The 57,671-nt window shown below is 62.1% G+C and carries 50 protein-coding genes (1 of these 50 cut by a window edge); 14 read left to right on the forward strand and 36 right to left on the reverse strand.

Annotation, left to right across the window (positions count from 1 at the left end; genetic code table 11):
- The 3 genes in view from ileS to C1T17_RS00490 are tightly spaced (at most 5 nt apart) and all read left to right on the forward strand, a layout consistent with a single transcriptional unit that may run on beyond the window.
- Nucleotides 1-2,578: the 3' portion of an isoleucine--tRNA ligase gene (ileS, locus tag C1T17_RS00480; protein ID WP_104951724.1), read on the forward strand. The gene continues 353 nt to the left of window position 1, outside the view; 2,578 of the gene's 2,931 nt are visible here — the last part of the coding sequence; the start codon falls outside the window, past its left edge; the stop codon is at nt 2,576-2,578.
- Nucleotides 2,575-3,078, forward strand: a complete 504-nt coding sequence (gene lspA / locus C1T17_RS00485) for a signal peptidase II (RefSeq protein ID WP_104951725.1) — start codon at nt 2,575-2,577, stop codon at nt 3,076-3,078. Before ileS ends, lspA begins: the two co-directional genes overlap by 4 nt.
- Nucleotides 3,079-3,083: 5 nt before the next feature.
- Nucleotides 3,084-3,500: a DUF3035 domain-containing protein gene (locus C1T17_RS00490; RefSeq protein WP_104954901.1), complete on the forward strand. Its 417-nt coding sequence runs from the start codon at nt 3,084-3,086 to the stop codon at nt 3,498-3,500.
- A gap of 106 nt (nt 3,501-3,606) precedes the next feature.
- Here the strand turns inward: C1T17_RS00490 and C1T17_RS00495 are convergent, their stop codons facing one another.
- The gene (locus tag C1T17_RS00495; RefSeq protein WP_104954902.1) at nt 3,607-4,578 is read right to left on the reverse strand and encodes a CsgG/HfaB family protein; all 972 of its coding nucleotides are present in this window, start codon (nt 4,576-4,578) and stop codon (nt 3,607-3,609) included.
- 157 nt (nt 4,579-4,735) lie between these two features.
- Here C1T17_RS00495 and lepA point away from each other — a divergent pair, with 157 nt between their 5' ends.
- Entirely contained in the window at nt 4,736-6,541 is a 1,806-nt protein-coding gene (gene lepA, locus C1T17_RS00500) for a translation elongation factor 4 (protein WP_104951726.1), read from the forward strand.
- Between the two features lie 18 nt (nt 6,542-6,559).
- Here lepA and C1T17_RS00505 read toward each other — a convergent pair whose 3' ends face one another.
- From C1T17_RS00505 to C1T17_RS21975, 6 genes are all read right to left on the reverse strand, one after another.
- Nucleotides 6,560-8,572 carry an ATP-binding protein gene (locus tag C1T17_RS00505; RefSeq protein ID WP_104951727.1) on the reverse strand — a complete coding sequence of 671 codons (2,013 nt, stop codon included), beginning with the start codon at nt 8,570-8,572 and terminating at the stop codon, nt 6,560-6,562.
- The gene (locus tag C1T17_RS00510; protein WP_104951728.1) at nt 8,569-10,059 is read right to left on the reverse strand and encodes an ATPase domain-containing protein; all 1,491 of its coding nucleotides are present in this window, start codon (nt 10,057-10,059) and stop codon (nt 8,569-8,571) included. The genes C1T17_RS00505 and C1T17_RS00510 overlap by 4 nt, the downstream gene beginning before the upstream one ends.
- 131 nt (nt 10,060-10,190) lie before the next feature.
- On the reverse strand, nt 10,191-11,531 hold the full coding sequence (locus tag C1T17_RS00515; protein ID WP_189338441.1) for an HlyD family type I secretion periplasmic adaptor subunit: 1,341 nt from the start codon (nt 11,529-11,531) through the stop codon (nt 10,191-10,193).
- Nucleotide 11,532: 1 nt separating this feature from the next.
- On the reverse strand, nt 11,533-13,317 hold the full coding sequence (locus tag C1T17_RS00520; RefSeq protein ID WP_223262721.1) for a type I secretion system permease/ATPase: 1,785 nt from the start codon (nt 13,315-13,317) through the stop codon (nt 11,533-11,535).
- A gap of 239 nt (nt 13,318-13,556) precedes the next feature.
- Nucleotides 13,557-13,748: a hypothetical protein gene (locus C1T17_RS21485; RefSeq protein ID WP_104951730.1), complete on the reverse strand. Its 192-nt coding sequence runs from the start codon at nt 13,746-13,748 to the stop codon at nt 13,557-13,559.
- A gap of 71 nt (nt 13,749-13,819) precedes the next feature.
- Complete coding sequence (locus C1T17_RS21975; protein WP_317617065.1) at nt 13,820-15,946, reverse strand: GH12 family glycosyl hydrolase domain-containing protein; 2,127 nt, start codon at nt 15,944-15,946, stop codon at nt 13,820-13,822.
- A 268-nt stretch (nt 15,947-16,214) separates the two neighbouring features.
- Between C1T17_RS21975 and C1T17_RS00535 the strand changes: the two genes are divergently transcribed.
- Both C1T17_RS00535 and C1T17_RS00540 read left to right on the forward strand, forming a co-directional pair.
- Nucleotides 16,215-17,216, forward strand: coding sequence for a threonine aldolase family protein (locus C1T17_RS00535; RefSeq protein ID WP_104954904.1), 1,002 nt, complete (start codon nt 16,215-16,217; stop codon nt 17,214-17,216).
- A 7-nt stretch (nt 17,217-17,223) separates the two neighbouring features.
- Nucleotides 17,224-18,153 (forward strand): DMT family transporter, encoded by a 930-nt coding sequence (locus C1T17_RS00540; RefSeq protein WP_104951732.1) that lies wholly within the window; start codon nt 17,224-17,226, stop codon nt 18,151-18,153.
- Here the strand turns inward: C1T17_RS00540 and C1T17_RS00545 are convergent.
- Nucleotides 18,066-18,920: an NAD(P)-dependent oxidoreductase gene (locus C1T17_RS00545; RefSeq protein ID WP_104951733.1), complete on the reverse strand. Its 855-nt coding sequence runs from the start codon at nt 18,918-18,920 to the stop codon at nt 18,066-18,068. The two genes, C1T17_RS00540 and C1T17_RS00545, sit on opposite strands and share 88 nt — an antisense overlap.
- An 88-nt stretch (nt 18,921-19,008) precedes the next feature.
- Here C1T17_RS00545 and pepN point away from each other — a divergent pair, with 88 nt between their 5' ends.
- Nucleotides 19,009-21,609, forward strand: a complete 2,601-nt coding sequence (pepN, locus tag C1T17_RS00550; RefSeq protein ID WP_104951734.1) for an aminopeptidase N — start codon at nt 19,009-19,011, stop codon at nt 21,607-21,609.
- 37 nt (nt 21,610-21,646) lie between these two features.
- On the opposite strand, the gene C1T17_RS00555 is transcribed toward pepN, so the two are convergent.
- The 4 genes from C1T17_RS00555 to C1T17_RS00570 are packed head-to-tail and all read right to left on the reverse strand — an operon-like array spanning nt 21,647 to nt 25,205.
- Nucleotides 21,647-22,243: an ABC-type transport auxiliary lipoprotein family protein gene (locus tag C1T17_RS00555; RefSeq protein ID WP_104951735.1), complete on the reverse strand. Its 597-nt coding sequence runs from the start codon at nt 22,241-22,243 to the stop codon at nt 21,647-21,649.
- Between the two features lie 14 nt (nt 22,244-22,257).
- Nucleotides 22,258-23,217 (reverse strand): MlaD family protein, encoded by a 960-nt coding sequence (locus C1T17_RS00560; protein ID WP_104951736.1) that lies wholly within the window; start codon nt 23,215-23,217, stop codon nt 22,258-22,260.
- A gap of 3 nt (nt 23,218-23,220) precedes the next feature.
- Nucleotides 23,221-24,075, reverse strand: a complete 855-nt coding sequence (locus C1T17_RS00565; protein WP_411269226.1) for an ABC transporter ATP-binding protein — start codon at nt 24,073-24,075, stop codon at nt 23,221-23,223.
- Between the two features lie 20 nt (nt 24,076-24,095).
- The gene (locus tag C1T17_RS00570) at nt 24,096-25,205 is read right to left on the reverse strand and encodes an MlaE family ABC transporter permease (protein WP_104951738.1); all 1,110 of its coding nucleotides are present in this window, start codon (nt 25,203-25,205) and stop codon (nt 24,096-24,098) included.
- Nucleotides 25,206-25,373: 168 nt separating this feature from the next.
- Here C1T17_RS00570 and C1T17_RS00575 point away from each other — a divergent pair, with 168 nt between their 5' ends.
- The 4 genes from C1T17_RS00575 to C1T17_RS00590 all read left to right on the forward strand — a co-directional run bounded on the left by C1T17_RS00575 (nt 25,374) and on the right by C1T17_RS00590 (nt 29,167).
- Nucleotides 25,374-26,021 (forward strand): HAD family hydrolase, encoded by a 648-nt coding sequence (locus C1T17_RS00575; RefSeq protein ID WP_104954905.1) that lies wholly within the window; start codon nt 25,374-25,376, stop codon nt 26,019-26,021.
- 50 nt (nt 26,022-26,071) lie between these two features.
- A complete protein-coding gene (locus C1T17_RS00580) occupies nt 26,072-26,497 on the forward strand; it encodes a MarR family winged helix-turn-helix transcriptional regulator (protein WP_145958927.1) in 426 nt (141 codons plus the stop codon).
- Entirely contained in the window at nt 26,494-27,777 is a 1,284-nt protein-coding gene (locus C1T17_RS00585; RefSeq protein ID WP_104951740.1) for an MFS transporter, read from the forward strand. The genes C1T17_RS00580 and C1T17_RS00585 overlap by 4 nt, the downstream gene beginning before the upstream one ends.
- Nucleotides 27,778-27,877: 100 nt before the next feature.
- Complete coding sequence (locus C1T17_RS00590; protein WP_104951741.1) at nt 27,878-29,167, forward strand: aminotransferase class V-fold PLP-dependent enzyme; 1,290 nt, start codon at nt 27,878-27,880, stop codon at nt 29,165-29,167.
- Here the strand turns inward: C1T17_RS00590 and C1T17_RS00595 are convergent.
- The 9 genes from C1T17_RS00595 to C1T17_RS00635 all read right to left on the reverse strand — a co-directional run bounded on the left by C1T17_RS00595 (nt 29,164) and on the right by C1T17_RS00635 (nt 37,735).
- Nucleotides 29,164-30,504, reverse strand: a complete 1,341-nt coding sequence (locus C1T17_RS00595) for a cystathionine gamma-synthase family protein (RefSeq protein WP_104954906.1) — start codon at nt 30,502-30,504, stop codon at nt 29,164-29,166. The two genes, C1T17_RS00590 and C1T17_RS00595, sit on opposite strands and share 4 nt — an antisense overlap.
- An 86-nt stretch (nt 30,505-30,590) precedes the next feature.
- A complete protein-coding gene (gene pgeF / locus C1T17_RS00600; protein ID WP_104951742.1) occupies nt 30,591-31,349 on the reverse strand; it encodes a peptidoglycan editing factor PgeF in 759 nt (252 codons plus the stop codon).
- Entirely contained in the window at nt 31,346-32,416 is a 1,071-nt protein-coding gene (locus tag C1T17_RS00605) for a class I SAM-dependent methyltransferase (RefSeq protein ID WP_223262722.1), read from the reverse strand. Before C1T17_RS00605 ends, pgeF begins: the two co-directional genes overlap by 4 nt.
- On the reverse strand, nt 32,406-33,272 hold the full coding sequence (gene lgt / locus C1T17_RS00610) for a prolipoprotein diacylglyceryl transferase (protein WP_104951743.1): 867 nt from the start codon (nt 33,270-33,272) through the stop codon (nt 32,406-32,408). Before lgt ends, C1T17_RS00605 begins: the two co-directional genes overlap by 11 nt.
- A gap of 68 nt (nt 33,273-33,340) precedes the next feature.
- Complete coding sequence (gene ssb / locus C1T17_RS00615) at nt 33,341-33,895, reverse strand: single-stranded DNA-binding protein (RefSeq protein WP_104951744.1); 555 nt, start codon at nt 33,893-33,895, stop codon at nt 33,341-33,343.
- A gap of 74 nt (nt 33,896-33,969) precedes the next feature.
- Nucleotides 33,970-35,832 (reverse strand): ferrous iron transporter B, encoded by a 1,863-nt coding sequence (feoB, locus tag C1T17_RS00620; RefSeq protein WP_104951745.1) that lies wholly within the window; start codon nt 35,830-35,832, stop codon nt 33,970-33,972.
- The gene (locus C1T17_RS00625; protein ID WP_104954908.1) at nt 35,829-36,086 is read right to left on the reverse strand and encodes a ferrous iron transport protein A; all 258 of its coding nucleotides are present in this window, start codon (nt 36,084-36,086) and stop codon (nt 35,829-35,831) included. The genes feoB and C1T17_RS00625 overlap by 4 nt, the downstream gene beginning before the upstream one ends.
- 82 nt (nt 36,087-36,168) lie before the next feature.
- Entirely contained in the window at nt 36,169-36,831 is a 663-nt protein-coding gene (locus tag C1T17_RS00630; protein WP_104954909.1) for a COQ9 family protein, read from the reverse strand.
- A 10-nt stretch (nt 36,832-36,841) separates the two neighbouring features.
- Nucleotides 36,842-37,735 (reverse strand): DMT family transporter, encoded by an 894-nt coding sequence (locus C1T17_RS00635; RefSeq protein WP_104951746.1) that lies wholly within the window; start codon nt 37,733-37,735, stop codon nt 36,842-36,844.
- Nucleotides 37,736-37,804: 69 nt separating this feature from the next.
- Here C1T17_RS00635 and C1T17_RS00640 point away from each other — a divergent pair, with 69 nt between their 5' ends.
- Nucleotides 37,805-38,899, forward strand: a complete 1,095-nt coding sequence (locus C1T17_RS00640; protein ID WP_104951747.1) for an alkene reductase — start codon at nt 37,805-37,807, stop codon at nt 38,897-38,899.
- A 49-nt stretch (nt 38,900-38,948) separates the two neighbouring features.
- Here C1T17_RS00640 and ribH read toward each other — a convergent pair whose 3' ends face one another.
- The 7 genes from ribH to gyrB form a co-directional block, all read right to left on the reverse strand.
- Nucleotides 38,949-39,368: a 6,7-dimethyl-8-ribityllumazine synthase gene (ribH, locus tag C1T17_RS00645; protein WP_104951748.1), complete on the reverse strand. Its 420-nt coding sequence runs from the start codon at nt 39,366-39,368 to the stop codon at nt 38,949-38,951.
- A gap of 27 nt (nt 39,369-39,395) precedes the next feature.
- Nucleotides 39,396-40,679 (reverse strand): 3,4-dihydroxy-2-butanone-4-phosphate synthase, encoded by a 1,284-nt coding sequence (gene ribB / locus C1T17_RS00650; protein WP_104951749.1) that lies wholly within the window; start codon nt 40,677-40,679, stop codon nt 39,396-39,398.
- 78 nt (nt 40,680-40,757) lie between these two features.
- Nucleotides 40,758-41,366: a riboflavin synthase gene (locus C1T17_RS00655; RefSeq protein ID WP_104951750.1), complete on the reverse strand. Its 609-nt coding sequence runs from the start codon at nt 41,364-41,366 to the stop codon at nt 40,758-40,760.
- Nucleotides 41,367-41,375: 9 nt separating this feature from the next.
- Nucleotides 41,376-42,362: a bifunctional diaminohydroxyphosphoribosylaminopyrimidine deaminase/5-amino-6-(5-phosphoribosylamino)uracil reductase RibD gene (ribD, locus tag C1T17_RS00660; RefSeq protein ID WP_262982714.1), complete on the reverse strand. Its 987-nt coding sequence runs from the start codon at nt 42,360-42,362 to the stop codon at nt 41,376-41,378.
- Between the two features lie 8 nt (nt 42,363-42,370).
- Nucleotides 42,371-42,859 (reverse strand): hypothetical protein, encoded by a 489-nt coding sequence (locus tag C1T17_RS00665; protein ID WP_104954911.1) that lies wholly within the window; start codon nt 42,857-42,859, stop codon nt 42,371-42,373.
- A gap of 216 nt (nt 42,860-43,075) precedes the next feature.
- A complete protein-coding gene (locus tag C1T17_RS00670; RefSeq protein ID WP_223262723.1) occupies nt 43,076-43,753 on the reverse strand; it encodes an energy transducer TonB in 678 nt (225 codons plus the stop codon).
- A gap of 143 nt (nt 43,754-43,896) precedes the next feature.
- A complete protein-coding gene (gene gyrB, locus C1T17_RS00675) occupies nt 43,897-46,386 on the reverse strand; it encodes a DNA topoisomerase (ATP-hydrolyzing) subunit B (RefSeq protein ID WP_104951751.1) in 2,490 nt (829 codons plus the stop codon).
- A gap of 81 nt (nt 46,387-46,467) precedes the next feature.
- Between gyrB and C1T17_RS00680 the strand changes: the two genes are divergently transcribed.
- Nucleotides 46,468-46,986 carry a hypothetical protein gene (locus C1T17_RS00680; protein WP_104951752.1) on the forward strand — a complete coding sequence of 173 codons (519 nt, stop codon included), beginning with the start codon at nt 46,468-46,470 and terminating at the stop codon, nt 46,984-46,986.
- A 138-nt stretch (nt 46,987-47,124) separates the two neighbouring features.
- Here C1T17_RS00680 and C1T17_RS00685 read toward each other — a convergent pair whose 3' ends face one another.
- The 7 genes from C1T17_RS00685 to rpmI form a co-directional block, all read right to left on the reverse strand.
- Nucleotides 47,125-48,702 (reverse strand): peptide chain release factor 3, encoded by a 1,578-nt coding sequence (locus C1T17_RS00685; protein WP_104951753.1) that lies wholly within the window; start codon nt 48,700-48,702, stop codon nt 47,125-47,127.
- A gap of 84 nt (nt 48,703-48,786) precedes the next feature.
- Nucleotides 48,787-49,668, reverse strand: a complete 882-nt coding sequence (locus tag C1T17_RS00690; RefSeq protein ID WP_104951754.1) for an aldose 1-epimerase family protein — start codon at nt 49,666-49,668, stop codon at nt 48,787-48,789.
- Nucleotides 49,661-52,045 carry a phenylalanine--tRNA ligase subunit beta gene (gene pheT / locus C1T17_RS00695; RefSeq protein WP_104951755.1) on the reverse strand — a complete coding sequence of 795 codons (2,385 nt, stop codon included), beginning with the start codon at nt 52,043-52,045 and terminating at the stop codon, nt 49,661-49,663. Before pheT ends, C1T17_RS00690 begins: the two co-directional genes overlap by 8 nt.
- Entirely contained in the window at nt 52,042-53,124 is a 1,083-nt protein-coding gene (pheS, locus tag C1T17_RS00700) for a phenylalanine--tRNA ligase subunit alpha (protein ID WP_104951756.1), read from the reverse strand. Before pheS ends, pheT begins: the two co-directional genes overlap by 4 nt.
- 68 nt (nt 53,125-53,192) lie before the next feature.
- Complete coding sequence (locus C1T17_RS00705) at nt 53,193-53,816, reverse strand: LysE family translocator (protein WP_104951757.1); 624 nt, start codon at nt 53,814-53,816, stop codon at nt 53,193-53,195.
- A gap of 91 nt (nt 53,817-53,907) precedes the next feature.
- Complete coding sequence (rplT, locus tag C1T17_RS00710) at nt 53,908-54,273, reverse strand: 50S ribosomal protein L20 (RefSeq protein ID WP_104951758.1); 366 nt, start codon at nt 54,271-54,273, stop codon at nt 53,908-53,910.
- A 13-nt stretch (nt 54,274-54,286) separates the two neighbouring features.
- The gene (rpmI, locus tag C1T17_RS00715; protein ID WP_104951759.1) at nt 54,287-54,490 is read right to left on the reverse strand and encodes a 50S ribosomal protein L35; all 204 of its coding nucleotides are present in this window, start codon (nt 54,488-54,490) and stop codon (nt 54,287-54,289) included.
- Between the two features lie 190 nt (nt 54,491-54,680).
- On the opposite strand from rpmI, the gene C1T17_RS00720 reads away from it, so the two are divergent.
- Nucleotides 54,681-56,840 carry an AsmA family protein gene (locus tag C1T17_RS00720; RefSeq protein WP_104951760.1) on the forward strand — a complete coding sequence of 720 codons (2,160 nt, stop codon included), beginning with the start codon at nt 54,681-54,683 and terminating at the stop codon, nt 56,838-56,840.
- A 12-nt stretch (nt 56,841-56,852) separates the two neighbouring features.
- Here C1T17_RS00720 and hisN read toward each other — a convergent pair whose 3' ends face one another.
- Complete coding sequence (hisN, locus tag C1T17_RS00725) at nt 56,853-57,638, reverse strand: histidinol-phosphatase (protein WP_104954913.1); 786 nt, start codon at nt 57,636-57,638, stop codon at nt 56,853-56,855.
- Nucleotides 57,639-57,671 lie beyond the last annotated feature (33 nt).

Consider the following 57,671-nt stretch of genomic DNA (forward strand, 5'->3'; position numbering starts at 1 on the left):
GAACAAGGACGAGGTTCCCGCTCAAGAATTCCGCGCCCAATGCCGCGCCTATGCCGACAAGTGGGTCGAAGTGCAGAAAGAGCAGTTCAAGCGCTTGGGCGTGATGGGCGACTGGGACGATCCGTACCTCACCATGAAGTTCGAAGCCGAAGCGACCATCGTCGGCGAAATCCTGAAATTCGCGGAAAGCGGTCAACTGTATCGCGGCGCAAAGCCGGTGATGTGGTCGCCGGTCGAGAAGACGGCGCTGGCGGAGGCCGAAGTCGAGTATGAGGATGTGGTCTCGACCCAGATCGATGTGGGGTTCGAGATCGTGGACGCGCCGAACGCGCCGGAACTGGTTGGCGCTTATGCGGTGATCTGGACGACGACGCCTTGGACGATCCCTGTCAATCAGGCTTTGGCTTATGGGGAAGAGATTGAGTATGTCCATGCTATCATCAATTGGACATGGACGGCCGAAGAAGACCCGGCAGGCATTCAGTATGGCCAGTATTATGTGGTAGCCAAGGAGTTGCTTCCAGTTCTTGTGGATCGCGTTAGGAAAAGCAGGACGGACGATGGTCGCTCTATTGATAATGTAGAGTCATCGGTTCTGGCATCTTTCCGTGGCTCGCAACTCGCCGGAGCCACCGCCCGCCACCCGATGCACAAGCTTGGCGGCTTCTTCGCCAAGCCCCGTCCGTTCCTGCCCGCCGAGCATGTCACCACCGACGCGGGCACCGGCCTCGTCCACATGGCGCCTGACCATGGCGAGGAAGATTTCCTCGTCTGCAAGGCCCATGGCATCGAACCCGTCTTCGCGGTGAATGCGGAGGGCAAGTATCGCGACGACTGGCTGTGGCTGGGCGGACAAGGCTCCGTCATCAACATGAAGTTCGTGAGCAAGGACGGCCCGATCTGCACCGACCTGCGCGAAGCGGGCGCGCTGCTCGCCGCGTCGGACGACTTCAGGCACAGCTATCCGCATAGCTGGCGGAGCAAGGCGCGGATCATCTACCGCTGCACGCCGCAATGGTTCATCCCGATGGATGTCTCGACTTCGGTTCTCGGCAAGCTCGACCCTGCGCTCGACACGAACGGAGAAAAAGAAGCACTTGTCGAGAAGTTGGGCAGCAACAGCCCCACTCTCCGCGACGTAGCGCTGGACGCCATCGCCCACACCCGCTGGGTGCCGGAGCGCTCCACCAATCGCATCCGGTCGATGGTCGAGGGCCGCCCGGACTGGGTGATCTCCCGCCAGCGCGCGTGGGGCGTGCCGATCGCGCTCTATGTGCACCGTCAGAGCGGCGAATATCTGAACGACCCCGCCGTCAACGCCCGCATCGTGGAAGCTTTCCGCAACGGCGGCGCGGACGCTTGGTTCGGCGCGGATCATGCCAGCCTGCTTGGCCCGGACTACGACCTCGCCGACTATGAAGTCGTCAACGACATCCTCGACGTATGGTTCGACAGCGGATCGACGCACAGCTTCGTGGTCGAGGCACGCTACGGCAAGGGCACGCGGGCCGACCTGTATCTCGAAGGGTCTGACCAGCATCGCGGCTGGTTCCAGTCCTCGCTCCTTGAATCCAGCGGCACGCGCGGCTGCGCACCATACAAGGCGGTGCTGACACACGGCTTCGCGCTGGACGGGCAGGGCCGCAAGATGTCGAAATCGCTCGGCAATGTGGTCGATCCGCTCAAGATCATGAGCGAGAGTGGCGCGGACATCCTGCGCGTCTGGGTCGCCTCCACCGACTATTTCGATGACGTGAAGATCGGCAAGGAAGTCCTCGCCGGATCGAGCGACGCCTATCGCAAGCTGCGCAACACGTTCCGCTATCTGCTGGGCGCGCTGTCCGATTTCAGCGATGCGGAGCGCGTGCCAGTCACCACGATGCCGGAACTGGAGCTCTACATGCTCCACCGCCTCGCCACACTGGATGCCGAATTGCGTTCCGTGGTGGACAAGAAAGCGGACAGCGAAAACTGGCTGGAATTCAGCCGCTACACCCGCGCGCTGATGGACTTCGCCAATATCGACTTGTCGGCCTTCTTCTTCGATATCCGCAAGGACTGCCTATACTGCGACGCGCCGTCCGATCCGAAGCGCCGCGCCTATCGGACTGTCCTCGACACGCTGTTCGATGCCCTCGTGCGCTACGCCGCGCCGATCATCCCCTTTACGGCGGAGGAAGTTTGGCAGAGCCGCTATCCCGATCCCGCTGCCAGCGTCCACTTCCTAGAATGGCCGCAGGTGGATGCGTCATGGCGTGACGACGCACTGGGCGAACGCTGGGCAGCCATCCGTTCATCGCGCGATCAGGTGAACGAAGCCATTGAACCCTTGCGCCGCGAGAAGATCGTTCGCTCCAGCCTGGAGGCGGAAGTCGTGATGAGCGCGGTGCCGGAAGCGGCGAACATCGACCTTGCGGAAATCTGCATTGTCGCAAAGGTGGATATGAACGGGGAAAGTGACGCCATTGCCGTCCAGCCATCAGAGTGGAGCAAATGCGGCCGCTGCTGGCGATTGCTCCCCGAAGTCACCGAGGACGGCGCGCTCTGCGATCGCTGTGACACGGTGCTGAACGCATGACGCGTAATTATCGTCCACTCGGGCTGATCGTCGCCGCGATCGTCGTGATCCTCGATCAGCTCGTGAAATATATCGTCACCGTGCCGTTGGCGCTCAAGTCGCGCGCCGAGGTCGGCATCGAGTTGCTGCCGATCTTCCGCCTGCGCTGGCTGGAGAATCGCGGCGTGTCGATGGGTTTCTTCCATGCCGATACCGAGACGGCACGCTGGGTGCTGGTGGCGATGACCGCCGCCATCGCCATATTCGTCGGCATCTGGATGTGGCGTGAAAAGGCGCGGGACGATGTGCTCGCGCTGGGTCTCGTGCTGGGCGGCGCGATCGGCAACATCATCGACCGCAGCCGCCTGGGCTTCGTGATCGATTACGCCGACTTGCACATCGGCGAGTGGCGACCCTTCCTTATTTTCAATCTCGCCGATGCGGCGATCACCATCGGAGTGCTGATCCTGCTTGCGCGGGCGTTGCTGCTGCGCGAGAAGGACGCAAAGACGGAGTCATGATGATAATGCGTAAAGTTCTTCTCACCGGCAGCCTGCTCGCCAGCGTCACGGTGCTTTCAGCCTGCGGTTCCACGGGACTTTTCAATCGTGAGCGTCCCGATGAGTTCGCCGTCTCGCGTCAGGCTCCGCTGGTGATCCCGCCGGACTTCGCGCTCGTACCGCCAGCGCCAGGTGCCGCGCCGGTCGCGACTGCCGATTCGACGCGTCAGGCGATGGACGCCCTATTTGGTGGCCCTGCGGCCCGTAGCGGCACGGAGAGCGCCGCGCTGCAATCGGCGGGCCGCAATGCTGCCGACCCGGGCATCCGGTCCTCGGTCGCCGATCCCGACACCAACGTCGTCGACAAGGGCGCAACCACCCGTGACATCATCGCCGCGCCGGAAGGCGACGGGCAGAACGCGCGGGCCGCCACCCCTAACTGAAAACAGGAAAGGCCCGGCTGATTGGCCGGGCCTTTCGATTTACGGGAATATGCTACGGCTCGGAGGAGTGACCGCCGTTCAGGCCGCCACTCCTGACGCCAACCGCTTAGTTGCTGGGCGCGAGCCGGCTGTTCAATACCCAGCCGACATTGTCATTCTCGTCGGCGACTTCCCACCACAGACCTTGCTTATTGCCGGTCGGATAGACGATCGAGCCAGCCGGAAGCGTGCGGATGGCCGCGCCGCCCGGTGCAGGCGTCTTGCGCATGGCGACCGGGCCCTGGGCAGTGAAGGTCTTGGTGGGCGAGGCTTCCGCCGTGCCAACGGCACCGGGCTGGACCAGCCCGAGTTCGTTGACCATCTTGGTATAGGCCTGAATGAAGGCCAGCGTCACGATGCGACCGATGTCGGTATTGTCATAGCCGCCGCCGACTGCCGCAGCCGCGCCGCCGCCGAAGAAGCTGCCGCCGCCGACACCGAAGGAGACGCTGTTCTTCGCCGCATAGCCGTCGACCACCGAAACGGTTTCGGTCGTGCGGACGTTGGTCAACGACAAGACGGTGTTCGCCTCCATCTTCTTGCTGCCGATGCCGCCAGCAAGCGCGCCGAGCGCCCGGCCCCCGATCAGCCCGCCGATGCCGCCAGCAACGCCGCTACCGCCAGAATTGCGATTCGACGCCTGCACTTCAGCAACCAGAACATAATCCGCGGCCTTGATCTGGCCCTGACCGACATTGGAGCGACGCTGCAAACCAAGGTCGCTGCCGATGTCGCGCTCACGTTGCGCGGCGCTGAGACCCGAACCGCGATCGACCAGATTGAAGCAGCCGGAACGCTGCACCAGCACCTTGATAAGCTTCTGTGGGCCAGTGAGCTGGAACTGCGTCCAGCCTGATGGATCATCGCCGTCCATGACCGACACGGTGCCAAGCTTGCGCGAACAGCGTGGCACGTCCTGCACAGCCTGCTCCTGCAAGCGCTGCGTACCTGACGGCTTTGCCTGGCGCGGCGCGCCATAGGCCGGTGCCGTCATCGTTGCTGCCGCCGCCAGCAGCGCTGTAATCTTCCGAATACTCATTTCATCCCCCAAAATTACCATTTCGCGCATACCGTAACGGCATCACCTTTAAAATAGCTATACCGCGTTCGGCAATGACGATCGTGATGCGCATCACTATTAGCTGGCCGTTGCGGCGGCGCTTTTGCTTCTGCGCACATGCTGCTATCGGCGCTGCATGACAGAACTCAGCCGCATTCGTAACTTCTCCATCATTGCCCATATCGACCATGGCAAATCGACGCTTGCCGATCGTCTGATCCAGCGTTGCGGCGGCCTGACCGACCGGGAAATGTCCGCGCAGGTGCTCGACAATATGGACATCGAGAAGGAACGCGGCATCACGATCAAGGCGCAGACCGTGCGCCTCGACTACACCGCGAAGGATGGCCTCACCTACGAACTGAATCTGATGGACACGCCGGGTCATGTCGACTTCGCCTATGAAGTCTCTCGTAGCCTTGCCGCGTGCGAAGGCGCGCTGCTGGTGGTGGACGCGGCGCAGGGCGTGGAGGCGCAGACGCTCGCCAACGTGTATCAGTCGATCGAGCATGACCATGAGATCGTGCCCGTCATCAACAAGATCGATTTGCCTGCCGCCGAACCGGAAAAGGTGAAAGCGGAGATCGAGGAAGTCATCGGCCTTGATGCGTCCGAAGCGGTGCTTGCGTCGGCCAAGTCCGGCATCGGCATTGACGAAGTCCTCGAAGCCATCGTCAAGAAGATCCCTGCACCGAAGGGTGATCGCGATGCGCCGTTGGAAGCGATGTTGGTCGATAGCTGGTACGATCCGTATCTGGGCGTCGTCATTCTGGTGCGCGTTGTGAATGGCGTCATCAAGAAGGGTCAGAACATCAAGTTCATGATCGGCGGCACCGAGCATCTGATCGACCGCGTCGGCTGCATGCGGCCCAAGATCGAAACGCTGCCGGAGATCGCGGCAGGCGAAATCGGCTTCATCACTGCGCAGATCAAGGACATCAGCCAGACGCGCGTCGGCGATACGATCACCACAGTGAAGAACCCCGCCGCGAAGCCGCTGCCGGGCTTCAAGGAAGTGCAGCCGGTGGTGTTCTGCGGGCTCTTTCCCGTCGACGCGGCGGATTTCGACAAGCTGCGTGACTCGATTTCGAAGCTGCGCCTCAACGACGCTTCGTTCAGCTTCGAAATGGAGAGCAGCGCAGCTTTGGGCTTCGGCTTCCGATGCGGGTTCCTTGGGTTGCTCCACCTTGAAATCATTCAGGAGCGGCTCACCCGCGAATATGACCTCGACCTAATCACCACGGCGCCGTCGGTGGTCTACAAAATCCAGCTTACCTATGGCGCAGGCGAGATCGAACTCCACAACCCTGCCGATATGCCCGATCCCACCAAGATCGGCAGTATCGAGGAGCCATGGATCGAAGCGATCATCTACTGCCCCGACGAATATCTCGGCTCCATCTTGAAGCTGTGCCAGGACCGGCGCGGCATTCAGAAGAACCTCACTTATGTCGGGGGCCGCGCGCAGGTGACGTACGAGCTACCGCTCAACGAAGTTGTATTTGATTTCTATGACCGTCTAAAAAGCATCAGCCGCGGCTACGCCAGCTTCGACTATCACCAGATCGGCTATCGCGAGGGCGACCTCGTCAAGATGAGCATTATGGTCAACAGTGAGCCAGTCGATGCGCTAAGCATGATCGTCCATCGCGGCACGGCGGAAACGCGCGGACGCGGCATGTGCGAGCGATTGAAGGACTTGATTCCGCGCCACCTTTTCAAGATCCCGATCCAGGCCGCAATCGGCGGCAAGGTGATCGCCCGCGAGACCATCGCCGCGATGCGCAAGGACGTGACCGCGAAATGCTATGGCGGCGACATCAGCCGCAAGAAGAAGCTGCTCGACAAGCAGAAGGAAGGCAAGAAGCGGATGCGCGAATATGGCAGCGTGCAGATTCCGCAGGAAGCCTTCATCGCCGCGCTGCGGATGGGCGAGGAGTGAGCGAAAACTGGCGCGCCGTTACAGGTGCGCCAGGCTCGCGGCCAGATCGGTCTGCTTGAACGGCTTGGTCAGGCGCGGAAGATCGGGCGATATGCCCTTCGTCTCCGCATAACCGGAGATGACGAGGATACGCAGATCGGGCCGCATTTTACGTGCCCGCCCCGCCAAATCTGTCCCGGTAATCCCCGGCATCAAGTGGTCGGTGACGAGCAGGTCGATGTTCGACGGCGTGTCGAGCACCTTCAAGGCGTCTTCGGCGGACACCGCCTCAAGCACGCTGTAGCCCAGCTCGCTCAACATATGGGCGGTGCTGGCGCGCACCAGATCCTCGTCGTCGACAACCAGCACGGTGCCCCGGTCCGTCTGCGGCATGGCGACCTCGGTGACGGACGCGGTTTCCTCAAGCGGCTTCTGACTGACGGGCAGCCATAGATTGATCGTGGTGCCTTCGCCCAGCTTACTGTCGATGGTAAGTCCGCCGCCCAATTGCGCGGCAAGGCCATGCACCATCGAAAGCCCAAGGCCGGTCCCCTGTCCCACGCCTTTGGTGGTGAAAAACGGCTCGATGGCCTTGGCGATCGTCTTTTCGTCCATGCCGATGCCGGTGTCCTCGACATAGAGGCGGATGAACTCTCCGCTCGGCAGACGGACGGCGTTGCGCGGAACGAGTTTCTGTACGGTCGCGCCAATGGTAAGAGTGCCGCCTTCGGGCATGGCATCGCGCGCGTTCACCGCAAGATTGAGCAGCGCCATTTCGATCTGGTTCGCATCGGCACGAGCAGGCGGAAGATCGTCCGCCACCGCAAGCTCGACCTTGACGCGGGGACCGGAGGTGCTGGCGATCAGGTCGGCCATGTCCCGGATCAGCGCGCTTATATCGATCGCCTTCACCTGCAATGGTTGACGTCGTGCGAAGGCGAGGAGGCGCTGAACCAGCGTCTTGGCGCGGTCTGCCGATTGCACCGCGCCGTCGATCAGGCGGCGCTCGCGCTCTGTCCCCAATCCGCGCCGCTGCAACAGGTCCAGACTGCCGACAATGGGGGTCAGCAAATTGTTGAAGTCATGCGCCACGCCGCCGGTAAGCTGCCCCATCGCCTCAAGCTTCTGCGACTGGCGCAGCGCCTCCTGCGCCAGCTCCAATTCGCGCGAACGCTGCGCCACGCGTTCCTCCAGCGTTTCGTTCAGCCCTCGCAAGCGTTCCTCGCTTTCACGCAAAGCAGCTTCGATCCGGCGACGCTGGGTTATGTCGTTGAACAAGACTGCGACTTGCCGAGCAGCAGGATCGCCGACGCGCAAGGCATAGACATCGTACCAATATCCCCCCAGCGCATCCGCTTCATGCTCGAAGCGGATGCTTTCGCCGGTCAGCGCGACCTTCCCGTATATGTCGAACCAATGCTGTTCATGACCCGGCACCATCGACCGTATAGCCATGCCCACCGCGTTCTTGAGGCCCGTTTGGCGCTCGAAGGCGGGATTGGCTTCGCGGAAGATGTAGTCGACGGGCTTTCCCGCTTCATCGAAGACGATTTCGATAATGCAGAAGCCCGCATCGATAGATTCGAAAAGGGACCGGTATTTCTCCGCGCCGACATGCAGTTCTTCCAGCCGCGCCCGCGCTTCATATTGGCGGCGGCGACCGCGCAAGGCCGATTGAGCTAGGCTGATAAGCGTAGTTGGGTGAAACGGCCGCTCCAGGAACGTCACATTGCCCAGCGTGCCGAGGAAACGCTGCGCAGAGGGGTTGCGCTCCAGTCCGCCGCCGCGCTGCGTCAGCAGGACGAAAGGAAAATCCGACCATTCCGGCTGCCCCTGAAGCCATTGCGCCAGTGGATTAAGGTCAGCCGTCCGCAAACCTTCCTCCGCCAGCAACGCAAAGCCAGCGCCATGCTCCAATTCGCGGACGAGCGCGGTGAGTCCGTCGCAAATCTGCGACTTCAATCCGGCTTCCACCAGCATGGACGCGGCGATGTCCGCGTCCCGTCCTCTTGGTGCTAATATCAGTGCGCGTTCGGAAAGATGGGGGATCATGCCCTGTCGTCTTCGAGCAACGCCGGACCGCTGCCCGTGAAACTGGGCACGCCGCGCAGAACGCCCTGAAACCCCGTCAATGGCTCGCCCAGACGTATGCCGTTGGCGCCGATCCGGTATTCGCGAATGGTGTCCTCATGCGCGCCGGTACGCTTCTTGATGATCGAAATCGCGCGGCGCACGCGCCCGCTCGCTTCGAAATAGCGCAGCAAGACAACCGTATCGGCGAGGTAAGTAACATCCACAGGCGACTTCATATCTCCGACCAGCCCATGCTGCGCCACCGTCAGAAACGTCGTAGCGCCCTGACGGTTCAAATATTGCAGCAGTTCATGCATGTGGAGGATCAGCGCATTCTCCTCGGGCATTGCCGCCTGATAGCCGTTCAGGCTGTCGATGACGATCGTGCGTACCTCGTGACGCTCCACGCAGTTGCGCACACGCTCGGAAAATTCGCCGGGCGAGAGTTCCGCTGCATCGACCTGTTCGATCAGCAGATTGCCCGCATCGACCATTGCCTGCATGTCGATGCCCACGCCAAGCGCCCGGTTGAACAGCAGCCCCACTTCCTCGTCGAACACGAACATCGCAGCGCGTTCGCCGCGCGCAACCGCCGCAGCGACGAAGGTAAGGACGAGCAGCGATTTGCCCGTGCCAGCAGGTCCGAGAACCAGCACGCTGGACCCTCGCTCTATGCCGCCCCCGAGCAAGGAATCCAGTTCCGGCGTTTCGCTCGTCACGATGTCACGCGCAAACTTCGTCCTGTGCTCCGCCGATACCAGTCGCGGGAACACGCGCACGCCGCCCGTGTCGATCACGAAATCGTGATAGCCGCCGCGAAAACGCCGACCGCGATACTTCACCACACGCAGCCGTCGACGCTCCGGTCCATAGCCGGGGGAAAGTTCTTCCAGCCGGATAACCCCATGGGCGACGCTGTGCACGGTCTTGTCGGCAACTTCGGCCGTCATGTCGTCGAGCATCAGGACCGTGGCGTTCTGGGTCGCGAAAAAGTGCTTCAGCGCGAGGATCTGGCGGCGATACCGCAGTGAGCTTTGTGCCAGCAGGCGTATCTCCGACAGACTGTCGAGGACGACGCGATCGGGCTTCACACGCTCGAACGTATCGAAAATTCTGCGGGTCGTCTCGCCCAGTTCCAGATCGGAGGAATAGAGAAGACTCTGCTGCTGCTGTTCATCCAGCAGGCTCTCCGGCGGCACCAGTTCGAACAGGTTGATGTTCTGAAGGTCCCAGCCATGCGACGCGGCGCTGTCGCGCAACTCTTCCTCGGTCTCGGACAAGGTAACGTACAGGCACGTTTCGCCCTTGGCTGCGCCTTCCATCAGGAACTGCGTGGCGATTGTCGTCTTGCCCGCGCCGGGACTTCCCTCCAGCAGATACACGCGACCGCGTGTCAGTCCGCCTACAAGGATGTCGTCAAGGCCACGGACGCCCGTGAGCGCCTGGGTAGTAGTAGATTCCGGCACGTAGTATTCCTAGGTTAGCGTCTTCGTAATGCACGAATTAGCACAAGCCTTAGAACTGCCATACAGCCAGATTCTTGATCGAGATCAAGCGCCTACAACGGCCTTAGCCGAAATTTTCCTGGGTGCGATCCTCAATTATCCCGGAACGCGCGCTGAAATTGATCGCGCAAGGGCTTGGTGAGGTAGGACAACATTGTCCGGCTGCCACTTTCCACAAAGATTTCGGCAGGCATACCCGCCTTCATCTTCACGCCCGAAAGGCTCTTGATGTCCCGGGGGTCGATCTCGACACGCACCGGAAAATAGCTGCGCTGTGACGCTTGTTCGACAGTGCGTTCGGCAGCGACGAACACGACCTTGCCATGCAGTTCGGGCGTAGTGGTCGCGCTGGCTGAGCTGAGGCGAATACGCGCCGGCTGGCCGCTGTGCACGCGGTCGATATCCTGCGGGTTGATCGCCCCTTCCACGAGCAGTCGGTCCTGATCCGGCACGATCTCCATGATCGTGTCGGCGGGGCGGATGACGCCGCCGATCGTCGCGGCGGCAAGCTTGTCCACGACACCGTCATACGGCGCGCGGATCATCGTGCGGCTCTGCGCGTCCATTGCCGATACGCTGCGGACCTGCTGCTCGTTCAGCGCATTATTGATCTGCGCCAGTTGCACGCCCGCGTCCGAACGCCGGGTCTCGCCAAGCTGGATGATCTGCTGCCGGGTTTCGGATATGCGGGCCATCGTCTGTGCGATCTGCGCGTTCAGCGCACCGACGCTGCCGCCGATATCCGCCGATGTGCGCTCAAGTTGATTGACGCGGTTCAACGTCACCAGCTTCTTACCATAGAGTTCGCGCACGCCCGCCAATTCGGGCTGGATCAGCACCGCCTGCTTCTGGAGCGCGGCGATCTGCGCACGATATCCGGCGATCTCCTGCCCATATTGGCCGATGCGCGAATGAAGCTGGGCAGTGAGGCCCGCGCCTTCGGAACGGCGGATGTCGAAGAGCTTCTGCTCGTCGGCCATCGCCGCCCGCGCACTGGCATCGGTTCGTTTCAGCAAAGTGTCGGGGAAGCGGATCGCGGGTGCGCCCATCCGCTCTGCTTCCAGGCGCGCGCGTTGCGCAACCATCTGGTCCAGCGACAGCGCGGAAAGCTGTGCGTCGGTGCCAAGCACCTTGTCGTCAAGGCGCATCAGCAACTGTCCCTTGCGCACATGCTGGCCGTTCTGCACCAGAATTTCGGACACTACCCCGCCGGTCGGGTGCGTGATCTGCTTGACGCGCGACTCGACGCCGAGTTGCCCGCTGGCGACTATTGCGCCGCCCATTGGCACGAACGCCGCTGCGCCACCAATGCCGAAAACAAGCACCGACATCAGCAACACTGCCGTCCTGAGCGAACCGTTGAGGCGGGCTTCCGGTTCGAAGACTTGTGGCGGCGCAGGGCGCTGGGAAAGCGTTAACATCTGTTCGGTCATGTCAGGCAGCCTGCTGCTGAGTGGAAGCGCCGGGGGCTGGCTTTGCGCCTGCCGGGGCATTGGGGTTGGGCAGCTTCAGGAACTTGTCCAATATTTCATCGCGGGGGCCAAAGCCATCGGCACGGCCATCGCGCATCACCAGCACCAGATCGACCGAGGCCAAGGCAGACGGACGATGTGCAATGACGATCACGATGCCCTTGCGCTCGCGCACGCTCATGATCGCGGCGCTCAGCGCGCGTTCCCCCGCACCATCGAGATTGGAATTGGGTTCGTCGAGAAGCACCAGGAACGGATCGCCATAGAGCGCGCGGGCCAAGCCGACACGCTGGCGCTGGCCCGCGGACAGACAGGTGCCCTCATGCCCAACCGGCGTCTGGTAGCCGAGCGGCATAGCGACGATCATGTCATGCACGCCCGCAGCCTTGGCGGCGGCAATCACCGCGTCGGAGTTCTGACCCGGCATGAAGCGGGAGATGTTGTCCGCAATGGTGCCGTCGAACAGCTCCACCATCTGCGGCATATAGCCGATCGACCGGCCCAGCACATCAGACGGCCACTGGTCGAGTGTCGCGCCGTCCATCCGCACCGAACCACGCACCGGACGCCATGCACCCACGATTGCACGCGCCAGCGAGGATTTGCCCGCCGCACTCGCCCCGATCACCGCCAGCGCCGATCCGGCTTCCAACGTGAATTCCACGCCCTGCACCGTCAGGCGCTGCGTACCCGGAGGGGCCACGCACAGATTATGCACTTCCAGCCGCATTTCAGGGGCAGGCAGCACGATATCCCATTCAGGCTCTGGCGGAACATCACGCAGAAGGGCAGACAACCGCCGCCAGCCGATCCGCGCCGCGGCAAGGTTGCGCCAGTTTGCGATTGCCTGATCGATTGGCGCAAGCGCGCGCGCCGACAGGATCGATGAGGCGAAGATCACCCCGCCGCTGGCTTTCCCGTCGATCACCAGCAATGCGCCGACCGTCAGGATCGCCGATTGCAGGAACAGGCGGCCAAGTTTGCTGAAACCGCCCAGCACGCCGGTAGACCGCGCGAGGCTGCTTTGCGCGGACAGGAACATGCGGTTTACATTCTGCCAGCGCTCTTCCATCCGACCGCGCATCCCTAGAACGGAGAGCAGTTCGACATGGCGCAGATTGGTTTCGGCCATGCTGTTGCGGTAGGCGGAGACCTGGCTCAGCTTCGCAGCGGGCGCCTTGATTGCCTTGTCAGTCAGAAGCGTCAGACCCAGGAGCAGGATCGCGCCCACCAGAGCAGTGACGCCCAGCCACACGTGCAACAGGAACAGGATGCCGAGGAAGAAGGCGATCCACGGCAAGTCCATGATCGTGCCGGGTCCGGGTCCGGACATGAAGCTACGGATATTCTCAAGATCGCGCATCGGCGTCAGGCCGTCGCCGGGTGCTGAACGGCCACGCAAGGCAGCGTCCGAAATTGCTCGCTGCACGCGCGGCGACCACTCACGGTCTAGCGCGGCCGCGATGTCGCCCAATATGCGCGTGCGCATCGTGTCGAACACGCCCTGGAAAGCGTACATCACGACCAGCATCGCCAGCAGGCCGATCAGCGTCGGGATGCTCCGGCTCGGCAGCACCGAGTCATAGACCATCATCATGTAGAGCGCGCCGCTCAGTTGCAGCACACTGAGCACGGCACTGAGGAAACCGACGGTGATCCACGCCTTCCGGTAGCGGCGCACCGCTTCCATCAGGTCCGATGTGGGCATCGCTCGCGCGGCATCAGCCGGCGTCGTCAACGCGTTCATCGCTGCGCCTCGGCAAAGGCGGCAAACGCTGTCTTTGGGTCGAAGGCGTCGTAAGCCCCGGCTGTCAGTCCGTGCGACATTATACGAGTTGTCCTGGAACGGTATGTTTGCGAGTCGGCGGGGCCGTCCACCCCGCCTTTGCTAACATACTTAATAGCAGGCAAATCGCTAATGCATTGCTAACCACGGCCGGGGCGCATGCGGTTCGTCGCAACTGCGCCCCGACTAAGCTGTTGTACTTAGGAGACGAACAGGAAGTCGTCCGCCGTGAGCGTCTTCATCTGCGTATTGTAGAGGAGGATCGAATCGCCGCTGTCGAAGGTGATGACGGTGTTGTGCGCCACTTGCTTGGCATGTGCCATCACATCGGCGTAGCTCGAAACGCCCAGCGCCGTGTCGAGGCTGATCCAGTCATGGGCGCTGCCGGTCACGGCGAAATCTTCGACGACGTCGCGTCCGCTGCCGACATTGAACTGGAAGGTGTCGTTGCCATAGCCACCGTTCAGCTTGTCGTTGCCCGCCCCCCGATCAGCAGGTCGTTGCCGCCCCGGCCCGCAAGATAATCGTCACCATCGCCGCCCATCAGCTTGTTGGCGGTGTGATCGCCTGCGATCCAGTCGTTGAACGCTGAGCCAATGACGCCCTCGATGGACATGTAGACATCACCCTTTGCATCGCCCGTGTTGATCGATGCGGTCAGCATGTCGACCTTCACCGCCTGCGCCGCAGACGTGTAGGTCGCGAAGTCGAAGCCTTCGCCGCCGACCAGAATGTCCGCGCCGCCATTGCCTTCCAGCCTGTCGTCGCCTGCTCCGCCCTCCAGCTTGTTGGCGGCATCGTTGCCGGTCATCATGTTGTCGAGCGCATTGCCCACGCCATCGATAGCGGCCTTGCCGGTGAGGATCAGGTTTTCGACATGATCGGTCAGGGCATAGCTGAACCCCGCCTTGACTGTGTCGATGCCTTCATTTGCCAGTTCGACGATTACGTCGCTGCTCGAATGCAGGACGTAGGTATCATGCCCCTTGCCACCGAAGAGCGTGTTAGTGCCATTGCTCGCGATCAGCGTGTCGTTGCCGTCCAGCGCATGCACAATCGATTTCGTCGCCGTCGCTTCCAGCACATCAGCGCCGTTCGTACCCTCGATCTCGGTAACGGGATCGATGACTTGCGTTGTCGTACCGGTGCCTGTCACATGCTGGGTTTTGATCGTGCCGTCGCTGTTCGTGGTCTGCACATCATAGGCCAGGTGATTGATGGTCAGCGTGCCTGAACCAGAGACCACTTCGGCCCCGAGTTGCGACATGGCGAGATACTCGTCCTTGCTGACGATCCCCATCTCGATCAGCGTATCAAACAGCTTCACCATGTCGAGCTTGCCGACCGGCGTGTCGCTATTGGCGACGATCGCGGTGTAATGCGTCCCCGGCGCACGGTAGATAGTGCCAACGAAATCGCCGTCCTGATAGGTGCCGATTTTGTCGCCGAACGCTTCGAAATTGCCCTTGTGCAGCCACACCATTATTTCGTTGGTGACGGTGGAGGCGTCGCCGCCCGGCTTGTTCGTCAGCCAGATGTCGAAGGCCACGTTGAAGCCGCTGGTGTCGCCATTGAACGCAACGTCGAAGTCGGCGGTCAATGCGTTGAGCTTGCTGATCTGCACCGGAAACACCTGCGCCTTGTCGCCAGGATTGGTGCCGCCCGAGAAAGGCGAAGCACCGAACAGCAGGTCGGGATAGGCGAGCACATTGCCCGCAGCGCCTTCGGCCAGCGTCAGCGTGGGGAAATCCCAGTTGAAGGTCGTACCCTTCGAGAGATCCTTGTATGTGTAGGAAACGCTGTTGGTATAATCCGTGCCGTACTTCAGGCTGGCAGAGTTCCAGGCGTTGTTGATCGCGTACCAGCCATTGCTGGTCTGTCCGGCATGGGTGCCGCTCAAGGTGTTCTGCCCTGTCGTGGGTCGCGACGCGGGCGTGTCGACTACGATCGCGCTGTCGTTCAGGAACGCGAAGTCAGTCGCCTTGAAGCTGCCGACCGTCGCGCCGCGCACCATCAACTCTTCACCATTGCCAAGGTCGAAGTGCACATCCGATCCCTGCTGCGTCGCATGTGCCATCAGGTTCTTGAAGCTACCGATATCGAAGCCGTCGAGCCGGATCAGATCCTTACCCGAGGTGAAGTTGTAGACGGTGTCCGACCCTTCACCCGCCTTGACGACCATCGTATCCATGCCCGCGCCGCCGACCAGCACGTCATTGCCTTTGCCGGCGTTCATATAGGCGCCGACCGACCCCGCGGTGATGATGTTGTTGAGGCCGTTACCGAAACCCATCTTCGCGCCCGCACCGGCCAGCACCAGGTTTTCGACGTTCGCGGACAGCGTTATCGGAGTGTAGGCATAGCTGTAGAGGGTATCGATGCCTTGGCCAGCATACTCCGTAACGGAGTAGTTCTGGTCCCACACATAATAATGGTCGTCCCCCGAACCGCCGTACATCCGGTCGCCTGAAATGCCATAGAACACATCGTTGTAGATGCTTCCGAGAATTGTTCCTGCCTTGTGGGAACCAATCCAGCTGTTGGGGTTTAAGCTCAAGTTGAGATCCAGGTTATTAACGGTCAAATACATTGGCTTAGGTTCCTGTCCGAGGTTGCCTTCGGATAGTCCGGAACCTGTGAAGCCTTCGCTGTGCAGTAACGTTAACTGCATATTCACGACAAAATGACGTTGAGCGTTACAGAAGCGTTCCGATGCCCTTAAACTGGGTTTAACGACTGGCCGCAGCACCGCCTGCGACGACCTGAGTTATCGTCCATAATGGTTATAAACGCCGGTAAACGCTGACGTTTGCGGTCGGACGTTGACCCATATCGCGTGGCGTCGCATGGAGGCCGCCATGCACTTCTTTTCCGACAATGCCGCGCGCGTTTCCCCTCAGATTCTCTCCGCGCTGGCAGACGCCGACCATGTCGACACGGCGTATGATGGCGACGCGTGGAGCGCGCGACTCAGCGATTCGTTCTCTCGGCTATTCGAAAAGGACGTCGCGGCCTTGTGGGTCACGACAGGCACGGTCGCCAACTGTCTCGCCTTGGCGGCACTATGCCCGCCCTTCGGTGGCGTGCTGTGCCATGAGGAGGCGCATGTCGAAACCGACGAAGGCGGGGCGCCGGAGTTCTTCACCCATGGCGCGAAGCTGATGACGGTTCCGGGCGATGGCGCGAAGATTTCGCCTGATGCGCTACAGAGCCGCCTTTCCGCCATCCGCAACGATGTGCATCAGGTGCAGCCGCACGCGCTTACCATCACCAACGCTACCGAATATGGCCGCGTCTATTCACCAGCCGAAGTCGCGGCCCTTGGGGCACTCTGCCGCGAACACGGCCTTGGCTTCCACATGGACGGCGCGCGTTTCGCCAACGCCGTTGCGACGCTGGGTTGCCACCCCGCGGACCTGACGTGGCGGGCAGGCGTCGATGCCCTGTCCTTCGGCTTCGTCAAGAATGGTGGCATGACGGCTGAAGCGCTGATCTTCTTCGATCCCGCGCTGGCGGCCGACACGCTGCGCCGCCGGAAGCGCGCCGGACACCTCCTTTCGAAAGGTCGCTACCTCGCCGCGCAGTTGCTGGCGATGCTGGAGGGAGATTTGTGGCTCGACAATGCACGCGCCGCCAATGCCGCCGCGCGAATCATCGCTGAGGCGGCAGGAGCACGTTGTATGCATCTCGTGGAAGCGAATGAAATTTTCCTGCGTGTGACTGCTCAAGAAGCCGCCACTCTGCGCGCGCAAGGCTTCGACTTCTACGACTGGGGCGAAGGCGCGGCCCGGCTCGTGACATGCTGGCACCACGAAGCGAAGGACGTGCAGCCGCTCGCCAACGCCATCGCTGCCCTATGATTACGATATGAGCGCCAGCACGGGACGCGACCACCACGCGCCATCGCTGCTCAGCCCCGGCATACTCATTCCCTTCGCGATCGTCACCTTGATCTGGGGGTCGACATGGCTCGTCATCCGCGATCAGGTGAGCGCGGTGCCGCCAAGCTGGTCCGTCGCCTATCGTTTCCTGTTGGCGAGCGTCGGGATGTTCGTGCTGGCACGCATCCGCCGCTTGCCGCTGTGGATCGGGGGGAGGGGCATCGCCTTCGCTGCGGGCCTGGGCGCAACGCAGTTCATGCTCAACTTCAACTTCGTGTATCGTGCCGAGCTGGTGCTGACATCCGGCGTCGTCGCGGTATTCTACGCGCTGCTGCTGATCCCAAACAGCCTGTTCGCATGGATCGCGTTCCGCCAACCGGTAAGCCGGAACTTCATTCTGGGATCGGTGGTCGCGGTCAGCGGAGTCACGCTACTTTTCCTGCGCGAATATCGCTATGCCGACGTCGCGCCGGGGGCGGTGCTGACCGGGATCGGACTCTCACTCTGCGGTTTGCTGGCGGCATCGGTCTCCAATGTGATGCAGGGATCGCCGATAGCCCGCCGCCTGCCGATCATCAGCCTCCTTGCCTGGGCAATGCTGCTGGGTGGCGTCATGGACGCGGCGCTGGCCTGGATCACTAGTGGGTCGCCGGTGTTGGACTCGCGTCCGGCTTATGTTGCGGGCGTCGTCTATCTTGCGATCGCCGGGTCGGTCTGCACCTTCCCGCTCTATTTTCGCCTGATCCAGCAGATCGGAGCGGGCCGCGCCGCCTATTCCGGCGTTCTGGTCCCTGTGATCGCCATGCTGCTTTCGACGTTGTTCGAAAGCTATCGCTGGTCGACGCTGGCGGCGGCAGGCGCGGCGCTGTCGATCGCCGGCATGGTCATCGCGATGCGCGCCAAGCCCTCGCGATAGGTCGGATAGCGAGGAGTCCAGCGCAGCAGCCGCTTCGCCTTGCCGTTCGCGATCCGGCGGTTCTCCCCATAGAAGCCCCGCGCCATCGGCGTGAGCTTCGCTTCTTCCAGTGAGAGCAGCGGCGGCAGCGGAAGTCCGCTCAGCGCACATGCGGCTTCGATCACGCGATTCTGGCTGCACGGATAGTCGTCCGCCAGATTATAGACGCCCGGCGGCCCCTCGAACCCCGCGACTATGCCCGAGACGATGTCATCGACATGCACCCGGCTGAACACCTGCCCCGGCAAGTCGATCCGCCGCGCCCGTCCGTCCAGCAGGCGATCTATTGCGGATCGCCCCGGCCCATAGATACCGGGCAGCCGAAAGACGCGCACATCGTCACGCACGCCGCCCCAGGCGAGGTCGGCCTCCGCCCGTGCGCCGCGTCTGCCATGGCCGATCGGTGCGCGCTCGTCCACCCATGCCCCGCCCGTATCGCCATAAACGCCGGTCGCGGAGATATAGCCGATCCAGCGCGTCGGTGACGTCATGATGTCCGCGCCATAGCGCGTCAGCACCGGGTCGCGCCCGTCATCGCCCGGTGGCACGGACGAGATGATGTGCGTCGCTGTCGCCAGGCTCGTCCGCACCGCGTCGGCATCATCAAAGGCCAACGCCCCATCCACGGCATCTCTCCGTGTCGCAGTAACGCGCCATCCATCGCCGATCAGCCGTCGCGCTAGCCGCCCCGTCGTATAGCCCAGTCCGAAGATCAGCATATGTCTCATCGCGTCCTTCCTACACATTCCCGCAAAAACATCCATTTATCGCATGCCTATCATTGCCCCCCGGTCCGCCCGCGCATAGGTAAGGCGCATGGCCGACATCCAATCCACCGCCGCCGCTGCCCCCAGCGTCATTCACCGTTCCGATTATCGCCCGCCCGCATGGCTGGTGCCCGATGTCGCGCTCGACTTCCGGCTAGACGCTGCAGCGACCCAGGTACGCGCGAAGCTTTCGGTGGTACGTAATGGCGCACATAGCGATCCGTTGCGGCTGGACGGCGATGGGTTGATGCCGCGCATGATCCGCGTCGATGGCGTGGAACTCACCGCTGACCAATGGTCAATGGAGGCGGGCGCCCTCGTCATCGCACTCCCCGGCGCGGCCCATGAAGTGGAAACGCTGGTCGAACTGTCGCCCACCACCAACACCCAGCTGATGGGGCTTTATGCGTCAGGCGGCTTGCTCTGCACGCAATGCGAGGCGCAGGGCTTCCGCCGGATCACCTTCTTCCCCGACCGCCCCGATGTGCTGTCGCGCTACAGCGTGCGGATGGAGGCAGACAAGGCGCTCTATCCTGTGCTGCTTGCCAATGGCGACCCCGTCGGATCGGGCGATCTGGAAGGGGGCCGTCACTGGGCGCAATGGAACGACCCGTTCTTGAAGCCCTGCTATCTCTTCGCGCTGGTCGCAGCGGACCTTGCCTGCAACGCCGACAGCTTCACCACCATGTCGGGCCGCGAAGTATCGCTCGGCATATGGGTCAGGCAAGCCGATCTGCCCCGCACCACCCACGCGATGAAGGCGTTGAAGGACTCGATGGCCTGGGACGAGCGGGTCTATGGCCGCGAATATGATCTGGCCGTATTCAACATCGTCGCCGTCGCCGATTTCAACTTCGGCGCGATGGAGAACAAAGGCCTCAACATCTTCAATTCGCGCTACATCCTCGCCGATCCCGAGACCGCGACCGACATCGACTTCGATGGCGTGGAAGGCGTGGTGGCGCATGAATATTTTCACAACTGGTCGGGCAACCGCGTCACCTGCCGCGATTGGTTCCAGCTCTCGTTGAAGGAAGGCTTCACTGTCTTCCGCGACCAGACTTTCTCCGCCGACATGGGATCGCCCGCCGTCAAGCGCATCGACGACGTCCGCATCCTGCGCGCTGCGCAGTTTCAGGAAGATTCCGGGCCGCTGGCGCATCCGATCCGCCCCGAATCCTATATGGAAATATCGAACTTCTACACCGCGACCATCTACAACAAGGGCGCGGAGATCATCCGGATGATGCATACGATGCTGGGGCCGGAACGGTTCCGCGCGGGCACCGACCTCTATTTCGACCGGCACGACGGGCAGGCCGCGACTTGCGAGGATTTCGTGAAAGCGATGGAGGACGGCGGTCAGATCGACCTCACACAGTTCCGTCTCTGGTACGAACAGGCGGGCACGCCGCGCGTCCGGGCGCTTCTGTCGCATGACCCGGTCAGCCGCGAGGCCCTGCTGACGCTTTCGCAAACTGTCCCCCCTACGCCCGGTCAGCCGGTCAAGAAACCCATGGCCATGCCGATCCGCGTCGCGCTGTTCGACCGCGCGACGGACGCGCATCATGGCGACGAAACGCTGATGCTGACGCAGGCGGAGCAGACGTTCCGCTTTCCGGGATTTGCGGCACAACCTGTCCTGTCGATCAACCGCGGCTTCTCCGCCCCGGTCGTCATCGAAAGCGACCGCAGCCAGCAGGATCTCGCTTTCCTGTCCGCGCATGATGACGATCCCTTTGCCCGCTACGAAGCGATGCAGCAGTTGATGGTCAATGTGCTGGTCGGCACCGTGGCGGGTCAGGCGATGGACGACGCGCCCGTTATCGCCGCTATCCGCGACACGGTAGCCGACGCCGCACTGGACGACGCCTTCATTGCCGAGGCGATCCGCCTGCCGAGCGAAAGCTACATCGGCGACCAGATGATGATGGTCGATCCCGACGCGATCCATATCGCGCGCGAGCGGTTGCAGACGAAGATCGGCAAGACGCTGGAGACCGTCTGGCGCGATCTCCACGCCCGCACCGAAGCCAATGGCTTTTCGCTATCCTCCGCCGCCAAGGGAGCACGCAAGCTGCGCAACACCGCACTGAACTACCTCACAGCGTCGGGCGCTGTGGATGCGGACGATGTCGCCTTTACGCAATTCGACCGTGCCGACAATATGACCGAGCGGCAGGGTGCGCTGTCGGTCCTCGCCAATGGCACCGGAGATCGCCGCGAAGCTGCGCTGGACATCTTCTACAATCGCTATGCCGACGATCCGCTGGTGCTGGACAAATGGTTCCAGACACAGGCGCTGTCCTTCCACCTCGACACGCTGGCGATCGTCCGGGAACTAGGCCAGCACAAGGATTTCACGCTCGGCAATCCCAACCGGGTGCGTTCGCTTTTCGGTGCGTTCGCGGCGAACCAGTGGGGCTTCCATCAGGGCAATGGCGAAGGCTATCGCATGGTCGCCGACATCATCATCGCGCTGGACCCGCTCAATCCGCAGACCGCCGCGCGACTGGTGCCGCCATTGGGTCGCTGGCGCCGGTTCGGGGCCCAGCGTGGCCAGGCAATGCGCGCCGAACTGGAGCGCATCCTCGCAACGCCGGGCTTGTCCAAGGATGTCATAGAGCAAGTGACCAAAAGTCTGGATTGACGAGCACCAGACTACTGCTTTCGCAGGAGGGCGGAATTTAGCTCGCGCTTACCCACGCCGCCACTTCCGCCGCGACCTTGTTCGCCGCCTGGTTGATCGGCGCGCCGACACTGGCCGCGTCGATGGTCCCCACCGGCACGCTGGCGGAGAAACGCTTGCGCTTCACAGCGGCGCCGCCGCCCGGCGCCAGCGTTGCGTCGTAGGTGACGACCGCCATGTTAGTCTGCGCATCCACACCGAAGTCGATCAGCTCACCGAGCAACCGCCGACCGGGATCGGTGCTATACTGGCCCGGATCGAGCACCAGCGTATTGCCCCCCGCCGCAATCGTCTCGGTCAGCAGGTGCTGAAACATCTGGCGCGGGCTATCGACCCACTGCGCATTCTGCACATAAGCGACCGAAGTCGCGTTCACCTGCACTGGCACGCGCACGGTATCCAGCTTCTTGGGCGTTTCGGGCGCCAGCACGGTGATGCTCGTACCCGCTGCGCTCGTCCTCTCCGTGCCCGCCACGACTCGCGCGTCAGAACTGAGCGAAAGCAATTGCGCGGGCGGCTTGCTCCCGAAGGATACGCAGGCGGAGAGCGACAGCGCCGCCAGCACGGGAAGCAGGATTCTCGTATTACGGATCATCGAATGAACCCTTCTCATTTCTTATAGTCCGGCAGCTTGGGCGATCCGATCAGCGATCCCGCCCCCTGCTGGTCCAGTTTCTCCGAAATCGCGCGGAACGAGCGCGTCATTTCACGCAGGTCGCGTACCAGCAGGCCCACTTCCGGCATCGTCTGTTGCGAGAAAGCACGCACGCCCGGCTGTGCCTCGGCCACCGTCTTGTCTAACGTTTCGATGCTGTGGCTGGCCGACTGGATCGTCTTGCGCAAGTCGCCGATCAACGGCCGGCCTTCCTCGTTCAGCAACGAGTTCGTCGTCGCCGTCAACTTCGCGATCTCGTCTGCCGCAAGGCCCGCCTTCTGCACCATCACTCGCGTTTCCGCCAAAGTCGCAGCGATCTCCGGCCCACGATCGGCCAGATTGCCGGACAGGCGATCGACATTGGCCAAAATGCCTGAAATGCTCTGCTGGTTCTTATCGCTCAGCATTTCCGTGAGGCGCTCGGTCAGGGTCGAAAGGCGCTGGAGCAATTGCGGCGCGCTGTTCAACAATTCACCGAATGCCCCCGGTTTGGTCGGGATCACCGGCACGCCATCAGGGCAAGCCGCGGCGGCATTAATTTCCGGGCACACGATCGGCGGCGCACCCTTGACCGCACCGTCCAGCACGATCTCCGAGAGGCCCGTAAAACTGCCCTGAATGGTCGCGGTCGTGCCCTGAAGAATGGGCGTGCCTTCCTTCACCGTGATCCGCACCTTCACGAAGCCCGGATCGCGCTTCCACAGCTCGATGTCCTTGATCTGCCCCGACGGCACGCCCGCAAACGTGACCGCCGACCCCTTGGCCAAGCCGTTCACCGACTGCTTGAAGTAGATGTCATATTCAACGTCGTCACCACCCGCCACGCGGGAGAACCAGAAGGCCGCTATCATGATCGCGGCGAGCAACAGCAGCACCACCGATCCCACGAGCACATTGTTCGAACGTGTTTCCATAGCCTATTGCCCTTCCGCCTGCGCGCCGCTGGCAAATTCCCGCTTGGGTTTCTGCTGCGCGGAGACCGCGGCGCGCCCGCGCGGTCCATTGAAATATTCCTGTATCCACGGATGATCCATGGCCAGCAGTTCCTCGATCGTCCCGACCGCGATCACGCGTTTGTCGGCCAGCACCGCCACTCGGTCACAGATCGAGAACAGCGTATCGAGGTCATGGGTGATGAGAAACACCGTCAGGCCCAGCGTCTGCTGCAACTGCCGCGTCTGTTCGTCGAACGCGGCCGCGCCGATAGGGTCCAGTCCCGCCGTCGGCTCGTCAAGGAACAAGAGGTCCGGATCGAGCGCCAGCGCGCGGGCCAACCCGGCCCGCTTGCGCATACCGCCCGACAGCTCGGACGGATATTTGGGCCCGGCTTCGGGCGGCAGACCCGTCATGCGAATCTTGAAAGCGGCAATCTCATCGCGGAGCCGCGCGCCGATGTTGGGGTAATATTCACGTAGCGGCACTTCCACATTCTCGGCGACCGTCAGCGTCGAGAATAGCGCCCCACCTTGGAACAGCACGCCCCAGCGCTTGCGGATCGCAAGGGCTGCCTCATCGTCCAGCCGCCCTACCATCGACTCGCCGAAAACGTTGACTTCGCCGGCATCGGGCGTCTGCAAACCAATGATAGAGCGCATCAGTACCGATTTGCCCGTGCCCGACCCGCCGACCACGCCCAATATCTCGCCCTTGCGCACGTCAAGGTCGAGATTCTCGTGCACCGTCTGGTCGCCGAAGCTGTTGCGGAGGCCACGCACCGAAATGGCGACGTCGGACGCCTGCACCGCCTCCTCCAGCCGCCGCTCCGCCTCCATAGCTGTCTCTTCCTCGGCCGTCATATCCAGCCTACCCAAGTGAAGAATACGGCAAAGAACGAATCCAACACGATGACGAGGAAGATCGCCTGCACAACGGCTGCGGTCGTGCGGTTGCCGACTTCCTCCGCATTGGCCTTGACCTGCATCCCCTGAAAGCAACCGCACATGGCGATGATCAGGCCAAAGACCGGGGCCTTTATCATGCCGACATAGATGTCCGTGATCGGCACCACTTCACGCAGTCGCTGGACGAAGGTGACCGGAGGGATATCCAGCGCCACGGCGCACAGGAACCCGCCCCCGATGATCGCAGCGATCGAGGCATAGAAACCCAGCAGCGGCATCATCACAACCGCCGCGATGACGCGCGGCATCACCAGCGCCTCCATCGGCGACACGCCGATCGTCCGCATCGCGTCTATCTCTTCGGTCAGTTTCATCGTGCCGATCTGCGCCGCAAAGGCGGAACCGGAACGCCCGGCAACCATGATAGCAGTCATCAGCACGCCAAGTTCGCGAAACGTCAGCCGTCCGACCAGGTTGATCGTCATCACTTCCAGACCGAACTGGCGCAACTGCACCGATCCCTGCTGCGCAATGACGATTCCGATCAGGAAGCTCATCAGGCCGATGATCGCCAGCGCGGACACGCCGACGACTTCAAGCCGCTGGACGATAGCGTTCCAGCGCAACCGCCGCGGGTGCCGGATCAGCATCCACGACGTAATTAAAGTGGCGCCGAAAAAGCCAAGGAGTCCTAGCAGCGTGCTGCCTGCCGTGCGCGTTGCCGCCCCGATCTCGCCCAGCACGCGCAGCAACGGCGGTGTAGCATCAGGACGGATCGAAATCTGCTGCTCGTCGCGCCCCACTTCGGCGATCAGACGCGTCGCATCTTCGCTTGCACCGGAAATTTCCGCATTATGACGGCTCGCGAACCGATGAACCGTCCAGGCCCCGATCGTGTCGAGATGCTCGACATTGCCCAGATCGACCTGGCTCACGGGTCCGCCGATCGCATCCAGCCGGTCGGGCAGAGTGCCCAGATGCGCAACCGCCAGATTGCCTGATAGACGGACGACAGCGCCGCCGTCGCGCATATCCTCCTGAAGGTCTGCTGGTTGCATCATCTGGCTGGAGTATCTGGTCCATTATCGGTTGCACGGCAAGCCGAAACGGCCCATCTCAACGACAGAACGTGGGGCAGGCAGGAAAGTTTCGGAAGCGGCATGGAAACCAGCGCCTCATGCGACAATCCGGTCGCTGTCGGTCCCGTTCACAAAATTGCCTTGTATGACATGGACCGCACCGTCACCGTGACGGGCACATATAGCGGCTTCCTGATGCACATCGCTCTGGCGCTCTCCCCCTGGCGGCTCATCTTTCTGCCGCTGGTGCCGCTGGTGATGCTCGCTTACATCCTGCGGCTCATACCGCGATCGCGCGTCAAGGAATGGAACCAGACGCTTATGATCGGGCACAAGGTCCGGCGGGAGCGTCTGACATCCCATCTGGAAAGCTATGCGGATAAGGTGATGGCGGGTAACATCCGCAAGGGCGCGCTGACTCAGATCGCGCAGGATCGCGCGGATGGCTATCATCTCGTTCTCGCGACCGCCTCCTATCGCCTCTATGTCGAAGCCATCGCAAGACGCCTCGGCTTCGACACCGTAATCGCCACCGATCATCTGAGCCAGGATCTGACTTACCTCCGCGCCCGGATCGCCGGGGAGAATTGCTATGATGAAGGCAAGCTGCGGATGATCGAGGCATGGATGGCGCGCCATGGCATCGCTCGTGCCACCACGCACATCCGCGCCTATTCCGATCATGTGTCGGATGCGCCGATGCTCGACTTCGCTGATGAACCCCATGCCGCCAATCCGCATAAGGCTCTGGCGCGGCTGGCAGTGGAGAAGGGGTGGCCGCGCATCGATTGGGTCTGAAGTCATAACCGGACATTGACAGTCCCGCGCACCCCAATTAATCGATGCATATGCATCAATCTTCTGTCTGCGCCTGCACCGCCCTCCGCAAAGCATCCCGCGCCATCACGCGCGTCTATGACGATGCGCTGTCGGAGCAGGGCATGACGACCACCCAATTCGCGATCCTGCGTAATCTTGCCCGAGGCGAAATCGTGCTCAGCCGTCTGGCGGAGCGACTGGTGATGGACCGCACCTCGCTCTACCGGACGATCACGCCCGTTATCCGGGAAGGATGGGCTGAGATCATCCCGGATGGCAAACGCTCGAAGATAGCACACCTGACCGACGCCGGTCGCGCTGCGCTGGAGCGAGCGACACCGGCATGGGAAGCCACTCAGTCGCGGTTCGTCGATGAGCTTGGCGTCGCCGAGTGGCAAAGCCTGCAAGCGACACTGAACACGCTGGTTCAATTGTCGGTAAAGGCGGAATCATGACTCAATTTCGCCGTCCACTTCTTCGCTGGCATCCGGCCGGGTTCGTCCTCGCCATTACCTTCGTGTCGCTGCTCGTCGCGGCAGGACTGCGCTCGGCCCCCAGCGTCATGATGGTGCCGCTGGAGCTGCACTTCGGCTGGAGCCGCGCCACGACATCGCTGACTGCCGCCACCGGCATCTTCCTCTACGGCTTGGCCGGACCGTTTGCCGCCGCGCTAATGATGTCGCTCGGGATCAGGCGGACGATGCTGGCGGGCATCGGATTGATGGCGGCGGCGACATTCGCAAGCCAGTGGATGAGCCTTCCCTGGCATTATGTCGCCACATGGGGCGTGCTGTCGGGGATCGGCAGCGGCGCTATCGCCACGGTCCTCGGCGCTGCGGTGGTCAATCGCTGGTTTGCCAAGCATCAGGGGCTCGCAATGGGCCTGCTCAGCGCCAGCGCGGCGACCGGCGCGCTTGTGTTCCTGCCGGCGCTGGCTTGGCTCACTCGCGAAGGCGCGTGGAAGCCCGTGGTGCTGACCGTCAGTCTGGCATGCCTGCTCCTTATCCCGATTGTCGCCTTCTTCATGCCGGAGCGTCCCTCCGATGTCGGTGCCACGCGCATCGGCGAGACTCCAGAGAGCATCCCGCCTTCGCCGATCAAACAGGCGCGCACCGCAGGAGGCGCTGTCTCCGCGCTCACCGCTGCCGCCCGCGTACCGATGTTCTGGCTGCTGTTCGGCACCTTCTTCGTCTGCGGTCTGACGACCAATGGCCTGATCGGCGTCCACATGATCGCGTTCTGCGGCGACCATGGCATCGCGCCCGTGGCGGCGGCGGGGTTGCTCTCGATGATGGGTTTCTTCGACCTGATCGGCACCACCGCCTCGGGTTGGCTCACCGACCGCTATGATCCGCGCCGCTTGCTGTTCGTCTATTACGGGCTGCGAGGCTTGTCGCTGATCGCCCTTCCGTTTCTCGACTTTGGCCCGATCAGCCTCGCGGCGTTCGCGATCTTCTACGGCCTCGACTGGATTGCGACGGTTCCCCCAACGATGAAGCTCACCAATCAAGCCTTCGGCGAAGCGCAGGCGCCTATTGTCTTCGGCTGGATCATGGTCGGCCACCAACTTGGCGCCGCCACCGCAGCATTCGGCGCAGGCCTCATTCGGGAGCAGGCTGGCAGTTATCTGCCAGCCTTCATCTCGGCCGGAGTGTTCGCGATCCTCGCCGCCATCGCAGTTCTTGCTCGACAATTCTCCAAGGGCTCGGGCCAAATACCGGCGTTCGGCCGCTAACGAGACTTCAATTTCGGCTGTTCCAGCCTGTGGTTTTCCCCACTCTCCTCGTTTTACGTGGTCGGGGGCATCTTCGCCTCTGATCTCCGGAGAGGCGAGGATGCTGGACCGCCGTTCTTTCATGGCTACTGCCGCGACCGCGGGCGTACTTTTGCCGACCGGCAGCGCAGCCTTCGCCGCCGCCATGCAACCGATCTCCATGCCCGCCGCTGGCCTCTACGACAGCAATGAGGATGCCTATTGGGCCGCCCTCCGCAAGCAGTTCCTGATCCCCAAGAATGTCGTGAACCTCAACAACGGCACCGTTGGCTCCTCCCCGCGTCCCGTGCTGAAGGCCGTGTTCGACAGCTATGAACTGACGGAGCAGATGACGCAGGCGGGATCGGAAGATTATCCGATCTGGGGCTATGGTCCCTGGGTCGAGTTTCGCAAGCCCTTCGCCGACTTCATGGGCGCGCATGTCGATCAGATGGCGATCCTGCGCAACTGTACCGAAGCCAACAGCTACATCGCTAATGGCTTCGACATGAAGGCGGGCGACGAGGTACTGATAAGTGACGAGGAGCATGGCAGCGGAGAGCAGCCCTGGGTTCTGCGCGCCAAGCGCTATGGTATCGTCGTCAGGAAATTCGCGATGCCCAAAGCGCCAAAGAATCCCGATGAGATCCTCAACCGCATCAACGACGCGATCACGCCGCGCACCCGGATCATCTTCGTCAGCCATATCAGCACGGCGACGGGCGTCATCCTGCCCGCCAAGCAGATCGCCGCGCTGGCCCGGTCAAAAGGCATCATCTCCGCCTTCGACGGCGCGCATGTTCCCGGCATGATAGCCATCGACCTCAACGATATCGGTTGCGACCTCTATACCGGGTCGATGCATAAATGGCTTTTCGCACCGAAGGGTACTGGATTCCTCTACCTGCGCGACGAGGCAGTGATGAATCGCGTGTGGAATACGGTGGCGACCGGCGGCTGGGACGATCCGACCCGCATGGCGGACCGCTACATGCAGATAGGCTCGGCCAACATCCCGACGATGATGGGTCTCAACGCCGCCATCGCGCTGGCCCAATCCATCGGTATCGAGCGGATAGAACGGCGCCACCGCTATCTTGCCGACTATCTCCATGCCGCGATGATGGAGCGCGGCGCGCAATCCTGGACCTCGCCCGATCCCGCCATGCGCTGCGCCATTGCAACCGTGAACGTTCCCCCGGTTTCGCGCATGGAATTACAGGAATGGCTCTGGAAGAACCACCAGATCCGCGTCCGCGGCGGCGAACCGAGTAAGCTGCGGCTCTGCACGCCTTATTACCTGTCAAAGGCGGACATCGACCGCTTTCTTGAACAGTTCGACGCCTTCCGAAAGATGAAGGGGATCGCCTAACCCATTGCCTTCAATGCTTGCGCGAAGTCCGCGATCAGATCATCCGCATCTTCGCAGCCGATCGAGATCCGCACCATATTGTCACCGATGTCCAGCGCCTTCTTGCGCTCCGCCGGAACCGACAAGTGCGTCATTGCGGCGGGATGGCTGGCGAGGGTCTCGGTCCCGCCCAGGCTGACCGCGAGTTTCGCAATCTTCAGCGCGTCGAGGAACGCAAAGCTCTCCGCCTCACCGCCTTTGAGATACAGCGAGAAGGTCGATCCCGCGCCGGTGCAGTGGCGGTCGTAGATGTCCTGCTGCCGCGCGTCGGATGGGAAACCCAGATAGACGATCTTCTCCACTTGCGGTTGATCGCGCAGCCATGCGCACACCTTGGCCGCATTCTCGCCCGCCCGGCTCATCCGCAATTCCAGCGTTTCGAGGCTCCGCAGCAGCATCCACGCGCTGTGCGGATCGAGGATGGTGCCGATGGTGTTGCGCATCATCCGGATCGCATCGATCAGCTTCTGATTGCCCAGCGCGCCGCCGGCGACCAGATCGCTATGCCCGCCGGCATATTTGGTGAGGCTGTAGACGACCAGATCCGCGCCATGCGCCAGTGGCTTGTGCCACAGCGGCCCGAGGAACGTGTTGTCGATCACGATCGGCGGCTGATGCCCCTCGCCCGAGAATAGGAAGTTGCGCCGCGCAACTACCGATTCTACATCGACAAGCACGTTGGTCGGATTAGCGGGGCTTTCCAGATAGATCATCGCGACGCGGCCCTTGGCCTTCGCCGCTTCAACGACTGCGCCAATTTCCCCTTCAGTCGCACCCGCAGGAAAGTCCATCCACTGCACCCCGAATTTGCCGAGGATGCGCCCGATCAATCCCTCCGTCGCGGCATAAAGCGGCGCGCTATGGACGATCACGTCGCCGGGCTGCACAAGCGCCAGCAGCGTGGTCGCGATGGCCGACATACCGCTGGAGAACAGCAGGGCGTCGTCAGCATCCTCCCACACGGCAAGACGATCTTCGGCGATTTCCTGATTGGGACCGTTGAAGCGCGAATAGACGAGGCCTTCGGAACCGCCCGGACGGATACCAGTCACGCCCTCGAAATGCCGCTTGCCTGCCGCGGCACTTTCGAAGGCAAAGGTGGAGGTGAGGAAGATCGGCGGCTTCAGCGAACCTTCCGACAATGCCGGGTCATAGCCATGCCCCATCATCAGCGTGGCAGGCTTCAGTTTGCGTCCGCCGATTTCCATGATGTCGGGCTTGGGGCGGCGGCGGGGCGTGGTGCCGGTCAGCTCCGCCTCAGTTGTCGCGGACGTATTCTCAGGTGTTTCGTTGGCCATGGTCATCCTCTCGGCGCAATAAGCGCTGTAATTTAATAACCCTGATTTGAAACCTTATGTCCTTGATCGTCAATCCCTGCGGTATGTCACTCCAGCCCAATCAACGATATCTGCCGCCCATATCCCGCCTCCCCATTCAGGCAGGAGCGCCGGTAGCTGAAGAAACGCTCCGGCTGGCCGCAAGTATCCTCGCTCATCGCCTCGACTCTCCCCACGCCTGCCTTGGCCAGCCGTGCCGCCACATAGGCTTCGATGTCGAACATCCGGTGGCCCGGCTTGCCCATACCGAAAAAGCGCTCATTTTCCGGGTCGGCGTCCTCGAACCGCTGCGCGAAATCGTCGCCAACTTCGTAGGAACGACGGCCGATACAAGGCCCGATTGCGCAGGCAATCCGCCCGCGATCCGCACCGAGCGCCTCCATCGCCGCAATCGTCCGATCCGTCACGCCATGCAGCGCGCCCTTCCATCCTGCGTGGGCGGCACCGACGACGCCCGCCTGCACATCGGCGAACAGCACCGGTACGCAATCGGCGGTCAATATGCCCAGCAGCAGTCCCGGCCGATCCGTCACCAGCGCATCGGCGGCTGGGCGCGCATCTTCCGCAATAGCCTCCGCCACCGTCACGACATCGGGCGAATGCACTTGCCGCACCGTCACCAGTGAGGAGCCCGGCAGCACGGCGTCGCGCGCCAGTTCCCGATTGCGCATTATTGCCGCCCGGTCGTCATCCGATCCCAAGCCAACGTTCAGCCCCGCATAAAGGCCCGTCGATACCCCGCCGCGCCGCCCGAGAAAGCCATGCGGCACGCCAATCGCAGCGGCTGTGATCCGTTCGATGCTCATGCAAATCCTTCCGGCAGCGCCCATTCAGGATGGACGAACGCCATCACCTTGAACAACGTCCCCATCTCTTCGGGCATGACCAGCCGCATCCGGGCCGCAGTGATCTCCTCCGCCCGGTCCGGCGATTGCCGCGCAAGCTGCGCCGCGCGCGCATCGATCCCAAGCGCTTTGAGGAAATCGCCTTGCCCGATCGGTCCCAGCACCTGCAACCCCGCCTGCCGCGCCATATGGCCGACAAGGGTAAAATCGACATGCGCGGTCAAGTCGCTCTCACCCACATCCGCGAAGGGATCGGCGTGTGCATGGCCACGCACCGCCTGAAGCGTGTCACCCGCCGCCGGACCTTCATAGCCATAGTCGATGATGAGCGCCGCGCCGCCCTGCTTCGCGATCCGGTTGGCAAGGGCGAGCGCCATGGTCGCGGCCGCCGGGGACACCTCGACGATCGTCCCGACTGCTGAATCGGCCAGTGCCGACGGAACAGCCGCATCCGTCGCCCGATACCCGGCCATGGGCACGAACTGCACTTCGTCACCAGCGATCACCACACGCTCCCGCCAGCCCGCCTCCGTCCGCACCATCTGCCGCACGGGCAGCGCGTCGAAGAATTCGTTGGCCACCACCAGCAGCGGTCCCTGATCGGGCAACGTATCAAGGTCATCATGAAAAGTCGCGGTCGGAACGACGGCCTGCTGCCGGTCGCGCAACACCGGACTTGTCTCGACGAAATGCGGCCTGGGCGTCAGCGCCGCCGCCTTCATCGCGCGCAAAGCATCGACGGCCAGCGTGCCGCGCCCCGGCCCCAACTCGACATAAAGCGCCCCCTCGCGGCGCCCGGACTGCTGCCACACATCGGCGAGGCACAGCCCCACAAATTCGCCGAACATTTGGCTGATCTCCGGCGCGGTGATGAAATCGCCCCCCGCGCCCAGCGGATCGCGCGTTCCGTAATACTGCGCGTTCGCCTCGGCCATGTAATGCGCGACGGAAATGGGACCGCCCGCCTCGATCTGCCGCCGCAGCCTTTCCCCCAAGTTTAGCTGAGGGAACAGCCTATCATCCGACACTGGCGCTTCCGGCAGTGGATTCGATCCGCACGCGACGCCCCTTGGCCGTAGCGATCAGGTAGAGGCCGCCGACGATCATCGGCAGCGTCAGCCACTGCCCCATGTGCAGCCCGCTTTCCTGCGCGAATTCCATGAGTTGCGCGTCGGCCTCGCGGAAATATTCGACGAAGAAGCGCGACAGGCCATAGCCTAGCAGGAATATGCCGACGAGCTTGCCCGGCTGATAGCGCGCCTGCGTCCGCCAGAAAGCGAACCAGAGGATTGCAAACAGCAGCAGGCCTTCCAGCCCCGCCTCATAGAGTTGGCTTGGATGGCGCGGGTCGGGTCCGCCGGTCGGGAACACGATGGCCCAGGGCACATCGGTCGCCTTCCCCCACAGTTCCCCGTTCACGAAATTCGCCAGACGCCCGAAAAACAGCCCGAACGGCACGCAGCACGCGACATAGTCATGCACACGCAGCCAGTTCAGCCCTTCTTTGCGCGACAACCACAATATGCCGCAGGTGACGCCGATCACCCCGCCATGGAAGGACATGCCGCCGTTCCACAGCTTGAAGATGTCGATTGGATTCTGGAGGATTGCGGGCTGATAAAACAGCACATAGGCCAATCGCCCGCCGATGATGATGCCGAGCGTCGCGTAGAAGATCATGTCGTCGGCATGGCGTCGAGCCATCGGCGCGCCGGGCTGCGCGATCAGCTTCAGCAAATACCAGTAGCCGATCAGAATGCCCGCAAGATAGGCGAGGCTGTACCATTTTAACGTGAAGAAGCCGAGATCAAGCGCAACCGGGTTCAACCCCAGACTCGTGAAATCGAGATGCCCCGTGGCAGTGGCGGCAAACAGTTCAATCAAGGCTTTTCCCCGAAAATTTTCGCCTCCCTAAAGGAGATCAAGCACAAGACCAAGCGCGCGCGTCACCGTCAGAACGGCACTTCGTCGTCCAGATCGTTGCCGAAGCTGGGGCCACTCGACCCGCCGCGGCTGCCTCCGCCGCTGCTGCGCCCGCCGCCGCCGCCGAAATCATCGTCGTAGCCGCCACTCGCGCCGCCCCAATCATTGCCGCCCGAGCGCGCTCCGCCGCCATAGCCGCCACCGCCGCCACCCTGACCGCCGCCGGCACCGGGCGCGCCGTCGAGCATCGTCAGCACCGAACCCAGGCCCTGCAACACGACTTCTGTGGAGTAGCGGTCATTGCCCGACTGATCCTGCCACTTGCGGGTGCGAAGCTGGCCCTCGATATAGACCTTGCTGCCCTTGCGCAGGAAGCGTTCGGCGACGCCGACCAGACCTTCGGAAAAGATCGCGACGGTGTGCCATTCGGTACGCTCTTTCTTCTCGCCCGTGTTCCGGTCTTTCCAGTTCTCGGAAGTGGCGATGCGCAGGTTGCATACCTTGCCGCCGTTCTGGAACGATTTGACTTCCGGATCGGCACCCAGATTGCCGACCAGAATGACCTTGTTGACGCTGCCTGCCATGTTGATTCCCGAAATGCGGTGCAAAAGCCGTTCTTATAGGCAGCCCATCCGTTCCGACAAGATGACGGCGAAGTTTATCCCAGACCGAGCGCCGTCGCCGTCCAGAAGGTGATCCCTGCCGCGCAATAGGCCAGCGCGAACAGGTATCCGACCATGAATGCGGGCCAGCGCCAGCCGTTCGTCTCCCGCCGCGTCACGGCGATGGTGGAGATGCACTGCGGGGCAAAGACGAACCACGCAAGGAACGCCAGCGCAGTTGGCAACGACCATCGCCCTTTCAGCCGGTCGCCAAGCGAGCGCTCCAGCGCCGCCTCGTCGTCATTGGCCTCCAGTGAGTAGACGGTGGCAAGCGCAGACACCGCCACCTCGCGCGCCGCCATTGCCGGGATCAACGCCAGCGATATGTCGCGATTGAAACCAATCGGCGCCATTACGACGTTCAACCCACCCGCGATCCGCCCGGCGATGCTGTAGGAGACGGGGGAGACCGTGCTGCCCACCGGCGGCTTCGGGAAACTCAGCAACAGCCACAGGATAACGGTCGAGGCGAAGATGATCGTCCCTGCACGCTTCAGGAAGATCACCGCGCGCTGCCACAGGCCGATCAGTATGTCCTGTGGCCGGGGGAACTGATATTTGGGCATCTCCATCAGAAAGCCGCTGCTTTTCCCCTTTGTGACCGTGATCCGCAGGACCAGCGCGACCACGAACGCACCGATGATACCGGCGACGTAGAGCGAAAACAGGACCAAACCCTGCAAGCCGATCCCCGGCCCCACGGTTCGCGCGGGAATGAATGCGCCGATAATCACGGCATAAACGGGCAATCGCGCCGAGCAGGTCATCAGCGGTGCAATCAGGATGGTCGTCAGGCGGTCCTTGGGATCGCTGATCGTGCGCGTCGCCATGATGCCGGGCACCGCGCAGGCGAAGGAGGACAGTAACGGAATGAAGGCACGACCCGACAGACCGACACGCGCCATCAGCCCGTCCATCATGAACGCGGCGCGGGTCATATATCCCGTCGCTTCCAGCATCAGGATGAAGAAGAACAGGACGAGAATCTGCGGCAGGAACACGACGACCGATCCGACGCCGTTGATGACGCCATCGACCAGGAAGGAACGGAGCAGCCCATCGGGCAGCGCAGCGGTCACTGCATCCGACGTGGCCGCCGCCCAACCCTCAATCATCGCAATCGGCGCTTCGGACCAGGCGTAGACCGCCTGAAACATGACGAACAACAGTGCGAGCAGCAGGATCAGTCCGAAAAACGGGTGCAACGCCACACGATCCACTGCCGCCGTCAACCTGCGTGAGGGCGTCTCCGCGACGATAGCCGAACGGGCGATACGCCTGGCATCGGCGCGGCGGGCGTCAAAGCCGACATCCGGCCGCGCTGGCCGCAAGACTCGCGCGCCGCCATCAAGCAAGCCGTCCAGCGCGCCGCGCAGATGGTCGAGACCACGCTTGCGCACAGCGACAGTGGCGATCACCGGCACGCCAAGATCGCGGCTAAGTATATTGGCATCAAGTTCCAACCCGTCGCGCGTCGCCAGATCGACCATGTTCAGGGCGAGGATTGTCGGCAAACCCAGCGCGATCAGTTCCAGCGCAAATCGCAGATGGTTTTCAAGGTTCGCGGCATCCACCACGATCACCAGCGCGTCAGGCAGGCGCTCGCCTTCCTGACGCCCCAGGATCACGTCGCGCGTCACCTGTTCATCGGGGCTAGTGGGATCGAGGCTGTAGGTGCCGGGCAAATCGACCAGTTCGACCGGCCGCCCATCCGAGAGCGATATGCGCCCGGACTTTCGCTCCACCGTGACGCCCGGATAGTTGCCGAGCTTCTGCCGCGCACCCGTCAGCGCATTGAACAGCGCGCTTTTGCCGGCATTGGGATTGCCGACCAGCGCCACGAGCGGGATCGTAGTCATTGCTCCGGCGCGTCCGGCCCGCTGCGCACATCGATGGCTTCGGCATGGTTCCGGCGCATAGCGATGGTCATGCGCCCAACCTTGCACGCCAGCGGTCCGCGTCCGAGCAGGCCACCCCGATGCAGCGCCTCTATGCTCGCGCCTTCGCAGATGCCAAACTCCCGCAGGCGCTGGCCTTCCGCCGCCGACAGGACGGACCAGTCCACGCTTTCCACATAGCCGGGCTTACGAAGAGGATAGAGATGTAGACGCAACAAAATGGCCTTACAGGACAAGCGGGCTGCGACTGATTATCAATAACTCACGGCTTGCGCCAGTGGGTATTGAGAAGGCCTGCTAGATTGCCGGGTAGCGCAGGCGGCCTATGAAGCGCGACAGGCTGAGGCGCCGGTCGCCAGAAGGCAGAAGACTCGCCTTCGCTTTTTCGAAACGCATAATCCCATCGATGCGGCGACCAAGGAAAGCACGCGTTTCCGTGTAACCTTCACTGTCATCATCGATGAAGGTCAGCAACGTGGCGAGATAGACGCCGCCCAGAATGGTTCGTTTGCTGTAATGGTTGTAGTCTGTCGCGACATCGCCTGCCAACCGCCACATAACATCCGCCGCCCGCCAGCCAAGCTGGGCCGATCGGGGTAGGTTCTGCGGCATCGCCAATATCGCAAGCGCCCGCCGCAACGATTCGCGATCACGCGCAAGCAGATTGAGCCTCGCTTCGACCAGAGCCGTGATGCGCTGACGGATTTTCATGGTCGCCAGAGTCTCAAGCGGCAACGCTTCGGCCATCTTCATATCGATGACCGCAAACCAGGCGTCGATCATCGCCACGGCACCACCGGTAAATGCCAGTTCGGCTATCGCGGGGTTCACGCCCGCTTGCTCTGCCGCGTTTACCACAGCCGCCTTGCGCCATCCATCGAATGCTGCATTGCGCGCGACCAGCGGGGCTAAAGCGGCTCGCAGTTCGTCGAGCGTCGGATCTTCGGGCAAGTCGATCATGCCGGTCAATCTAGGCGCGCGCGGGAAGACGGACAAGCACCAACGCAATGGCGATGGCGATCGCGCCGATAATATCAGTCGTCGACAAGGTCTCGCCAAACACCATCCATCCGGCCGTCGCGGCGATCAGCGGCTGCACCAGCAAGGTCAAGCCCACCACCAGCGGCGGGAAAAAGGCTATCGCATAAACGATCAACCCCTGCCCCAGAACCTGGCTTACGAAAGCCAGCATGACGATTGGTGTCCAGTCCTGCGGCCAGATGTTTTCACCCAGCATCATCGCGAACAACAGGATAGGCGCCGCACCCGCGATCGTCGAAGCCGCCAGCAACGACCAGCTATCCACCGCCTGCCGCACCCGCTGCACCAATAGGATATAGCCCGTATACAGCACGCCAGCCAAAATGCAGAGCAAGTCGCCCGTTAGATAACGTGGCGACAGTTCGTAGCTGCCGCCCATCAGAAGCGCCGTTCCCGCAATCGCCAGGATGATCGCCACACCCTGCAACAAAGCGGGACGCTGGCGCAGGACGATGATCCCCCAGATCGGAAGCAACAGGCTGGTGACGTTGCCGAACAAGGTCGCGTTGGCGATCTTCGTTTGCACGATCCCCACGTGCCAGCTTGCCAGGTCCGCCGCGAAGAACAGGCCGCCTGTGACAATGAAGACCCAAAGACCGCGCCCGATACGGGTGATGCCCTCTCCTTTCCATTGCGCCAGCAGCACCAACACCGGAATGGCCAGCAACAGTCGCCAAAATCCCGCCGCTACTGGGCCGGTGTCGGAAAAACGCACCAGTAACGGTCCAAAGGCCAGAGCAATATTTCCCCCCACGAGTGCGAGGAAAGCAAAGCGCGGCGCAGGGGATGGCTGAAGGTCGGACGCATCTATTGAAACGGTCATGCTCCGTCCCTAGCTGACAGCCTGCCGAATGTCCCGTTGCACTTTGCAACCCGCCTGGAGAATGCGCGCATGTCGTCACCCACTCTGTTCGATCCCATCAAACTGGGCGCGATCAACGCCCCCAATCGGATCATCATGGCTCCTCTGACACGCGGTCGGGCCACGCGCGAACATGTGCCGAAGCCATTGATGATCGACTATTATGCGCAACGCGCCAGTGCGGGTCTCATTATCAGCGAGGCGACGGGGATCAGTCAGGAGGGGCATGGTTGGCCATTCGCACCGGGCATCTGGACCGACCAGATGGTCGAAGGCTGGAAACCCGTGACCGATGCCGTACACCGCAACGGCGGGCGCATCGTTCTTCAGCTCTGGCACATGGGGCGCATGGTTCATCCTGACTTCCTGGGCGGCGCGGCCCCCGTTTCAGCGAGTGCAACGATGGCACCGGACATGGCGCATACCTACGAAGGCAAGAAGCCCCATGTACACGCCCGACCGCTTGAGCTTTCCGAAATTCCCAGGCTTCTTGAGGATTACGCCCACGCCACGCGCAATGCGATTCGGGCAGGGTTTGATGGTGTCGAAATTCATGCGGCCAACGGCTATTTGATCGACCAGTTCCTGCGCGATAACAGCAATCTGCGCACAGACGAATATGGCGGCAGCGCCGAAAACCGCATCCGCCTGCTCCGCGAAGTGACGCAGGCCGTTGCAGGAGAAGCAGGCGCTAACCGCACGGGCGTCCGCCTTTCGCCGAACGGCGACACTCAGGGCGTGATCGACAGCGACCCTGCCAGCGTGTTCAGCCTCGCGGCGCAGGCGCTGGACGAGATCGGCATCGCATTTCTGGAATTACGCGAGCCTGGGCCGGATGGCAGCTTCGGCCGTACGGATCAGCCGCGGCAGTCGCCTCTCATCCGGCAGCACTTCAAGGGACCGCTCATCCTGAACAGCGACTATGACAAAGCGCGGGCCGAGGCGGATCTGGCGTCGGGCCGGGCAGATGCCATCAGCTTCGGGCGGCCGTTCATCGCCAATCCGGATTTGCCGGAACGCCTGTCTACTGGCGCTCCGTTGGCTCAGCCGCCGATGGCGACCTGGTACAGCCAAGGTCCGGAAGGCTATGTGGATTATCCCACGCTGACTGAGGCCGCTGCCTGATAGAGCGCCGGGTATCGGAGCATGTCAGTGCGACATGCTCCGCCGCGGCTCAGGCGAATCGCTCGCGTATCGCGAGCATGGCGATCGCCGCCTTGGCCGCCTCGCCGCCCTTGTTCTTTTCCGTCTTGCGCGCACGGGCAAGCGCCTGCGCCTCGTTTTCTACTGTGATGATGCCATTGCCAATGGCCAGGCCATCCATCGTCAGCGCCATCAATCCCCGCGCGCTTTCGTTCGACACCACTTCGAAATGATAGGTTTCGCCACGGATCACCACGCCGATGGCGATGAAGCCGTCGTAGCGTCCGCTCTCGGCGGCGAGCGCAATTGCGCCGGGTATTTCCAGCGCGCCCGGCACCGTCAACACCTCATGCTTGTGCCCGGCATCTTCCAGGGCAGTGGCCGCGCCGTCGATCAGCATATCGTTCAGATGTTCGTAGAAGCGCGCCTCGACGATGAGAAACTTTGCCATACTCAATGATCCTTCAACAATACGCGCTCAATCGATGGGCCGTTCACCGACCACCGACAGATCATAACCGTCCAGCGCAATCAGGCTGTGATGGCTGTTGGTGAGCAAGACCATGTCATGCACGCCAAGCTCGGCAAGGATTTGCGCGCCTACGCCGTAATCGCGCAGTTCGTCCATATCGCTGGCAGTCGCGGTCTGCGCCGCTTTCATCTGAAACATGCGGGAAAAGGCGTCTGGCGCGTTGCGGTTCAACACGACGACGATGCCTGCCCCTTCCGAGCCGATAATCTCCATGCAGCGGCCAAGCAAACCGGATCGCGGCCCTTCCTCGCCGAAGGCGTCGACGAAAGGCGAAAGCTGATGCATACGCACGAGCGTCGGCTGATCGGGGTCGATACGGCCCTTCTGAAGCACGACCTGTTCCGTCTCGGTCGCCTTGTTGAAGAAGGTCATGGCCTTCCATTCGCCGCCCCATTTGCTCGTGAAGGCGACTTCTGCGCGCTTCTCAACCAGATGATCGTTGCGGCGGCGATACGCGATGAGATCACGGATCGTGCCGATTTTCAGGCGATGCTTCTGCGCAAAGGGAATAAGGTCGTCGAGGCGCGCCATCGTGCCGTCGTCCTTCATGACTTCGCAAATCACGCCGGAAGGATTGAGGCCCGCGAGGCGCGACACGTCGACCGCCGCCTCGGTGTGCCCGGTACGCACCAGCACGCCGCCGGGACGCGCCACTAGCGGAAAAACATGCCCCGGCGTCACGATTTCGCTTGGTCCTTTGGACGCATCGATGGCGACGGCGATGGTCCGCGCCCGGTCCGCTGCGCTAATGCCCGTCGTCACGCCTTCGCGCGCCTCGATCGATACGGTGAATGCCGTTTCATGCCGCGTGCCATTATGGCGGCTCATCAGGTCCAGGCCCAGTTGATCGACGCGATCCTTGGTCAGCGCCAGACAGATCAATCCACGACCATGCGTCGCCATGAAGTTGATCGCATCGGGTGTCGCCATCTGCGCGGGAATGACGAGATCGCCTTCATTCTCCCGGTCCTCGTCATCGACAAGAATGAACATACGGCCGTTGCGCGCTTCGTTGATGATTTCCTCGGGTGTCGAAAGCGCTGTGCCACCTTCACGGCGAGCTAGATAGGATTCAAGCTTGCCCAGCGTATCGGCGGTGGGATTCCAATCCGCCTCGCCTAACCGCCGCAGGCTGTTGGCGTGAAGTCCTGCCGCGCGCGCCAGTCCAGATCGTGAAACGCCGCCATCCGTCACGAGATTACGGAGGGTCTCGATAAGCGCAGTGGTCATGGAACTTGCCTTTGCTAGGACATCAAGCGATGTCGCAGCGGAATAATCACATTACGATGTGATTGCAAGGGCAGCTTATCACATTGCGCGTACAGCCAGCATCCTGTCGAGATAACGCGCCAGGATATCGATCTCCAGATTAAACTCCCGGTCCACTGGCAAAACGTTCAATGTCGTAGCTTCTGCCGTATGCGGAATGATGTTGAGGCTGAAGTGAACGCTGCCATCGGGCTGGTCTTCCACGCTGTTCACCGTCAGCGATATGCCATCGACGGTGATTGATCCTTTCGCGGCAAGGCTGGCCGCCAACAACTTCGGCGCAGCAATCGACAGCCGCGTCGAGTCGCCCTCCGGCGTCGCTGACACCAACATGCCCACGCCATCGACATGCCCCGTCACGATGTGCCCGCCCAGTTCATCGCCAACCTTCAGCGCGCGTTCCAGATTGAGGCGCTGACCTTCGACCCATTGCCCTTTCGCAGTGCGCGATAGCGTTTCGGCGGAAACGTCCACAGCGAACCAGTCCGGCCCCTTCTCGACAACTGTCAGGCAAACACCCGAACAGGCTATCGACGCGCCGATCGCAACGCCGTCCATGTCATAGCTGCAACCGATGGTAAGACGCATGTCGCCACGATGCTCGATCGAGCGGATATGGCCGATGTCGGTGATGATGCCAGTAAACATTGCCTTCCCCTAAGCGCTGCGGACCCGCACGTAAACCTCCAGCCGATCGGGACCGAGCATCCGGCTGTCACGCAACTGCCAGCGGCCATGCGCCTTGTCCAACTGCTCAAGCCCGATGTCGCCGATCGATGCGCGCCCTTCCCCGATCAGGATCGGCGCGCGGTACAGGATCAGCCGATCGACCAGGTCGCTGCGCAGGAAGGCGGCAGCCGTGGCCGCGCCGCCTTCGACCATGACGTCATTCACATCTGGCAGAGTCGCAACATCCGCCGGATCGCTGATGGCGCGCCATCCCTTTGGCGGCACGCCATGGCCCAACATGACTCGCATGGGAGAACGCCCCTCCAGCCCGGGAAGGCGCACGTCCAGTCCGGGCGTATCGGCGCGCATAGTACCCGCGCCCACCAATATGGCGTCATGACGTGCACGCTCCATATGCGTATGCGCGCGCGCCGCCGGGCCGGTTATCCAGCGACTGGAGCCATCCGGCAGCGCAATGCGCCCATCCAGAGACATCGCCAGCTTCAACGTCACACAGGGCCGACCAGTCAGATGGCGCAGGAAGAACCCCGCCATGGCGTCACGCGCTTCATCGGCAAGAATCCCCGTTTCGACCTTTATCCCGCGCGACTCAAGCAATGCGATACTCTGTCCATCGGTGCGTGGATCGGGATCCCGCGCGGCAATGACGACGCGCGACACGCCGGCCCGGATTAGCAGGTCCACGCATCGTGGCCCTCTTGGCGACAGATGGAAGCATGGCTCCAGCGTCACATAGGCCGTTGCGCCATGCGCCTGATCCAACGCCTGCTGCAAAGCCTTGGCTTCGGCATGGGGCCGCCCGCCTGTCTGCGTCCAGCCGCGTCCCACGATGCGGCCGTCGCGCACGATCAGACATCCGACATTGGGATTGGGCGTCGATACGCCGCGCCCGCGCATGGACAAGGCTATCGCCGCCGCCATGAACCGGCGATCATCGGAACGGGAAGGCGTCAACGGTGCGGTCAGGGCTGCGCCGTCGTCTTCGATGCAGGGCTGGCGGTCGTACTCGCGGTCTTGCCCGACTTCTCTGTGGCTTCGGCCTTGACCAACCGCTCGTCCAGCATCTTGTTGATCGCAGTCAGCGCTTCCTGACGTTTCGCGCGGTTGCGCGCTTCCTCGTCGCGCCATTCGATGCCGACCATATCGGCGACTTTCTGCATTTCCTTCTGCTTCTTCTCCAGGATCATTTCGCCCTTAGCCAAATCCGCCTTCTGCTTGGCGATGATGACGGCGTCGGAGCGATTGGCGTCCCAACTCTGGAAATACATGATCTTGTTCTGGCGCGGCCCGGTGTTGGTCTTGCCATCCAGGATGAAGACCCAGACGATGACCCAGGTGATCGCCATCGCCAGCCCCAGCAGCGGCCATTTATGCGCGCGCGGCTGCGCGAAATAGGTCCAGAAGTCGCCGAGCGCGCTTTTGGGCGAAACAGGTTTCGGAAAGATCGACATGGCCTGCAATATAAGGGATCGGCGCCTGCGATGCAAAGCCCACAGGGGCGGCGATTCATCCTCCTCAAAAAAAAACGCCATTGTGACCTTCGTCACGCTTCGGCCACCGCAACGGCCTAAAAGGATATTGCGACCCGAGGGGCATCGTGACCCGGTGCCTCTTCCCTGACCCGGCGGCGTGAAAATGTCGCCGGGTCTTTTTATACATCCGGGTTCTTATGTGAGGGTGAAGTGGACGGTCATCACCTTCTCCGACTCGACGGGCGCACCGTCGCGCGTGGCGGCCCTGAACCGCCACTTGGCCAGCGCCTGCTTACGCGCCGCTTCCCAGAACGCGTCGCTGGTGGCGAACAGCTTTTCGATGGCGGTCACGCGCCCGTCGGCGCCAATGTTGACACGCACCGTCACTTTTCCCTCCTCCTGCGCACGCTGCATGGCAGGGGGATAATCCGGCTGAAAATCGCGCATGTAACGCGGGTCGATCGCAACGGCGGTAAGGACCGGCGTATGCGACTCAGCTATGCCGGGATCGAATGGCTCGACCTTATACCCGTCCATGGCATTGGGAATGGTCCCTCCTATAATGGTATCGGTCGTCGGCTTGAGATCGACGGCATGGTTTGGCACGAAGGGCCGCTCCGTCACCGCCCGCTGCAAGGGCTTCTTCACCGCAGGTTTATCGACAGGGTTCTCCGGCGGCGGAGGATCGATGGGAACATTGGTTCCGGTCATGATCGTCGGAACATATTCCTTTATGACTTCAGCCGGGATCAACAAGTAACCACCCACCAGCAAGGCATGAACCGCAATTGTGCCGACGATCCCGGCGCGCGAAGGCCCGGAACTGGCATAGCCGCTGGCGGTGTAAGGGGTCGGCCGGGAAAACAGCATCATCGCATCATCCTCCATCCTGATTGGAGCCGGACCGTATTCAGCCTCGGCAATGCGATGTTACAACATTTCATTTATGCCGCAAGCTATATCTATCGGCCCAAACCTGGCAAAAAGCTCTTTAACGCTCCGCCACGCTCCAAAGCTTATACGTCGAGATTGGCGACGTTCAGCGCGTTATCCTGAATGAACTCGCGACGCGGCTCAACGATGTCGCCCATCAGGCGCGTGAAGATCTCGTCCGCGACATCGGCCTGATCCACCTCGACACGCAGCAGGGAGCGGGCGTTGGGATCGAGCGTGGTTTCCCAAAGCTGCTCGGCGTTCATTTCGCCAAGACCTTTATAGCGCTGAATCGATAAACCTTTGCGACCAGCCGCGAGAATGGCGTTCAACAAATCGCTGGGCCGGGACACGACCGCCCCCTTGGCGGGAGCGGCTGACACATCTTCGCCTTCGCTCGCATCTTCCTGCGCCGAGGCAGCCTTGGCCGTGATGAGGCGGCTGGCGTTGAGATAGGCGCCTGCCTGTTCCGTTGCGAGAGCATGCAGCTTACGCGCTTCGGCGGAACCCAGGAACGCTGCCTCGATGATGTGGTGGTCGGTCACGCCGCGCCAGAAACGCTGGAAGTGATAGCCCCCTTCCTCGCTGACGATGCCGCTCCACTTTCCTTCGGTGTCGGCAAGATCGAGCCACCGGACCGCCTCTGTCAGCGCGGCCTGCCGCCGCGGCGTATCGATGTCCGGGTCGAGCGCGCCGGCCAGCGCCAGCGCCTCGATAATGCGCGGATCGTACCGGCGCGGCATGTAGCGCATCAACGTGCGCATCCGGCGGCTGTGATCGATTAGCGCTCGTAATTCATCGCCGAAAATTCGGCCTTCGTGCGTCTCCAGCGCCATTGTCTCGACGCCATTGTCCACCAGATACTGATCGAGCGCGGCCTCGTCTTTGAGATACACTTCGCTCCGCCCACGTGCGGCCTTGTAGAGCGGCGGCTGAGCGATGAAGAGGTGGCCGTTTTCGATGATCTGCGGCATCTGGCGGTAGAAGAAGGTCAGCAGCAATGTGCGGATATGCGCGCCATCGACGTCGGCGTCGGTCATGATGACGATCTTGTGGTAGCGAAGCTTTTCGATGTTGAAATCGTCGCGAATGCCCGTGCCCATCGCTTGAATGAGTGTGCCGACTTCCTTGGACGACAGCATCCTGTCGAGCCGGGCGCGCTCGACGTTCAGGATCTTGCCCTTGAGCGGCAGGATCGCCTGATAATGCCGGTCGCGCCCCTGCTTGGCGGACCCGCCTGCCGAGTCACCCTCGACCAGGAACAATTCAGACTTCGCTGGATCGCGCTCCTGACAGTCAGCGAGCTTGCCCGGAAGGCTGGCGATATCCATCACGCCCTTACGCCGAGTCAATTCGCGCGCCTTCTTCGCGGCTTCACGGGCGGCGGCGGCGTCGATCACCTTCTGGATGATCATTTTGGCGTTCTGCGGATTTTCCTCCAGCCATTCCGCCATCTTGTCCGCCATCAGGCTTTCGAGCGGCTGGCGCACTTCCGAGGAGACCAGCTTGTCTTTGGTCTGCGAAGAGAATTTGGGATCAGGCAGCTTCACCGACACGATGGCGGTAAGACCCTCGCGCATATCGTCACCGGTCAGCGACACCTTTTCCTTCTTCAACATGCCCGATTTGTCGGCATAGTTGTTGAGCGTGCGCGTCAGTGCCGCGCGGAACGCCGCCAAGTGGGTGCCGCCATCCCGCTGCGGGATGTTGTTTGTGAAGCACAGCACATTCTCATAATAGCTGTCGTTCCATTCCAGCGCGACATCGATGGTCACATCGTCCCGCGTGCCGGAAATCGCGATCGGCTCAGGCATCAGCGCAGACTTGTTGCGGTCGAGATACTTCACGAACGCCGCAATGCCGCCTTCATAATAGAGTTCGACAGTCTTGCTTTCCTCATGCCGCGCGTCGGTCAGGAACAGCCGCACGCCGGAATTGAGGAACGCCAGTTCGCGATAGCGATGCTCCAGCTTGTCGAAATCATATTCCGTCACGTTCTTGAACGTATCGGTGGAGAACATGAAGGTGACCTTCGTGCCTTTCTTGCCCTCTGGCGCGTCGCCCAGAACCTTCAACGGCGCTTCGGCATCGCCATTGCGGAAGCGCATCCAGTGCTCCTGCCCGTCGCGCCAGATATTGAGTTCCAGCCAGTCGGACAACGCGTTCACTACGGACACGCCCACGCCATGCAGGCCGCCGGAAACCTTGTACGCATTATCGTCAGACGTATTTTCGAACTTTCCGCCCGCATGAAGCTGCGTCATGATGACTTCGGCTGCGGAGACGCCTTCTTCGGTATGGATGCCGGTCGGGATGCCGCGACCATTGTCCATGACGCTGACGGAGCCATCGGGGTTCAGCGTGATGTCGATCCGGTCGCAATGGCCGGCGAGCGCCTCGTCGATGGCGTTGTCGGATACTTCGAATACCATGTGGTGCAGGCCGGAGCCATCATCGGTATCGCCGATGTACATGCCGGGACGCTTGCGGACGGCGTCCAGCCCCTTCAATACCTTGATGCTGTCGGCGCCATAGGCATTGGCGTTGGGAGTAGCTTGGCTGTCTTCGTTCATGGTCGATCATATAGGGTGGGCGCGGCCAAAACTAAAGGAAAAACAGGTGTCGTTGCGGCCCCGATGCTTTAGAGTCGGTCCATGAAACATGTGCTCCTGCCAATCGTCGCGGTAATGATCCTGACTGCCTGTTCGGACAGCCGAACGGTGGCCGATGAGCTACCCAACAGCTCCATCGCCGGGGCACCGCGTGAGGCCATGTCGGAGACACAGATCGAATCGAGTTTGGCGCGTCCGGTGACGATAGGGGAGGACGGCCCGCGCCTTGATGCCTGTGGCGCGCTTGGCGTCGTGCGCGGTATTGCCGGAGGGCGAACGCTGGCGCTGCAGGCCGCTCCGTTTCAAAATGCGGCGGCCAGCGCGCAACTTGCCAACGGTAGCCGTGTTCATGTGTGCACGCGCAGTCTGGATCAGCGCTGGTTGGGCGTGGTGGTGCCGCCGTCTGCCCCCGCGCCTGTCGAAGGCAGTAGCAGAAACGCCGCCGCACCGGAGCCAGTGGATTGCGGTGTAACCTCGCCGGTCGATCACAAGCAGCCCTATGATGGACCGTGCCAGAGCGGCTGGGTGTCGAGCGGATTCGTTCAGCTTATTGCTAGGTAAAGATAAATAACAACCCGTTCGCCCTGAGCCCGTCGAAGGGTTCTCCTGAACGAAGTGAAGGTGCTTCGTGCCCTCAGCAGAAGGCTTCGACTGCGCTCTCCTGAGCCTGTCGAAGGCCGAACGGGTCTCCCTATGTCCCTACCGCTCCCGTGTGGCGCTGAACGTCACCTCGGGATGCCGCTCCTGCTGATACCCCACGTCCCACGCGCTCTTGGCCATGAACACGTTATTGCCGTCGCGATCGGTGGCGAGATTGGAGCGATTAAACTCCACAAACCCTTTCACTGCCGTATCACTTCCTGAGATCCAGCGAGCGGTGTCGAATGGCGAAGGCTCCAATACTGCCTCCACTTTATACTCCGCTTCCAACCGCGAAATCAGCACTTCCAACTGCAACTGCCCGACGACCCCGACGATCCACTGGCTACCGAACTCCGGGTAGAACACCTGAATCACGCCCTCTTCCGACAAATCGTCCAGGGCCTTGCGAAGCTGTTTGGTTTTGGTCGGGTCTTTGAGCGCTACGCGCCGCAATATTTCCGGGGCAAAGTTGGGCAGCCCGGTGAAGCGCACGTCAGCCCGTTCGCTAAGCGTATCACCGACGCGCAAGGTGCCGTGATTCGGGATGCCGATGATATCGCCGGGATAGGCTTCATCCGCCAGTTCCCGATCCTGCGCGAAGAACAGGATCGGCGAATGCACCGCCATTGGCTTGCCGCTGCCCGAAGGGGTCAGCTTCATGCCGCGCCGGAACTTGCCCGAACACAGCCGCATGAAGGCGATGCGGTCGCGATGTTGCGGGTCCATGTTCGCCTGCACCTTGAAGATGAAACCCGTTACATCAGCGCGTTCGGGTTCGACCGGCGCGGGTTCTGCCGGTTGCGGGCGCGGCGGCGGGGCGTGGGCGGCTAGTGCATCGATCAACTCGGTGACGCCGAATTTCTTCAGCGCCGACCCGAAATAGACGGGCGTTAGATCTCCATGCCGATACGCACCAAGATCGAAGGCGCTGTAGCCGCCCTGCGCCAGTTCCGCTTCCTCGCGCAATCGCGCCAGCGCGCGCGGCGACAGGAAGTCGGCCAGCTTCGGATCATCCAGTCCCGTGAACTGATGCCGGTCGCCCTCGAACTCCTTGCTCGGCCCGGTCGGCTGCGTCAGGCGATTGGTGGCGAAATCATAGACGCCTTCGAACTCGCCGCCCATGCCGACCGGCCAGCTCATCGGCACGACATCCAGCGCCAGCGCGTCCGCCACTTCGTCGATGATCTCGAACGTATCGCGGCCTTCGCGATCGACCTTGTTGACGAAAGTGATGATCGGCACGTTGCGCATTCGGCATACTTCGAACAGCTTGCGCGTCTGCGGCTCGATGCCCTTGGCCGCGTCGATCACCATCACGGCGGAGTCGACGGCGGTCAGCGTGCGATAGGTGTCCTCCGAGAAATCCTCATGCCCCGGCGTGTCGAGCAGGTTGAAGGTAATCGTCTCGCCATCCCGTGTCCGCTCGAACGTCATCACCGAGGAGGTGACGGAAATGCCGCGCTGCTGCTCTATCTTCATCCAGTCCGATCGCGCGCGCCGGTTTGCCCCGCGCGCCTTCACTTCGCCCGCCAAATGGATGGCGCCGCCTTCCAGCAGCAGCTTCTCGGTCAGCGTGGTTTTGCCCGCGTCGGGGTGGGAAATGATCGCGAAAGTGCGGCGTGATGGGATCGTCATGGTTCTTCTCTTCGTTATCCCTGCGAAGGCAGGGATCCCGCTTTGTGGGCGGCGTAAAATTCAGGCGAGCAAAGGAAGGCCGCGCTAATTCTCGACGAGCGTCACATCCATCCGAAACGAACGCACGGCACCCGGAGCAAGCCGCATCACGCCCGGCTTCTCCCAGACGTCACCTGTAAAACCAACCGGATCCGCCATTCCCGCCCAGGGTTCGACACACAGATAATGTGCGCCCGGCTTCTGCCAAAGGCCCAGCCATGGCGTATCGGGAAAATCGATCTTCAGATGCGGCGTATCCGGAGCACCCCAGGTCAAGCTGCGGCTCTCCAGTTGGTCCCAGATTAGCGCGTCGCCTTCGAACATCGCATAGGTGGGTGCCAGAACCTTGCCAACGACGGGCGAAGGCACGCTGTCGACCGCGATAAGCGCAGGCTCATCTCCCACTTTGCGGACCGGCGCAGGCTCCGGTTTTTCGAACACGATCCGATGATCCTCTACCGCCGCGCCATAGGGGAGCGGCCAGGCGAAGGCAGGGTGATAGCCGAAGCTGAACGGCATGTCGGCGTCACCGCGATTGCTGACGGTAGCGGTCATGGCGAGCGTCGTGCCGGTCAGCGCAAAGGCCATGTCCAACCGAAAATCGAAGGGATAGTTATCCTGTGTCGCGGCGTCCGCTTCCAGCCGGAACAGCGCGGACACGGCATTGCTCTCCACAAGAGTGAAATCCCGCTTCCGCGCAAAGCCATGCTGCGGCAGCGTGTATTCCGCACCGTTCACACGATAGCGATCCTCCCGCAACCGGCCCACGAAGGGGAACAGCAAGGGCGCGTGGCCTGTCCAGAATGCCGGGTCAGCATCGGTCATCAACTCGCGTCCTACGCCGTCCTTGAGCGACAGCAGTTCAGCGCCAAACGGGTCGATTGTCGCGGACAGTTCGCCTGACGAGAGGGCAACTGCCTCAGCCACGCAGAACGCCGCCCAACTTCTCCGCCGCCTTCACGACAGCCGCACTGATCGCGTTAAGATCTTCCTCGGTGAAGCTCTTCTCGCCCGGTTGCAGCGTCACTTCGATAGCGAGCGACTTGGAGCCTTCGTCCAAACCCGGACCGACGAACACATCGAACAGACGCGCGTCGACGATGCTCTTCTTGTCCGCGCCCTTCACCGCGCGCACCAGCGCATCGGCTTCCAGCGCCTCTGGCACCACGAACGCGAAATCGCGCTTCACGGCCTGCAAAGCGGGTGGCGTGAAGGGAGCGCGCATGAAGCCGCTCTTGCGCTTGACCGGGATTGCATCGAGGAAAATTTCCGCCACCACGATGCTGCCCGAAACGCCGAATTGTTTTGCAAGGCTGGGGTGCAGCACGCCATATTCCGCCAGCACGGTCTTCGGTCCCAACCGCAAAGGGCCTGATTGTCCGGGATGATAGGCAGCGCTCGCCTCCCCGAAATTCTGGAGATTGGCGACGGGCCCGCCTGCCGCCGCGAGCAGCGCCAGCACCTCGGCCTTCGCATCATGGGCGCTGAACCCCTGCGCCTTGCCGCCCTGCCAGTTTCGCGGCGTCTTCTCGCCCGCCAGCACAAAGCCTACCGTCGCTCGCTCGATGCTGGCACCGTCGACGCCCGAAAAGTAGCGCCGCCCAACTTCGAACAACCGCACCGATGCCGCCCCACGATCCATATTGCGCCGCGTGGCAGACAGCAGGCCGGGCAGCAGCGAGGGCCGCATGACCTTCAAATCCTCGGAAATCGGATTTGCCAACGTCCAGTCGCCACCGCCAACGGCAGCGGCTTCTTTTTCAGACAGGAATGACCAATTGATTGCTTCGGACAATCCGCGCGCTGCCGCCGTGCGCCGCACGCGCCGCTCGATCATCTGCTCGGGCGTTGCGGTTGGCTTGGCGACACCGGGGGTGCGGGGCAGGGGCGTCGATGGCACCTTGTCGAGGCCATGGATGCGCACGACTTCCTCGACAATATCCGCCGCGCCGTCGATGTCGCGCCGCCACGATGGCACGGCGATGCTCCAAGGATGCCCGCGCGTCACACCGAAGCCGAGGCTTTCCAGAATCCGCGCCTGTTCGTCTTCCTCCACATCGACACCCGCCAAAGCAAGCGCATGCGTGGGCGAGTAGCTGACCGCACGCGAGGCAACCGGCGGCTCCCCGGCGCGCGTCGCTTCGCTAGGTGTGCCACCGCACAGGTCCAGCACCATCTGCGTCGCGATCGACAGGCCATCGTCCAGAAACGCCGGATCGACGCCGCGCTCGAACCGCGTACGCGCATCGCTGGTCAGCCCCAGTTTCTGGCCCGTGACAGCAATGGCTTCGGGCGTGAAATAGGCGCATTCGATCAGAACCTCGGTCGTGCGATCCTGTGCGCCCGAATGTTCGCCGCCCATGATGCCGCCGATGTCATGCACCATCGCATCGTCCGCAATCACGGTCATCCGGGCGTCGAGCGTATAGGTCTTGCCGTTCAGCGCCAGCACCTGCTCGCCGTCCTTCGCCTTGCGCGCGACCAGCGGGCCTTTCAGCGCCGCCATGTCATAAACGTGCAGCGGACGGCCGAGATCAACCGAGACGTAATTGGTGATATCGACCAATGCCGAGATCGGCTTCTGCCCAATTGCCTTCAATCGCTTTTGCAGCCATTCCGGCGCGGGGCCGTTCGCCACACCCTTCACCGATCGCGCGAAGAAGGCGGGGCAGCCCGCCGGATCGAGCGTCAGCACGTCCGGACCCTTGCCTGCGCCTTCGATTACCGGGATGCCGAGCGGTTTCAGCGTGCCGATCCCCGCCGCCGCCAGATCGCGCGCGATGCCGCGCACGCCCATGCAGTCCTGCCGATTGGGCGTGATGGACACGTCGATGACCGGATCGTCCAGCTTCGCCCATTGCGCGTAGACCTGGCCGACCGGGGCGTCTGCGGCCAGTTCGATGATCCCGTCATGATCCTCACCCAGCTCCAGTTCGCGGAAGCTGCACATCATGCCGTTCGATTCGACGCCGCGGATGGCAGCGACTTTCAGCACCATGCCATTGGACGGCACCGTAGCACCGGGCGATCCGAACACGCCGACCAGACCCGCACGCGCATTGGGCGCGCCGCACACGACCTGCAGCGGTCCGTCACCGGCATCGACGGAGAGCACCTGCAGCTTGTCGGCTTGCGGATGCGGCGCGGCGCTCAGCACCTTGGCAATGCGAAACGCGGATAGCTTGTCGGCGGGGTTTTCCACGCCTTCGACTTCCAGCCCGACATTGGTCAGTGTTTCCAGGATCGTTGTCAGGTCGGCATCGGTTTCCAGATGCGCCTTGAGCCAGCTTAGCGTGAACTTCATGCGCCTACGCCTCCGCTCAATGTGGGTACATCCAGCGCCGAGAATCCGTAATGTTTGAGCCAGCGCAAATCGCCGTCGAAGAAGGCGCGCAAGTCCGTCATTCCATATTTCAGCATGGCGAGCCGATCGACGCCGGTGCCGAAGGCGAAGCCCTGCCACTCGTCCGGGTCCAGCCCGCATGCTTCGATAACCTTACGGTGAACCATACCGCTGCCCAGCACTTCGAGCCATCCGTCGCTGCCGCCGATGACGCGCTGCCTATTGACCATCGTATAGCCGACATCGACTTCTACCGAAGGCTCGGTGAAGGGGAAGTAGCTGGGGCGAAGACGCAGCACGATATCGTCGCGTTCGAAAAAGGCTTTGAGGAAGGTTTCGAGCGTCCACTTCAAATGGCCGAGCGTGATGCCGCGATCGATCACCAGCCCTTCGATCTGGTGGAACATCGGCGTGTGCGTTGCGTCGCTGTCCGACCTGTAGACGCGACCCGGCGCGATGATCCGGATCGGCGGCTTGTTGGCCAGCATCGTGCGGATCTGCACAGGCGAGGTGTGGGTGCGCAGCAGCATGCGCTTTTCACCGTCACCTTCACCATCCGGGAAATAGAAGGTGTCGTGCATCGCGCGCGCCGGATGCGTCTCAGGGATATTGAGCGCGGTAAAGTTGTGCCAGTCGTCCTCGATCTCCGGCCCGGTTGCGACCGAGAAGCCGAGGTCGGCGAAGATTTCCGCCAGTTCGTCCATCACCTGACTGACCGGATGCACACTGCCGACGGGGCCGCTATCGGCGGGCAGCGTCATGTCGAGGCGCTCCGAAGCTAGGCGCGCGTCGAGCACGGCCTGCTCCAGCGTGGCCTTGCGTTCCGCAATCGCAGCGGTGACGGACTCGCGCAGATCCTGGATCGCGGGGCCTTTCTCCAGCCGCTCGTCGGGCGACATGCCGCCCAGCGTTTTGAGCAGCCCTGTGATGACACCCTGCTTGCCGAGCGCGCCGACGCGCAATTCCTCCACCGCCGTCAGCGTATCCGCCGCCGCGATGTCGGCCAGCAGGCCGGATTTCAGTGCTGTTGTTTCGCTCATGGTTCGGTTCGGCCCAATTGGCAGGAGATGGTGTGGGCCTTAGCGGTGGGCGGCCCTCAAGAAAAGGGTCAGACCCTATGTCCCAGCAATGCCGCGCCGAAGCCGACAAAAATCGTGCCGATGGTCCGGTTGAAAAGCCGCTGGCGATTGGCTGGCTCAAGCCACCGCGCCAATGATCGGCCGCCGAGCGCATAGGTGGTGTACCAGAAGCATTCGATAACGGCGAAGGTCACGACCATGATGCCCATCTGCGGCGCGAACGGCGCGTGTTCGTCGACGAACTGCGGAAACAGTGCGGCGGCGAAGATGATAAGCTTGGGATTGGACAAGCCGATCAGCAGCCCGCCGCGATAGAGCGAACCCGCCGATTTGACGGCCCGCACGGCGCCTGCCTCCGCCGCGTCGGCGATCGGCGAGCGCCACGCCTTGATGCCCAGCCAGATCAGATAGGCAACGCCGCCATAACGCAGCACGTCGAACAGCCGTGGTTCGGCTTTCAATAGCGCGCCAAGGCCGAACGCGGACGCGAACAGGCACAGCACCACAGCCGAAAGGCAGCCCGCCATCGCGAACGCGGAACGCCGCGCACCCACCTGAATGCTCCGCATCATGATGTGGAGCATGTTGGGGCCGGGGGTCCCGGCGACGACGAACACGGTCAGCGCGTAAAGCCACCAGCTACTGATCTGCATGCCGATATTCCTTGTTCACGGCGTTAGGTAAAAGAAAAAGGCGCCGGAAGCTTTCGCCCCGGCGCCCTTTCGGTCTGCTGTCGCTGACCGCTTATGCAGCCGCGGGCAGAGCCGCTTTCGCCTGGGCGATGATGGCGCTAAACGCCGCGCCTTCGTGCATCGCGATGTCGGCCAGAACCTTCCGGTCCAGATCGACGCCTGCAAGCTTCAGTCCGTGCATGAACTGGCCGTAGGTGAGGCCTTCCATGCGGACTGCTGCGTTGATGCGCTGGATCCACAGGGCGCGGAAGCTGCGCTTCTTTACCTTGCGATCGCGATAGGCGTACTGGCCTGCCTTTTCGACAGCCTGACGGGCGATACGGATCGTATTTTTGCGACGGCCATAATAGCCCTTCGCCTGTTCCAGAATCCGCTTGTGCTTTGCGCGGGTGGTTACACCCCGTTTTACGCGTGCCATTGTCCTCTACTCCTTACTTCAGGCCGTAGGGTGCCCAGAGGCGGACGTGCGCGACGTCGGCCTCGGACAGCACGGAAGTGCCACGGTTCTGGCGGATATACTTCGCGTTATGCGAAATCAAACGGTGGCGCTTGCCGGCTACGCCGTGCTTCACCTTGCCGGTGGCGGTGAACTTGAAGCGTTTCTTCACACCGCTCTTCGTCTTGAGCTTGGGCATTTTCGTCTCCTTATCTAGCAGCGAGTAGCTGTTTTGACGATTACGGACTGACGCGGCAGCCCTACTGGCCGGCCCGTCCTATCGATTTCCCAAGACTCGCAAGAGCCGCAGGAACGCGGGCCTATATGCGTGAACGTCGGTAAAGGCAAGGCGGACGGAGCGATTCGATAGCCGATGCGTTAGAGCGCGCATGGCTGACCCTGTAATCTCCTCCCCACCGGCGACGCCTCCACAGAGAAGCGGGATGCGCCCGCACCTCCACGCTGCGCAGGAACGCTGGCGTCGATTGCCCCTGGCCGCGCGCATCATCCTGTGGATTGTGTTCGCGATCTTCCTGATCTGGTTGATCCTGTTCGTCACCAAGGGACGATTTCTCAAAAGTCCGTTTCAGCGGATCGTCTCCTCCTCGCTTCAGCGCGATGTGCGGGTGAACGGAGATTTTCAACTGTATTTCGCGCCGATCCGCATCAAGTTCCTTGCCGACGGTTTCAGCATCTCCAACCCGAAATGGGCGAGCCAACCCTATCTGTTCCGCGCGGACCGAATCGATGCGCGCATATCGCCGTTCAGCCTGATCTTCGGCGACAAGCGGCGAATCACCCAGTTGCTGTTGCAAAAGGGTGCCGCTGATCTGGAGTGGAGCAGGGATGGCAAGACCAATACCTGGACGATGGGTGACCCGAACAAGAAGGGCGAGCCGCTGGAGATGCCTGTCGTGCAACGTGCGCTGATCGCGGGCACGACGCTGCGCTATCGCGATCCGCGCCTGTTCCTGTCCGCCGATCTCGCGTTCGATACTGTGCGCGCGCAAAATACGCAGTTCGCGCATGATATCCGGTTCCGCGGCAACGGCACGATGCGGGACATACCCTTTACGGTGCGAGGCGGATTGCTGGCGCCGAACGAGACGATCACAGGCGGCCGCAATCAGTTGGTGGCGGAGGCAGTTTCAGGGGGGACGCGTGTCAACGTGGCTGGCACCTTGCCGGGAGCCACAGTGCTCGAAGGATCGGACCTCAAAGTGGTGGCGACGGGGCCGAACATGTCGCTGCTATTCGATTTTCTCGGCGCGGCGTTGCCGGATACGCGGCGCTATCGTTTCACATCGGACCTGACCAAGGCAGGGGAGGAATGGCGGTTCACACGTCTGAAGGGTCGATTTGGCGACAGTGACCTTGCAGGCAAGATGACGGTATCCCAACTTGGCGGCCGCCTGCTTATCAAGGCGGACCTCGCCACAGACACGCTCGACATGATCGATGTGGGTCCGTTCATCGGCTATGATCCGGTGCAGCTTGATGCGAAAGGATCAGCTGCGGTGGTCAAGACCGTCGCAGGGCGGCCACGCTTGCTGCCCGATGCGCCGTTGCGGATCGAAGCGATCCGGCGGTTCGATGCGATCGTGAATTATAAAGTGCGTACTGTCCGGGGCCGCAACATCCCGCTCAGCAATATCGGCGTTGCCCTGAAATTGGACAAGAGCCTGATGACGCTCTCACCGCTGACGTTCGATATGGCGGGCGGCTTTGTGTCTTCGGACATCAGCATCAATGCACGCGGCGCTCCGGTCAAAACGACCTACGACATACGTCTGTCGCCAACGCCCATGGGCAAGCTGCTTGGGAGTTGGGGTGTCGAGGAAGCAGGGACGAGTGGAACGATCAAGGCGCGCGTGCTTCTGACGGGGCTGGGCGATTCGGTCCATGAATCGCTTGCCAGTTCAAACGGGCGCATTGCCATCATCCTGCCTGCCGGGTCGATGTGGGCGCGCAACGTGCAATTGTCCGAAATTGATATCGGCACCTTCGCGCAAAAGATGTTCGAGGATAAACTGAAAGAGCCGGTACAGATCAACTGCGGGCTACTGGCGTTTTCCGTGCGCGGCGGCGTGGCGGCGGCAGATCCGATCCTGATCGACACGCGCAAGAACGTGATGGTCGGGCGTGGTGGCTTCAGCTTCCGTAATGAGAGCCTGGACCTTGCCTTCCGGGCAGACAGCAAGAAGTTCAGCCTGTTCGCCGGGCAATCACCGGTGGGGATCGGGGGCTATTTCGCAAAGCCCTCCATCGCGGCGATCAGCCCCGAACTTCTCGGTCGCGCCGGGGCTGGTCTAGGCTTATCGCTGGTCGGTACGCCGCTGGCGGGGCTGCTGGCGTTCGTCGATGTGGGCGACGCAAAGGGTGCTGCATGTGGTCCCGTGCTGGCCGGCGCGCAAGCTACGGCCCAGCGAACGACCAAGGGCGAGCCACGCGATGATGTTGGGCAGGGCACCACGGCGAAGTCGGAGAGCGGAAAGACGGATCGCAACGAGCGCAAAAGTCAGCGCAAGAAGTTCCTTGGCATCTTCTGAGCCGTGCTGCCGTCAGTGCGCATGATGTCCATGCGCCAGCGCCTCCAGCACGTCGTCGACTCGCGCGGCGTCTCCCACCGCAATGACACGGCCATCGCCTTTGGAGTCGATCGGTTCGCCTGCCCAGTCACACATGCGCCCACCTGCCCCTTCCACGACAGGCACCAGAGCAGCAATGTCGTGCAGCTTCAGCCCGGCTTCCACGACTATGTCGACATGTCCCGATGCAAGCAGGCCGTAATTGTAGCAATCGCCTCCCCAGACAGTGTCGCGGCACTGCCCCGCTAGAACGGAGAAGTGTTCGCCTGAGCAGCCAGGGAAATATTGCGGACCGGTCGTGGCGAGAATGGCTTCGTCCAGCCCGCGACACCGGCGGGTGGTGACAGGTTTGCCGTTGAAGGTCGTTGGCTGACCGATCATCCCGACCCAGCGTTCGCGGGCTATGGGCTGATCGATGATGCCGATGGTCGGCCAGCCCGCTTGCGTCAGCGCGATCAGCGTTCCGAAGATCGGGCGCCCGGCGATGAAGCTTTTCGTCCCGTCGATCGGGTCCAATATCCAAATCCGCTCAGCATCTTCGCGCGTTGTGCCATATTCCTCGCCGATGATGCCGTCACTCGGGCGTTCCTTCTCCAGGATCGAGCGTATCGCCGCCTCTGCAGCGCGGTCGGCTTCCGTGACCGGGGACTTATCGGCCTTGAATTCCGTGTCGTAGCGCGCGCGGAAGAAGGGGCGGATCGCATCGCCTGCGGCATCGGCAAGGCGCTGGGCAAGCAGGAGATCGTCGCGTGTCGTCATGCGCGTTCCTTCGCCTGCCACGCGGCTGTTGGC

The organism is Sphingobium sp. SCG-1, assembly GCF_002953135.1.
Classification (GTDB): Bacteria; Pseudomonadota; Alphaproteobacteria; order Sphingomonadales; family Sphingomonadaceae; genus Sphingobium.

Coding starts and splice junctions, on each gene's coding strand:
- C1T17_RS00665 (WP_104954911.1), bottom strand. CDS start 42,859: ATGTCGATCTTTCCGAAACCTGTTTCGCCCAAAAGCGCGCTCGGCGAC.
- pepN (WP_104951734.1), top strand. CDS start 19,009: ATGGCCGACATCCAATCCACCGCCGCCGCTGCCCCCAGCGTCATTCAC.
- C1T17_RS00490 (WP_104954901.1), top strand. CDS start 3,084: ATGCGTAAAGTTCTTCTCACCGGCAGCCTGCTCGCCAGCGTCACGGTG.
- C1T17_RS00655 (WP_104951750.1), bottom strand. CDS start 41,366: ATGTTTACTGGCATCATCACCGACATCGGCCATATCCGCTCGATCGAG.
- C1T17_RS00535 (WP_104954904.1), top strand. CDS start 16,215: ATGCACTTCTTTTCCGACAATGCCGCGCGCGTTTCCCCTCAGATTCTC.
- ribB (WP_104951749.1), bottom strand. CDS start 40,679: ATGACCACTGCGCTTATCGAGACCCTCCGTAATCTCGTGACGGATGGC.
- ssb (WP_104951744.1), bottom strand. CDS start 33,895: ATGGCAGGCAGCGTCAACAAGGTCATTCTGGTCGGCAATCTGGGTGCC.
- pheT (WP_104951755.1), bottom strand. CDS start 52,045: ATGAAGTTCACGCTAAGCTGGCTCAAGGCGCATCTGGAAACCGATGCC.
- C1T17_RS00630 (WP_104954909.1), bottom strand. CDS start 36,831: ATGATCGACTTGCCCGAAGATCCGACGCTCGACGAACTGCGAGCCGCT.
- C1T17_RS00555 (WP_104951735.1), bottom strand. CDS start 22,243: ATGATCCGTAATACGAGAATCCTGCTTCCCGTGCTGGCGGCGCTGTCG.
- C1T17_RS21975 (WP_317617065.1), bottom strand. CDS start 15,946: ATGTATTTGACCGTTAATAACCTGGATCTCAACTTGAGCTTAAACCCC.
- lspA (WP_104951725.1), top strand. CDS start 2,575: ATGACGCGTAATTATCGTCCACTCGGGCTGATCGTCGCCGCGATCGTC.
- C1T17_RS00560 (WP_104951736.1), bottom strand. CDS start 23,217: ATGGAAACACGTTCGAACAATGTGCTCGTGGGATCGGTGGTGCTGCTG.
- C1T17_RS00590 (WP_104951741.1), top strand. CDS start 27,878: ATGCTGGACCGCCGTTCTTTCATGGCTACTGCCGCGACCGCGGGCGTA.
- C1T17_RS00520 (WP_223262721.1), bottom strand. CDS start 13,317: ATGAACGCGTTGACGACGCCGGCTGATGCCGCGCGAGCGATGCCCACA.
- feoB (WP_104951745.1), bottom strand. CDS start 35,832: ATGACTACGATCCCGCTCGTGGCGCTGGTCGGCAATCCCAATGCCGGC.
- pheS (WP_104951756.1), bottom strand. CDS start 53,124: ATGAGCGAAACAACAGCACTGAAATCCGGCCTGCTGGCCGACATCGCG.
- lepA (WP_104951726.1), top strand. CDS start 4,736: ATGACAGAACTCAGCCGCATTCGTAACTTCTCCATCATTGCCCATATC.
- C1T17_RS00515 (WP_189338441.1), bottom strand. CDS start 11,531: ATGACCGAACAGATGTTAACGCTTTCCCAGCGCCCTGCGCCGCCACAA.
- C1T17_RS00575 (WP_104954905.1), top strand. CDS start 25,374: ATGGACCGCACCGTCACCGTGACGGGCACATATAGCGGCTTCCTGATG.
- C1T17_RS00670 (WP_223262723.1), bottom strand. CDS start 43,753: ATGATGCTGTTTTCCCGGCCGACCCCTTACACCGCCAGCGGCTATGCC.
- C1T17_RS00720 (WP_104951760.1), top strand. CDS start 54,681: ATGGCTGACCCTGTAATCTCCTCCCCACCGGCGACGCCTCCACAGAGA.
- C1T17_RS00635 (WP_104951746.1), bottom strand. CDS start 37,735: ATGACCGTTTCAATAGATGCGTCCGACCTTCAGCCATCCCCTGCGCCG.
- C1T17_RS00505 (WP_104951727.1), bottom strand. CDS start 8,572: ATGATCCCCCATCTTTCCGAACGCGCACTGATATTAGCACCAAGAGGA.
- C1T17_RS00580 (WP_145958927.1), top strand. CDS start 26,072: ATGCATCAATCTTCTGTCTGCGCCTGCACCGCCCTCCGCAAAGCATCC.
- C1T17_RS00595 (WP_104954906.1), bottom strand. CDS start 30,504: ATGGCCAACGAAACACCTGAGAATACGTCCGCGACAACTGAGGCGGAG.
- C1T17_RS00585 (WP_104951740.1), top strand. CDS start 26,494: ATGACTCAATTTCGCCGTCCACTTCTTCGCTGGCATCCGGCCGGGTTC.
- C1T17_RS00495 (WP_104954902.1), bottom strand. CDS start 4,578: ATGAGTATTCGGAAGATTACAGCGCTGCTGGCGGCGGCAGCAACGATG.
- rpmI (WP_104951759.1), bottom strand. CDS start 54,490: ATGCCCAAGCTCAAGACGAAGAGCGGTGTGAAGAAACGCTTCAAGTTC.
- C1T17_RS00570 (WP_104951738.1), bottom strand. CDS start 25,205: ATGATGCAACCAGCAGACCTTCAGGAGGATATGCGCGACGGCGGCGCT.
- C1T17_RS00705 (WP_104951757.1), bottom strand. CDS start 53,816: ATGCAGATCAGTAGCTGGTGGCTTTACGCGCTGACCGTGTTCGTCGTC.
- rplT (WP_104951758.1), bottom strand. CDS start 54,273: ATGGCACGCGTAAAACGGGGTGTAACCACCCGCGCAAAGCACAAGCGG.
- hisN (WP_104954913.1), bottom strand. CDS start 57,638: ATGACGACACGCGACGATCTCCTGCTTGCCCAGCGCCTTGCCGATGCC.
- C1T17_RS00680 (WP_104951752.1), top strand. CDS start 46,468: ATGAAACATGTGCTCCTGCCAATCGTCGCGGTAATGATCCTGACTGCC.
- C1T17_RS00540 (WP_104951732.1), top strand. CDS start 17,224: ATGAGCGCCAGCACGGGACGCGACCACCACGCGCCATCGCTGCTCAGC.
- C1T17_RS00640 (WP_104951747.1), top strand. CDS start 37,805: ATGTCGTCACCCACTCTGTTCGATCCCATCAAACTGGGCGCGATCAAC.
- C1T17_RS00545 (WP_104951733.1), bottom strand. CDS start 18,920: ATGAGACATATGCTGATCTTCGGACTGGGCTATACGACGGGGCGGCTA.
- ribH (WP_104951748.1), bottom strand. CDS start 39,368: ATGGCAAAGTTTCTCATCGTCGAGGCGCGCTTCTACGAACATCTGAAC.
- C1T17_RS00685 (WP_104951753.1), bottom strand. CDS start 48,702: ATGACGATCCCATCACGCCGCACTTTCGCGATCATTTCCCACCCCGAC.
- pgeF (WP_104951742.1), bottom strand. CDS start 31,349: ATGAGCATCGAACGGATCACAGCCGCTGCGATTGGCGTGCCGCATGGC.
- gyrB (WP_104951751.1), bottom strand. CDS start 46,386: ATGAACGAAGACAGCCAAGCTACTCCCAACGCCAATGCCTATGGCGCC.
- C1T17_RS00565 (WP_411269226.1), bottom strand. CDS start 24,075: ATGGAGGCGGAGCGGCGGCTGGAGGAGGCGGTGCAGGCGTCCGACGTC.